The following is a 55255-nucleotide window of genomic DNA, read 5'->3' on the forward strand; positions in this document are numbered from 1 at the left end:
CGGCGATCAGCGGTGTGCCCACCCGGTCGGCGATGCGGGCGATGGCGTCGGCCATCTCGGGCAGGGTGAGCAGGCCGACATCCGGGCGCGCCAGGCGGCTGAAGGCGATGCCGGAGCCGCCGACGAAGAGCGCGCGGAAACCGGCGGCCTCCGCCTGCACCGCGGACAGCGCGTCGTGCACGCCGGGGGCGACCAGCGGTCGACCGTCGAACAGTGTCGGGAAATGCGTCATGCGCTGTGCCGGGCGAAGGCGGGGCGGCCCAGCAGCAGCGCGGCGGCCCCGGCGAGCATGGCGAGCGGCACGACGATGGCGATGGAATCCGGAAGGCGCATCGGGTCGGCAAAGGCGCGATCGGTGAGCAGCGCGACCGAGGTCGGCCCGCCGCCGCCGCCGACCAGGTTGGCGAGCAGCATGTAGAGCGCCATCAGCTGGGCGCGCAGCCGGTTGGGCGCGATGAGGGCGAGCGCCGACGGGCCGGCACCGAAGGGCATGGCGCCGAGCGTGACTGCGGGCGCGAGCAGCCACAGCGCTGCCGCGCCATCGACGCGGGTGAAGGCGAAGGCGAAGGGCGCGGCCAGCAGCGCCGCGCCGGCGCAGACGAGGAGCGGCGCGTCGGTTCGACCTTTGGCACGCAGCCAGTCCGCGAGCGCGCCGCCGGCGAGGACGCCGCCGGTGGAGCCGATCATCACCAGAAGCCCGAAGGCGCGGCCGATCTCGCCGGGGGTCCAGCCGTGGATGCGGATGAACAGCGTGGGTGCCCAGGCGTTGAGCGCGAACTGCGCCGCGCCGAGCAGCGGCAGGCCGACGAGCAGCGGCACGATGGCGCCGGGGTGGGCGCGCATCCAGGCCCAGGCGGCGCTGGCGGGGAGACGGTCGTCGCCGGCGCTGATCCGGCGCGGGGGCTCGGGCAGCAGCAGCATGGCGAGCGCGAAGGCAAGGGCAGGGAGCGCCGCCAGCATGAAGGCGGCGCGCCAGTCGGCGACCGCGCCAATCAGCGGCAGGGTGATGGTGCCGGCGCGGTCCAGCGCGTCGAGCACGCCGCCGATGATGATGAGGGCGAGGCCGGAGCCGACGAAGCTGCACCCGATGAAGAGCGCGATGGCGCGGCCGACCCAGCGGGGATCGACGGCGTCGCCGATGAGCGAGACTCCGGCGGGGGTCAGCGTCGCCTCGCCAACACCGACCGCCAGACGCGCGAGGAAGAGGGTGGCGAAGCCCAGTGCCAGCCCGGAGCCGAAGGTGGCGAGGCCGAACAGCAGTGCGCCGCCGGCGATCACGGCCGTCCGGCTGCCGCTGTCCGCCATGCGGCCGAGCGGCACGGCGGCGAGCGCGTAGAAGAGGGTGAGGGCGAGCCCCTGCAGCAGGCTGATCTGAACGTCCGACAGGCCGAGGTCGGCCTTCACCGGTTCCACCAGCAGGTTGAGCACCTGCCGGTCCAGCATGGAAATGACCTGGCCGACGCAGAGCAGCAGCACGACCAACCAGCCGAAGGCGGCGGAAGGGGGGCGGGGCTGCATCGCCACGCTGTGCCTGCTTGTTGCCATACGCGCCACTGTCATTTGCGAAGGTTGCGATGCATGGCGGGTATGGCGACGAACCGCCCCCTGTTTTGGCGCGGCGGATGCGGTATGCTGCGTGCATGACATTCCTGTTATCCGCCCTGGGGGTCCTGTTGCTGGTCGGCTTGTGCTGGCTGCTGGGGTTCCGGGAGGAGGCGAATGAGCCTGCCCGATCCGGTGGCGCTGGCGGTGCCGGTGTTCGTGCTGCTGATCGTGGCGGAGATGGTGGCGATCCGCCTGGGGGCGAAGGGGCGCTATTACTGGCGCGATGCCGGAAGCTCGCTGGCGCTGGGGTTCGGCAACACGCTGGCCTCGGCGCTGTTCGGCGGGCTGGTGGTGGGAATGATGGTCTGGCTTTCGCAGTGGCGGCTGTTCGAGGTGCCGGTGACCTGGTGGAGCCTCGCGCTGCTCGTGCTGCTGGACGACCTGCTTTACTATGTGTTCCATCGCAGCGCGCATCGGGTGCGGTGGTTCTGGGCCAGCCATGTCATCCACCATTCCAGCCGGCACTATAATTTGTCGACGGCGCTGCGGCAGACCTGGACCGGGTTTTTCAGCCTGTCCTTCCTGTTCCGGCTGCCGCTGGTGCTGATCGGCTTTCCGGTGGAATGGGTGATCTTCGTGGGCGCGGTGAACCTGGTCTATCAGTTCTGGATCCACACCGAGGTGGTGGGGCGGCTGCCGCGCTGGGTGGAGGCGGTGATGAACACGCCGTCGCACCACCGGGTGCACCATGCCACCAACCCGCGCTATCTCGACCGCAACTATGCCGGGATGTTCATCGTCTGGGACCGGCTGTTCGGCACGTTCGAGCCGGAGCGGGATGACGAGAAACCGCGTTATGGCATCATCCGTAATCTGAGCGGCCACAACCCGCTGTGGGCAGCGGTGCATGAGTGGGTGGCGATCGCCCGCGACCTGCGCGCGGCCCGATCGGCGGCGGAGGTGTGGCGGCTGGTGGCGGGGCCGCCGGGATGGAAGAGCGGCGAGACGGCGGACGCACTGCGGGCGGCGTGGATCCGGCAAGGGAAGGGATAGCGCGTGGCACGGCGGTTTCTGTGGATTTTTGCGGTCATCATCCTGCTGATCATCGCCATCGGGGTGGTATGGCAGCTGGCGGGGGACCGGCTGTTGCGGGCGGCGATGGTGCCGGGCGTGCGCTTTGCCGAGAGCGCGCAGGCGCCGGCGCCGGACTATGCCAGGCCGGCGGCCTGGCTGGCGCGGCCCGGGCTGGCGAGCGACCCGACGCGCTGGACGCCGGCGGATTACCGGCCGGCACCGAAGCCAGCGGCGGCGACCTTCTTTGTGAACGGCACGGCCTTTTTCGGCCGCGACCGCTGGAACGCGCCGCTGGACGATGCCGGCACCAACGAGCGGCTGGCGAAGTTCGCGCGGGCGCAGGGCAGCATCTTCAACGGGGTCTCGGCGGTGTGGGTGCCGCGATACCGGCAGGCGACGTTCGGCAGTTTTCTGGTGCAGCAGCCGAATGCGGACGCGGAGGCGGCGCTGGACTTCGCCTATGGCGACGTGCTGCGGGCGTTCGATGCCTTTGTGGCGGCGCAGGCGCCGGGGACGCCGATCATCCTGGCGGGGCACAGCCAGGGGGCGCTGCACCTGCTGCGGCTGCTCAGGGAGCGGGTGGCGGGGCAGCCGCTGGCGAAGCGCCTCGTCGCGGTTTACGCGGTGGGATGGCCGGTTTCGGTCAGCACCGACCTTTCGGCGCTGGGGTTGCCCGGCTGCACGCGGCGGGAGCAGGCGGGGTGCGTGCTGAGCTGGCAGAGCTGGGCGGCGGATGGCGATCCGGCGCCGCTGCTGGCGGTGTATGATGCCGGCACCGGATTCGACGGTCGGCCGCGGCGGGGGACGGCGGCGCTGTGCGTCAATCCGCTGACCGGCGGCGGCGGCGCGGCGAAGGCGGAGACGAACATCGGCACGCTGGTGGGCGACGGCCTGGTGGCGAAGCGGGTGGGCGCGGCATGCGATAAAAGGGGCCTGCTGATCCTGACGCCGGACCTGCCCGACCTGGGGCCCTATGTGCTGCCGGGGGGCAACTGGCATACCTATGACATGCACCTGTTCTGGGCCAACCTGCGGGCGGATGTGGAGGCGCGGCTGGGGGTGTTCGGCGGGGCTTCGGCGGGCGCGCGGTGATCACCACCGACGCGGACGCTTTTGCCGCCGCGCTGCCGGTGGCGGGGCGGCTGGCGGGGCTGGACGTGGGGACGAAGACCATCGGGCTGGCGACGAGCGACGCGACGCGGGGGTTCGCGACGGCGCGGGAGACGCTGGCTCGCGGGGCGAAGTTCGCCGCCGACCTGGCGGCGCTGCGCGCCTTTGCCGCGCGGGAGGCGCTGGTGGGGCTGGTGGTGGGGCTGCCGCTGAGCATGGACGGGCGGGATTCGCCGCAGACGCAGCGGGTGCGGGCGTTCGCGCGCAACTGCGCGCCGCTGGGGCTACCGATCCTGTTGTGGGACGAGCGGTGGAGCACCGCGGCGGTGGAACGGGCGATGATCGCCGCGGACGTCAGCCGGGCGAAGCGGGCGGCGAAGGTGGACAGCCTGGCGGCGGCGCACATCCTGGAAGGGGCGCTGGCGCGGCTGCGGGCGGCGCGGCTGGGGGAATGTTGACAGCGGGTGCTATTTGCGATTGATAGGGATTCGCAATAGCAGGACATGAGCATTGAAAATCCATGGGGTGACGGCCGTGCTGGCGCTGGTGCTGGCAGGCGGCGGGGTTCGGGCGCAGGGGGTGGCGGAAGCGGCGGAGGCGGGCGGCGAGATCGTGGTGACCGGGGTGCGCGAGCATTATCGCGTGCGGGAGACGCGGGCCGCGAAGATCGATGCGCCGCTGCGCGACATTCCGCAGACCATCGACAGCGTCAGCGGCGAGCTGCTGCGCGACCAGCGGGCGCTGTCGATCCAGGACGCGCTGAAGAATGTGCCGGGGGTGGGCTTCTCCTCTGGCGATGGCCAGCGCGACCAGGTGACGCTGAGGGGATTCAGCGCCATTGCCGACCAATATGTCGACGGCTTCCGCGATGATTCACTGTATTTCCGTGACCTGTCGAATATCGAGCGGGTGGAAGTGATCAAGGGACCGGCGGCGGTGCTTTATGGCCGAGGATCGTCGGGCGGGCTGATCAACCGGGTGCGCAAGCTGCCGGGGACGCACGGCGGCCAGGTGGCGGCAAGTGTGGGCAGTTTCGATGCCTGGCGGCTGGAGGGGGATGTCGGCGCGGCGGGAGACGGGGTCGCCGGGCGGCTGACCGGGGCGATCGAGCGCGGCGACAGTTACCGAGACCAGCAGTTCATCCGGCGCGGCGCGGTGGCGCCATCGCTGCGGGTGGGCGATGAGCGCACGGCCTTGCTGGTGCAGGCGGACTGGCTGGACGATGAGCGGGTGACGGATTTCGGCATCCCGGCGTTCCGGGGCCGGCCGGTCGCGGTGCCGCGCGGCACCTATTATGGCGCGGCGAACGCGCGCGATGTCGATACCAGCCGGGCCAAGGTGTGGTCGGCGAGCGCGGTGCTGACGCACGAGTTCGCCGGCGGCTGGCGCCTGCGCAACGGCTTTCGCACCTATGACTATCGGCTGGCGCGCAACAACACGCTGCCCGGCAGCGTCAACGAGGTGGCGCAAACGGTGAGCCTGAACCGCAGCAACCTGCGGCGCGAGGAGACGGGGTGGTTCAACCAGAGCGAGCTGAGCGGCGATGTAATGCTGGGTGGCATGACGCACCGGCTGCTGCTGGGGGTGGAGGTGGCGCACCAGGTGAAGGACATCGTCAGCCGCACGAAGAACGGGATCGCGGTGGTGGACCTGTTCGCGCCGGTCAATCCGGTGCTGCCGCTGGTGCTGAACGTGGCGCCGGCGAACGACAACCGGGCGCGGTTCGCGACGCTGGGGTTGTATGTGCAGGATCTGGTGACGCTGACGCCACGGCTGAAGGCGATGCTGGGGCTGCGGTTCGACCGGTTCCGGCAGACGACGCAGCAGCGGCTGCCGGGTCAGGCGAACCTGGCGCGGACCGACCGCAACTGGAGCCCGCGCGCCGGGCTGGTGTGGCAGCCGGACGGGCAGCAGAGCTGGTATGTCAGCTGGAGCCGGTCCTTCCAGCCCTCGGGCGAGAATGGGGCGATCGCGGTGAGCAATGCCGACATCGCGCCGGAGATCACGCAGAATTACGAGGTGGGCGGCAAGTTCGAGTTTTTGGGTGGGCGGCTGGGGGCGACGGTGGCGCTGTTCCGCCTGCAGCGCGACAACATCAAGTCCACCGATCCGGTGACCTTGAAGCTGATCCCGATCGGCACGCAGCGCACCAATGGCGTGGAGGCGAGCGTGACCGGCAGCCTGGGGGACGGGTTCCAGCTGGTGGCGGGCTATGCCTGGCTGGACGCGCGGGTGGTGAAATCGATCGCGGTGGACGCCGGGCAACCGGTGCAGGGCAAGCGGGCGACGATCACCCCGGAGCATAGCGGCAATCTGTGGCTGACCAAGGATTTCGGCGCGCGCTGGGGGTTGGGGGTGGGCGCTAATGCAGTCGGCAGCCGTTTCGCCAATCCGGGGAATACGGTGGTGCTGCCCGGCTATGTCACCGCGGACGCGCTGGGCTGGGTGCAGCTGGGGCGGGTGCGGGTGCAGGCCAATGTGCGCAACATCTTCGACCGGGGGTACATTGTGGCGGGGCATGGCACCAACGCCAATCTGAACCTGCCCGGCGGGCCGCGGACGGTGCTGGTGACGGCGCGGGTGGGGTGGTGAGGCGACGGGATTCAGGCGGCGAGGGCTGAGCCGCGGCGCGGGGTGACGGAGATATTGATGCGGACGTCGCGGTTCAGCCGGTCGAGGATGCGCATCAGCCGGTCGATGGTGAAACGGTCCAGCCTGACCTGCCGGATGCGGGAGAAGTCGGCGGCGGCAATGCCGGTGCGGGCTTCGGCGTCGCGAACGGTCAGGCGCTCCGTGTCCAGGGTCTTGATGATCTCGGCGGCCAGGATGGCGCGAAGCTGACGCAGGCTGGAATCGGCGAGGCCGAGATCGGCGAACAGGTTGCCGGTGCCGCGCAGCAGCTCGGAATCAGACGAGGGGTCGGTCATGTCAGCATCTCCTTGAGGCGCTTGATCCGGTCGCGGATGAGATCGATTTCGTGACGGGGTGTTGCGATGCCTTGCGTGGATTTCTTCTGGAAGGCATGGATGACCCAGATGTCGTCGCCAAGCTGAAGCGCGTAAACGATCCTGAAGGCATCGCCGCGTTCCCGAAGGACCAATTCCCATACCCCAGAACCAAGTCCGACGAGCGGCTTGGCGATATCCGGGCTTCCACCATCGGCGACGACCGTCAGGGCATCCAGTGCACGGCTGATCGCGCGAGGTGGAAATTCTTCGAACTCCTTCCGTGCCGACTTGAGCCAAGAGACCGGGCGACGGGTTGGACGGAGCATGATGGTGTGTAGTGATATCTGACAACAGCGTCAAGAGACGGCGGAGACGGCATCACATGTTGCCGAGCGGTTCGATCAGACGGAAATGTTCGCACCACAGCAGCATGTCGGGGCTGAAGCCGCCGTGGTGTTCGAAGTAGCGTTGGTGGGCGGTGCGCCAGGTGGCGAGCGTGCGATCGGATTCGCCTTCGGCATGGGCAAAGGCGTCGTCGACGTCGACGAAGCGCGCCTATGTGATAGCTGTGGTTTCGATGAGCGCGCGAGGGTGGCCCTGCCCGTCGAGGACGATCTGGCGCTGACCTATGGTGGTGGGCGGATAGGCGTGGGCAGGCCAGCAGGTGGCGGTCTTGGAGCCGGTGAGGACGAGAGCGAGGAGTGCGTCCGCCATTTCCGGACTATCGCCGAAGGCGAAGCGCTCCAGGGTGGCATGCTCGTCAGTCATCGGCTGGGATAGTTGGGCGCTTCCCGGGTGATCGTCACGTCGTGGACGTGGCTTTCGCGCAGGCCGGCGTTGGTGATCTGGACGAAGCGGGCGCGGGTGCGGAAGTCGGCCAGCGTGGCGGCGCCGGTATAGCCCATGGCGGCCTTCACGCCGCCGACGAGCTGGTGCAGGACGTCGCGCGCGGGACCCTTGAAGGGGACCTGGCCCTCGATGCCTTCGGGGACGAGTTTCAGCTGGTCCTTGATGTCCTGCTGGAAATAGCGGTCCGCGCTGCCGCGGGCCATGGCGCCGACGCTGCCCATGCCGCGGTAGCTTTTGTAGGCGCGGCCCTGGTAGAGGAAGGTGTCGCCCGGTGCTTCCTCGGTGCCGGCCAACAGGCTGCCGATCATCACGGCCGACGCGCCGCCGGCGAGCGCCTTGGCGATGTCGCCGCTGGTTCTGAGGCCGCCGTCGGCGATGACGGGGACATCGGCTTTCCAGGCGGCTTCGGCGCAGTCCATCACGGCGGTAAGCTGTGGCACGCCGACGCCGGCGACGACGCGCGTGGTGCAGATGCTGCCCGGGCCGATGCCGACCTTGATGCCATCGGCGCCGGCATCGATGAGGGCACGGGTCGCCTCGGCCGTGGCGACATTGCCGGCGATGATCTGGACATGATTGGAGCGTTTCTTGAGCGCGGCGACGGCTTCGGCGACGCGCAGCGAATGGCCGTGGGCGGTGTCCACGACGATCAGGTCGCATTCGGCGTCGATGAGGGCGGCGGAGCGGTCGAAGCCGTCGGCGCCGACGGTGGTGGCGGCGGCGACGCGGAGGCGGCCCGCGCCATCCTTGGTGGCGTTAGGGTAGGTGACGGCCTTCTCGATGTCCTTCACGGTGATGAGGCCGACGCAGCGGTTTTCATTGTCCACCACCAGCAGTTTTTCGATGCGGCGGGCATGCAGCAGCCGGCGGGCTTCCTCCTGGCTGACGCCGGCGGGGACGATGGCGAGGTTGCTGGCGGTCATCAGTTCGGAGACAGGCTGCGCCGGGTTTTCGGCGAAGCGCACGTCCCGGTTGGTGAGGATGCCGATGAGGCGGCCGGGCTGGCCGGCAGGCGCCGGCTCGACAATGGGAATGCCGCTGATGCGGTGGTGCTGCATCAGGGCGAGCGCGTCCCCCAGCGTCTGGTCCGGCGTCATGGTGATGGGGTTGACGACCATGCCCGATTCGAAGCGTTTGACCTGGCGGACCGCCTGGACCTGTTCCGCCACGCTGAGGTTGCGGTGGAGGACGCCGATGCCGCCGGCCTGCGCCATGACGATGGCCATGTCCGCCTCGGTCACCGTGTCCATCGCGCTCGACAGGATGGGGATGGTGAGGCGGATGCCGCGGGTGATGTGGGTGGCAGTGTCGGCCTGCGACGGCAGGACGCCGGATTCGGCGGGGACGAGCAGCACGTCGTCGAAGGTGAGGGCGGGGCGGATTTCCATAACCCGTCATAGCGACGTGTTGTGACAGGGCAAGGGGGCATGCGGTGCCTGGCCCCCTCCGTCAGACTTCGCCTGCCACCTCCCCCACGCAAGGTGGGGGAGGATCGTGCCTGGCGTCACAGGCGCTTATTTCTGGCGGGCCCAGATGGCCCAGAAGCGGGCGAGTTGTTCGCGGGGTTGGCCCTTGACCTCGGCGAGGGCCTTTTCGGCGCCGGCCTTGTCGCCGGATTGGGCGAGCGCCATGCCGAGGCGGGTGTTGACGGCGTTGGTGTCGACGCCGCCCTTGGTCAGCGCCAGCGAATAGAGCGAGGCCGCCTTGGCGAAATTGCCGTAGCCGAGATAGGCGTCCGCGGTGGAGGCGGCGCTGCGGCCGTTCTTGGCGTTGGCGGCCTCTTTTTCGAGCGCGGGGAGCGAGGCCTTGTCGGCGGCGATCTTGGGGGTGACCGAGGCCATCAGTTCCTTGACCGCGGGCTTGCTCGCCTGGAGCATGCCGCCGGCGATGCCGCCATCGAGCACCGCCTTGGCCTCCCCGGGCAGGCCGCGCAGGCTGGCGGTCTCGGCATATTCGACGAAATCACGTTCCCCGGCGAGGCCATTGGCGGCGCGGATCAGGCGCAGCACGTCGAGGTTGGTCTGGTCGTCGAGGCGCTGGCTTTCGCGGAAGATCACCAGCGCATCGCGCCAGTTGACCGGCTTGGGGAAGGCGGTGACCAGGGCTTCGCTGGCGAGCGTGGTTTCGGCGGGCAGCTTGCTGTCATAGGCGATGGCGAGCGCGCGGCGGTACCAGGCCTCGTTCGGCGCCTGACCGGCTTTCTGCGCGACATCGATGGCTTTCAGGAAGCTCTGCACCGATTCGCGGTTCTGGCCGGCGCGGCGTTGCAGTTCGGCGACCTGGATCATCAGCTCATAGTCGCCGGGCGTGAGCGCGAGCACCTGGTTGAAATAGCCGAGCGCCTTGGGGAGGTCGTTGCCCTGCACCGCGAGCGCGCCGAGGTTGCGCAGGAACTTCGGCTGTTCGGCGGGGTCGACGCGGCCCGAGGCAAGCGCGCCCTGGATCGCCTCGGCCATGATGGCATTGTCCTTGAGGCCGATGCCGGCGTTGATCTTCATCATGTTGATCATGTAATTGTCGTCGGCGTTGCGGTTGGGCAGCGCTTCGGCTTCGCGCAGCTTGGCGAGAGCGCCGGCCTGATCCTGTGCCTGTTGCAGCTTCTGCGCCTCGGCCAGCAGCTTCTGCACCGGCTTGGAGAAGTTGTATTTGACCGCGGGGGCGGCGGCCTTCTTGTCCTGCGCGAGGGCCGGGGCGGTGATGGCGAGGGCGGCGGCGAGCGCCAGCAGCGACAGGGACTTCATCATGTGCTCTCCTTATGCGGGCGAACCCTTATCGGTGAACCGCTAACGGGGTGGCCTGTTTGCGTCAATTGCGCTATGCGGTGCGATCTGAACGCGGGTTTAAGCGGACTGTTCAACTCGCGTAGCTGCCGTCGCCGAGCGAAAAGGGGTCGATGACATCGGCGTTGTGGAAGGCGCTGAGGAAGGCGCGGCATTCGGCGGCGGCGGCGGGGTGGGCGCGGTCGGCCCAGTCATGGAAGACGGTGAGCAGCTTCATCATGCGTTCGAAGCGGGCGCCGAGATATTCGTGCGGGTCGCCGGGGCGGGTGCCGAGGCGGAGGTCGGTGGCGAGCGCCGGGTCATCGACGGCGTCGGCATGGCGGCGGAACATCGCCGCGAGCGCCTCGCTGCCGTGGCGGCGGCGTTCCAGCGAGGCGGCGGCTTCGTTGACCAGCACCATCATCAGCGCGGCGATGGTGGCGGCGGTGCGCCCCTCGTAGGTGTCGCCGAGCGCGGGGAGCACCATGAGGGTCTGGCCAAGCGCCAGGGATTGCAGGACCTGTGCGCCGGTCAGGCTCATTGTTTTTTGCCGGCTGCGCCGGAGAAGGCGGCGCACAGGCGCCGGCGCGCGGTCGCGCTTGCGGCCTGCGAAGTCTTTGTGCCCGGCTGACGCCGGGAGAAGGCGGCGCACAGGCGCCGGCGCGCGGTCGCGCTTGCGGCCTGCGGCCGGGCGGTTGCCTGATCGTGAAGGCAGGTCATGTGAACTCCTCCAGCATGCGCGCCAGCTGGGCGGCGTGAAAGCGGTAGGGGATGAGGCCGGCATAGACCATCACCGGATCGACGGTCTTGAAGGTGGCGACCTCGTGCGCCGAGCGGATCCAGATGGCGAGGCCGACGAGGCCGGCGAACATGCGCCACCAGGTCCAGTGGGTGGGGTCGAAGCGGTGGCCGCTGGCAGCCTCCCAGGCGGCGATGGCGGTGTCCTGCGGCAGCAGGGCGGCGACGCGGCTGTCGTTGTGCGCCCAGAGCGGGTCGAAGCACCAGGCGAGATCCTCGTGCGGGTCGCCGATGTGCGCCATCTCCCAGTCGAGGATGGCGAGGAGGCCGCGGTCGTCGACGAGGAAGTTGCCGGAGCGGAAATCGCCGTGGACGATGGCGGGCCGGGGCGGGTCCGGCGGGCAGCGGGCGGCGAGCCAGCGCAGGGCGGCCTGTGCGACGGGTTGCGCGCGGCTGCTGTGCGCCTCGATCTCCCGCCGCCAATGGGCGAGGCGGGCGGCGGGCCGGCCATCGGGGAGGATGGCGAGGTCGGCGGCGGTGGGGGAGAGGGCGTGCAGGCGGCCGAGCGCGGTGAAGAGTTGCGCGCCAGCGGTGTCGGCGATGTCGGCATAGGGATTTTTCTCGGAGACGAACGCCGCGCGGCCGCCGGGGATTTCGCGCATCAGGAAGCCTGGCGCGCCGAAGCTGTCGGGGTCGGTGGCGAGCAGCAGCGGTTCGGGCACCGGCAGCCCGGCGGCGTGGGCGCGGGCGAGGACATGATATTCGACGGCGCGGTCGGTCTCGATCAGGCTGGAGGCGGGGTCGCGGCGCAGCACCAGGCCCTGCGTGGCGGTGGGGGTGGTGGCGTCGAAGCGGAAGGTCTCGCGAGCGGCGCCGCCGTGGAAGCGCTTCAGGCCGGTGACGGTGACGGGCGCTTGCCAGTGGCGGGTAAGGGCGGTGGCGAGGAGGGTCTCAAGCGGGTGCAAGGTCGAACAGCTCCCTGAAACCACTGGGGGCGTGCGGCCCGATGAACAATTGTTCGAGCACGCCGCGGCCGGCGTGGGTGGTGCCGTCGGGCAGGCGAAGCTCGGCGGCGACGAGCGCCTGGATGTGGGCATTGAGCGGGATGGCGGGATCGCCGGGGCCGAAACGCTCGGTGGCGAGGTGATGGTCGCCGCGCCAGGCGCCATGGCCATGTTTCGGATGGCCATAGCCGATGCCGTGCATGTGGAAATCGGCCTGCGGGGTGAGGCTGACCGTGACCGGGCCCTGCGGGGACAGGCCGGTGAGGGTGGCGGCGGCGACGCGGCGGGTGCCGGGGCGATAGGTGAAGGTGAAGGCGGGCTGCGCCAGCTTTGTTTCGGCACCGCTGGCGAGATCGACCAGCAGCGCGGAGCGGTTCCAGGGGGCGCCGGTTTCATCGTCGTTGGAGTGGAAATAGAGGCTGTGGTGCGGGAAGTTGAGCGGTGCCCAGGCCCAGAAGAATTGCGGCGGCACGGGCGGGACGACAGGCTGCGCGTCCGCCGAACCGATGGGGCGGATGCCCCAGCTGCGGTCGCGGGTGCCCTGCCAGCCGCCGACGTCGATCGGGGTGCCGTCGAGGGTGAGGGTGCCGGACCAGTCACCGTTGACGGTCATGCGGGTGACATCCATCAGCAGCCGGCTGCCCTGGCGGCGGGTGAAGCGGGGTTCTTCGATCGGCGCGTGGCGGCCGGTGAAGACGAGGTCGGCGGCGAGACCCTCGGTGTCGGCGAGCGTGAGGCCAAGGCGTTGCAGGGGTTCCAGCACGGCAACCGCGAGCGGACCGACGCGCGTGTCCATGCGTTCATGGTGGAGGATGCGGCTGGCGAAGACCGAACGCTGCACGCCGTCGGCCATGACCGCGAAGGCGGCGTCGATCAGGTTGAGGTGGGGATAGACGCCGAGGGCGGCGGCGAAGAAATGCCGGCCGTCCGGCGACTGGCCGTTGAAGAAATAGCGGTCATAAAAGTTACGATCGCTGCCGGCGACGGCGATGGGTTCGGGGCGTTGGTGGATGGGATAGTCGTCGGCCCGGCTAAGCATCTGCGTACTGCCACTCCTCATTGGCAACGTGGCGGGCTTTGCGGCATTTCTCAAGCGGCTTTGCGTTACGCTGCGCGGGCGGCTATGGGGTGGGCATGCGAACCCCCCGAAAGAAACAGGCCGCGCTGGCCGATGCGCGTGCCCGCCGGTCTGCCGCGCGGCTGGCCGCGGTGCAGGCGATCTATCAGCATTGGACGGCGGCGACTCCGGTGGCGCGGCTGCTGCACGAGTTCCACGACCACCGGCTGGGGGCGGAGATCGAGGACGAACAGTATCTGGCGGCGGATGCGGCATTTTTCGACGATGTGGTGACGGGCGTGCTGCTGCGGCAGGACGAGCTGGATATGGCGATTGCCGAGCGGCTGGCCGAGGGCTGGACGCTGGGGCGGCTGGACCGGTTGATGCACGCCATCCTGGCGGCGGGTGCCTATGAGCTGGTGGCGCGGGCGGATGTGCCGCGCGGCGCGGTGGTGAACGAATATGTCGAGGTGGCGCGGGCCTTCTATCCGGCGAGCGAGGCGGGGTTCGTGAACGCGCTGCTCGACCGGTTGGGGAAGGCCGTGCGTCCGGAAGGGGTGGCGGCCTGAACGAGGCCGATGTGATTGCCGCGCTGCGGGCGCTGGCGACCCACCCGGCGGCGCGGGGGCTGCGCGACGATGCGGCGGTGATCGACGTGCCGCTGGGCCGGCGGCTGGTGGCGACGCATGACGTGCTGGTGGAGGGGGTGCACTACACCCCCGCGTGCCCGGCGGGCGACGTGGCATGGAAGCTGGTGGCGACGAACCTCTCTGACCTGGCGGCGATGGGGGCGACGCCGCTGGGCATGCTGCTGGGGCTGACGCTGGCGCGGGAGGCGGTGTGGACGGCGGATTTCATCGCCGGGCTGGGGCGGGTGGCGGCGCTGTGGGACTGTCCGCTGCTGGGTGGGGATACGGTGAGCGGGCCGGCGGTGCTGGGGTTGACGGCGTTGGGGGCGGCGGCGGCGCCGCTTTCGCGGATGGGGGCGCGGGTTGGCGACGAGCTGTGGCTGAGCGGGACGGTTGGGGATGCCGGGCTGGGGCTGCGGATGGCGCTGGGCGAGATGGCGGTGGAGGGCGTGCTGCTGAAGCGATACCGCCGGCCGGTGCCGCGTCTGGGGCTGGGGGCGGCACTGGCGGGCGTGGCGAGCGCGGCGATGGATGTGAGCGACGGATTGTTGATCGACGCCGCGCGGCTGGGAGAGGCGAGCGGGGTGGGGGTGGCGATCGAGCTGGACGCCGTGCCGCTGTCCGACGCGGTGCGGGCGTTGTTGCCGGCGGGGGAGGCGGGCGTGCTGGCGGCGGCGGCGAGCGGGGATGATTATGAGCTGCTGTTCACGGCGGCGCCGGCGGCGGCCGGGGCGGTGCGGGCGGCGGGGGCGGCGGGCAAGGTGGCGGTGACGCGGATCGGGCGGGTGCTGGCGGGCGCGGGGTTGCGGTTGCGGGGCGCTGATGGCCCGGTGGCGCTGCCGGCGCGGCTGGGGTTCGAGCATGGGCGGGGTTGCAACGCCGGATAACCTTTGCCACAAGCCGCACGCTTGAACGAAAGGGCGCGCCGGCAGGGTGTGCCATGAGGGGACATGATGGATTATATCTTGGTCGCGATTCTCTGCGGCGTCGCCGCGGTCGTTTATGGGATTGTCACGGCGCAGGTGGTGTTGAAGGCATCGCCGGGGAATGCGCGGATGCAGGAGATCGCGGCGGCGATCCAGGAGGGCGCGGGCGCCTATCTGCGCAAGCAATATGGCGCGATCGCGATTGTGGGCGTGGTGGCGCTGGTGATCGTGGCCTGGTTCTTTGGCCTCTATCCGGCGATCGGCTTCGTGCTGGGGGCGGTGCTGTCGGGCGCGACGGGGTTCATCGGCATGAATATTTCGGTGCGGGCCAATGTGCGCACGGCCGAAGCGGCGCGGCAGGGGTTGCAGGCCGGGCTGACCATGGCGTTCCGCGCCGGGGCGGTGACGGGGATGCTGGTGGCGGGGTTGGCGCTGCTGGCGATCGCCGGCTATTACTGGGTGCTGACGAGCAGCATGGGACTGTCGCCGACCGACCGGATCGTGATCGACAGCCTGGTGTGCCTGGCGCTGGGCGCCTCCTTGATCTCCATCTTCGCACGGCTGGGCGGCGGCATCTTCACCAAGGCGGCCGACGTGGGCGCCGACCTGGTGGGCAAGGTGGAGGCCGGAATCCCCGAGGATGACCCCCGCAACCCGGCGGTGATCGCCGACAATGTGGGCGACAATGTGGGTGACTGCGCCGGGATGGCGGCCGACCTGTTCGAGACCTATGTGGTGACCATCGGCGCCACCATGGTGCTGATCGCGCTGCTGGTGGGCGGCGCCTACCTTGGCCCGCTGATGACGCTGCCGCTGCTGGCGGGCGGGGTGTGCATCATCACGTCCATTCTGGGCACCTTCTTCGTCAAGCTGGGCGCGTCCAAGAACATCATGGGGGCGCTGTACAAGGGCTTCATCGTGTCGGCGGTGGCGAGCGTGCCGGCGCTGTTCGTGGCGACGAAGCTGCTGTTCCCGGACATGGGGATGATCATCGGTGGCCAGGCGGCGGACGGGACGGGCGGGTTCACGGCGATGAACCTCTATGTCGCGATGCTGGTGGGGCTGGCGGTGACCGGCCTGATGGTGTGGATCACCGAATATTATACCGGCACCAATTACCGCCCGGTGCAGTCCATCGCGGCGGCGAGCCAGACCGGGCATGGCACCAACATCATCCAGGGGCTGGCGATCAGCCTGGAATCGACGGCGCTGCCGACGCTGGTGATCTGCGCCGGGATGATCGTGAGCTATCAGCTGGCGGGCGTGATCGGGATCGCGTTCGCGGCGACCTCGATGCTGGCGCTGGCTGGCATGGTGGTGGCGCTGGACGCCTATGGGCCGGTGACGGACAATGCCGGCGGGATTGCCGAGATGGCCGGGCTGGAGAGCGAGGTGCGGGAGCGCACCGACGCGCTGGACGCGGTGGGCAACACGACGAAGGCGGTGACCAAGGGCTATGCCATCGGTTCGGCGGGACTGGCGGCGCTGGTGCTGTTCAACGCCTATACGACCGACCTGACGAAGTTCTTCAGCACCATCACGGTCGATTTCAGCCTGTCCAACCCCTATGTCATCGTCGGCCTGCTGCTGGGCGCGCTGCTGCCCTATATCTTCGGGGCGATGGGGATGACCGCGGTGGGGCGCGCCGCGGGCAGCGTGGTGACCGAGGTGCGGGAGCAGTTCCGCACCAATCCGGGGATCATGCTGGGCACGTCGAAGCCGGATTATGCGAAGACGGTGGGCCTGGTGACGCAGGCGGCGATCAAGGAGATGATCGTGCCGAGCCTGCTGCCGGTGCTGGCGCCGGTGGTGGTGTATTTCGCCATCACCGCGGTGGCGGGGCAGGCGAACGGCTTTGCCGCGCTGGGCGCGCTGCTGATGGGTGTGATCGTCTCCGGTATTTTCGTGGCGATCTCCATGACCAGCGGTGGCGGGGCGTGGGACAATGCCAAGAAATATATCGAGGATGGCCATTATGGCGGCAAGGGCAGCGAGGCGCACAAGGCCGCGGTGACCGGCGACACGGTGGGCGACCCGTACAAGGATACGGCGGGGCCGGCGGTGAATCCGATGATCAAGATCACGAATATCGTGGCGCTGCTGCTGCTGGCGGCGCTGGCGGCGGGCTGAGGTGGCTGCAAATAGCGCAAGGCGCTATTTGCAGACTCACCGAAGTCCCTGGCCGGCGTGCGGGCGGCTCGTGGCCGCCCGACACGTCCGACACGCGGGCTTTGCCCGCGCTCTTTTTTCTTCTTTCTTCTTTCTTCTTTCTTCTTTCGCTCTCTTCGCCTCGCCTGCCGCCCGAGTTCGCGCGGCTTGGCCGCGCAGGGGCGGTGGTTCGGGGTTGGTGCGGAGGCGCTGGCCCCCTCCGTCAGGCTTTGCCTGACACCTCCCCCGCAAGCGGGGGAGGGGCTTTGGCGCTGGAGCCGATAGTGTGGGGCCCCGGGTCAAGCCCGGGGTGACGGGGCCCCGGGTCGAGCCCGGGGTGACGGGGGGGTGTTGGTTTGTTGCGGGTAGGAAATCTGGAAGGTTTTGCGCAAAAAGTGACAGCCTGAATCAAGGGGTTAGCGGTTTCGGGGCGTTTTGGGCGGGTCGCGCGGGGTGGCTGTGCATCGGATGCTGACTCGATAATGCCAATATGGTTAGCAGATGATGTCGCGTTTGGCAAGCGGTTTGCGTGCGGTGTCGCCGGACCGGGCCCAGTGGACGTCAATCCGGCGTTGTCATTCCAGATTATTTCTCATGGCACGGCTGCTTGTCGGCATGGGGGTTGTTGATTAGTCTTGTGCAATGGGGCGTTTGCTGGCGTTGGTCCTGTTCTTGTGGGTGTCGGCGGGGCCGGTGCAGGCGCGCTGGCTGGTGGCGGAGACGGCCCATTTCCGCATTTACAGCGAGACCAGCGAGGCGCGCCTGCGGGTTCAGGCGGATGAACTGGAGGATTTTCACGCGCTGCTGGTGCTGGTGACCGGGCGGGAAACGCCGCCGCAGGCGCCGAAACTGGACATCTACATGGTCGGCGGACGCAGCGGATTGCGGATCATCGATCCTGATGCCAGCCCCGACACACTGGGATTCTATCGCCCAACCGACGCCGGGATCATCGCAGTGGGGTTGCGCAATGGCGTGGGCGACAGCGACTGGATGTCCGGACGCGAAGTGTTGCTGCATGAATATGCCCATCATTTCATGTTCGCCAACAGTGCATTGGCGATGCCGAAATGGTATGTGGAGGGTTTTGCCGAATATATGGCGACGGCGCGTTTCTGGCCGGAGAAGATCGAATATGGGTTGGCGAACACGTCGCGTGCCTATTCGCTGGGCAATGAGCTGGCGTTACCGATGGAAGCACTGTTGCGCGGCGATGTGCGAGCCGGTGCGCGGGGGGTTTTCTATGCGCAGAGCTGGATGTTGACGCATTACCTGTTCCGGACGCCGGGGATGACGGAGAAGCTGCGGGATTATCTGCGTCGGCTGGCGCAGGGCGAGGACGCGGTGACCGCGTTCCAGGCGGCGGTGGATCCCGATCTCAAGGGCTTTGCGCGGAAGGTGGAGCGATACTGGCAGGACGGGAAAATCCCGTTTGTGCGGATGACGCGCAAGCCGCGCCCGCCGGCGGCGGTGACCGTGACGGCGCTGCCGCCGCCGGCGGATGACATGCTGCTGCCGTTGGTGTCCCTGCAGTTGCCGCAGAGCAAGGAGACGGATGCCGCCAACCTGGCGCGGCTGCGGGCCGCGGCTGCGAAGTTTCCGGGGGATGCCTGGGCGGCGCGGGTGCTGGCGGTCGGCACCGCGGCGGGCGGTGAGGATGCGGTGGCGGCACCGTTGCTGGATGCGCAACTGACATTGACGCCGGATGATCCCTGGCTGCTGCGCTGGCGGGCGGCGATGTTCCGTGCCAACCGCCCGGATGCCTCGGCGGCGGCGGTCAGGCTGGCGCGGACGCTGCTGGTGCGGGCATTCAAGGCTGCACCGAACGACTGGCAGGTGCTGTCGGCCTATGCCGCGACCTTCCAGGGACTGAATGTGCCCAAGAGCGTGGTGGATGTGCTGGACACGGCGAACCTGCTGGCCCCGCAGGCACCGGGGCTGGCATTCCGCGCGGGCCTGGTGCTGGCCCACGCCGGGCGGCATGAGGATGCGGCGCGGGCCCTGGGGCCCTTGGTGAACAACCCGCACCGCGAGGCGCCCGAATGGATGCTGCGGCTGATGGCGGCGCTGCGGACGAAGGACGACGCCGCGGTGAAGGCGGCGATCGCCGCGGGGGGCGAGCGCCGGTGAACATCGACCGGATGTTTGATGCCAGGATCTGATGGGGGATTGTTCACGGGCGAGTGAAGGGATGCGCCATGGGCCTGTTTAGGTGGCGGCGCGGTGGGTGAGGGCTTCGGTGGCGAGCATGACCGTGCGGGGGATGGGTTGTTCGCCGGAGAGATAGTAGGCGACGGTGCGGCGAGACAGGCCCAGGGCTTCGGCGGCGCGGTCGAGCGTGAGGCTGGATTCGGTCATCCATTGGCGGAAGACGCTGGCCGACGTGATGGCGCCGCGCTGCTCGTCCGCCCAGCGGCGAAGCTGCGCGGCCCCGAAATCCGGGCCGGCGGGCCATTCGAGCGACCAGCCGTCTTCGCTGAGCGTGACGGCAGCGAAGCTGGCGGGATCGGCGAGGGGGGCAAGGCCGGGATGTGCGGCGATGACCGGGCCGAGGCTCACGGCAGCGGTCAGTCCGTCATCCCAACCCAGCATGAGCGACTGGGGACCGGTGACGGCGACGGCGGTGAGCTTGCCGAGGGTCATGCACTGTCTCCGCTGTAGAGCTGCCAGCGCTGCATCAGCAGCGCCTGATTTTCCTGTGCCCAGGCCATGGGTTCCCGCAGGTCGAGCTTTCCTGAAAGCATCATGACGTCCCGCGTGTCGATGCGAACCTTGGCGGCGCCCTTCCGGCCGAGGATGTGGAAATGCGGCGGAGTGTGATCGGCGAAGAACAGCCGATGTCGTAGTTTCCGAAACGCATCAGGCGGGGCATGATTGTTGACAGTGCAAAGGTTGCACTCGATCAACCCCGGTAGCGCATCAGGCCTTCCTGGGCGACGGTGGCGAGGAGGGTGCCTTCGCGGGTGAACACATGGGCGAGGTTGAAGCCGCGGGCGTGGGCGGCGACGGGGCTGGTCTGGGCGTAGAGCAGCCAGCCGTCGAGCGTGACCGGGCGGTGGAACCAGATGCTGTGGTCGAGGCTGGCGGTCTGGAATCGGGGGTCGGTCCAGTCGAGGCCATGCGGCAGGGTGCAGGTGTCGAGCAGCGTCATGTCGGTGGCATAGGCGAAGACACAGGCGTGGAGGGCAGGATCATCGGGGAGGTCGCCGTCGGCCCGGAACCAGTTCTGCTGCACCGGCGGCAGCTTTTCGACGACGCCCCATTGGCCGGGTTGCAGCGGGCGGAATTCGATGGGGCGGTCGCGGTTGTCCCAGGTGGTGCGCCAGGGTTCGGGGATGAGGTGGCGGTCCCGCGCGTGGAGCTGGGCGTGGTTCATCAGACCCTCCGGGCCGGCGACGGCGGGTATGGGGTCGGCATGCTCATGCCCGGGTTCGAGGCGGGCGAAGCTGCCGGTGAGCGAGAAGATGGTGCGGCCGTGCTGGATGGCGCTGACCCGCCGGGTGGTGAAGCTGGCGCCGTCACGCTCGCGCTCCACCCGGTAGAGGATGGGGATGTTGGGTTCGCCGGGGCGGATGAAATAGCTGTGCAGCGAGTGGACGGGGCGGTCGGCCGGCACGGTGCGCTGCGCCGCGGCGAGGGCCTGGGCCACGACCTGGCCGCCATAGACGCGAATCCAGCCCTCGTCTCCGTTGCGGCCGCGGTAGAGGTCGACTTCGAGCTCCTCGACATCGAGGAGGGTGAGGAGGCGGGCGAGGGCGGTGGGCATCGGCGGCGATTAACAAGGTGGGTTGCGGAAGGGAAGCCGCGCGGGGCATTGGGGAGCGGCATTGGGGGGACCGCATGATCGAGGCGCTGCTGATATCGACGGGAACGGTGGCGCTGGCGGAGATGGGGGACAAGACGCAGCTGCTCGCCGTGCTGCTGGCGGCGCGGTTCCAGCGGCCCTGGCCGGTGATCGCGGGGATTTTCGTGGCGACGGTGGCGAACCATGCACTGGCCGCGCTGCTGGGGACGCTGGTGGCCGGCTGGCTGACCGACGAGGTGTTGCGCTGGGCGGTGGGGCTGGGGTTCCTGGCGACGGCGGTGTGGGCGCTGATCCCGGACAAGGATGAGGGGATGCCGAAGGCCGGAGCCGGGCTGGGCGCGTTCGCGGCGACGGTGGTGGCCTTCTTCATCCTGGAGATGGGGGACAAGACGCAGATCGCGACGGTGGCGCTGGCGGCGCGGTTCGAGGCGCCGGTCATGGTGACGCTGGGGACGACGCTGGGGATGCTGCTGGCCAATGTGCCGGCGGTGATCTTTGCCGAGAAGCTGCTGAAGGTGATCCCGCTGAGGGCGATGCGGCTGGCGGCGGCGGCGGTGTTCGCGGTGCTGGGGGTATTTACATTGCTGCGCTGAACATGGCGGTGCTGGCCCGCTCCTCCACCCGACCACCCGACGTCAGTATTCTATGGGTGGTCGGGTGGGGGAGCGGGCCGGTACCGACTCCGGCGTTAGCCGCGCAACAACAACCGTGACAGTTTGCCCATTGCGGAATCCGCGGGCGCGCGGCTAAAGCGCGGCATCAACTTAGGGCTTTTTGCATGGCTGATACCGCAGACGTGACCGAAGATGGCGTTCGGCGCCGGGATTTCATCTATGTGGCGACGGGGGCGTTCGGGGCCGTGGGCGCCGCGGCGGTGGTGTGGCCGCTGGTGAACCAGATGAACCCCAGCGCCGATGTGCGCGCGATGGCGACGACCGAGGTGGATATCTCGGGCATCGCGGCGGGCCAGGCGATCAAGGCGGTGTGGCAGGGAAAACCCGTGTTCCTGCGCCAGCTGACGCCGGCCGAGATCGCGACGGCGAACAAGGTGGCGGTGAGCGAGCTGCGCGACCCGCAGACGCTCGCCGAGCGGACGAAGCCGGGCAAGGAACAGTGGCTGATCACGCTGGGGGTGTGCACGCACCTGGGTTGCGTGCCGCTGGGGGCCGCGGAGGGCGAGAACAAGGGCGACTATGGCGGCTATTTCTGCCCGTGCCACGGCAGCCATTATGATACGGCGGCGCGCATCCGCAAGGGGCCGGCGCCGAAGAACCTGGAGGTCCCGCCGTTGACCTTCAAGACTGACACTCTGGTCGAGATCGGATGAGGCGATGAGCTTTCCCTGGGCCAAACATTATGAACCGACGCATCCGCTGATGCAGTATATCGACAGCCGGCTGCCCTTGCCGCGGCTGGTGTACAATGCGGTGGGCGCCGGTTACCCGGTGCCGCGCAACATCAACTGGATGTATAATTTCGGCGTGCTGGCGGGCGTGGCGCTGATGATCCAGATCATCACCGGCGTGGTGCTGGCGATGCATTATGCCGCCGATTCGACGGTGGCGTTCGACAGTGTCGAACATATCATGCGCGACGTGAATTCGGGCTGGCTGCTGCGCTATGTCCACATGAACGGCGCCAGCTTCTTCTTCATCGTGGTGTATCTGCACATTTTCCGCGGGTTGTACTACGGCAGCTACAAGGCGCCGCGCGAAGTGGTGTGGATGCTGGGCGTGGTGATCCTGCTGCTGATGATGGCGACGGCCTTCATGGGCTATGTGCTGGTCTGGGGGCAGATGAGCTTCTGGGGCGCGGCGGTGATCACCAACCTGTTCAGCGCCATCCCGCTGGTGGGCGATGCCATCCACACCTGGCTGCTGGGGGGCTTCACGCCGGACAATGCGACGCTGAACCGCTTTTTCAGCCTGCACTTCCTTCTGCCCTTCGTGATCCTGGGGGTGGTGATCCTGAAAATCTGGGCGCTGCACATTCCGGGCTCGACCAACCCGACCGGGGTGGACGTGCAGGGGCCGGCGGACACGCTGCCGTTCCACCCCTATTTCACGGCGAAGGATTTCTTCGGGCTGTGCATCTATCTGCTGATCTTCAGCGTGGTGGTGTTCTTCCTGCCGAACGCGCTGGGGCATCCGGACAATTACATTCCGGCGAATCCGCTGTCGACGCCGACGCATATCGTGCCGGAATGGTATTTCTGGCCCTTCTATGCGATCCTGCGGGCGTTCACGATCGACGTGCTGTTCATTCCCGCCAAGCTGATGGGTGTGCTGGCGATGTTCGCCTCGATCATCCTGCTGCTGTTCCTGCCGTGGCTGGACACCAGCCGGGTGAAGTCCACCGCCTATCGCCCGATGTACCGGATCTGGTTCTGGGTGCTGTGCGTCGATGTGGTGATCCTGGCCTGGGTGGGCGGGGCACCGGCGGAAGAGCCCTATGTGCGGATCAGCCAGCTCGCGTCGGCCTATTATTTCGCGCATTTCCTGATCATCCTGCCGATCGTCTCGGCGATCGAGCGGCCTTTGCCGCTGCCGAACAGCATCGCGAAGGCCGTGCTGTCGAAAGGGAAGCGCAAGGATGTGATGGCCGCGGGCGCGGTGCCGGCACCGGCGGAATAAGGAGCACGTGATGGTTCGTCTTGTTGGCTTTGCCGCCGGCCTGTTTTTCGTTGTCGTGCTGCTGGTGTCGGCGCTGTTGCCGCGCGAGGCGCCGACGCCGGACATGGCGAAGCAGCTGCACAAATATCCGCATGAGATCAGCTGGCATCAGGATGGGCCGTTCGGCACGTTCGACCGGGCGCAGCTGCAACGCGGCTTCCAGGTGTACAAGGAAGTCTGCTCGGCCTGCCATGGCATCAAGCGGGTGGCGTTCCGCAACTTGCAGGACATCGGCTTTTCCGAGGCCGAGGTGAAGGCGATCGCCAAGGGTTATGAGGTGGACACGCTGGACCCAGCGACCGGTGAACCGGCGAAACGGCCGGCGATCCCGTCCGACCGCTTCCCGCCGCCCTTCCCCAACGAGATCGCGGCGCGGGCGGCGAACAACAATGCCTATCCGCCCGACCTGTCGCTGATCGTGAAGGCGCGGCACGACGGGCTGGATTACCTGCATTCGCTGACCACCGGCTATGGCAAGGAGCCGCCGAAGGGTTGGGCGGTGCCGGAGGGGTTGTACTACAACCCTTACTTCCACAGCGTGAACATCGCCATGCCGCCGCCGCTGGTGGCGGATGACCAGGTGACCTATGCCGACGGCACCAAGGCGACCATCGACCAAATGAGCCGCGACGTGTCGGCCTTCCTGCACTGGGCCGCGGAGCCGGAGCTGGAGCGGCGCAAGCAGGCGGGGGTGATCACGATCGTCTTCCTGAGCATCCTGTCGCTGCTCGCCTTCCTGACCTATCGACGGGTGTGGGCAGGCACGGCTCACTAAGCCGCCGGTCGTGAAGCTGGGGATTATCGGCGGGAGCGGGCTCTATGCGATGCCCGCTCTCGCCGATGCCGTTTGGCGCAGGGTCGAGACGCCCTGGGGGGCGCCGTCCGACGCGCTGCTGGAAGGAAGCATCGGCGGTTTGCCGGTGGCGTTCCTGCCGCGGCATGGGCGCGGGCATCGGCTGCTGCCGGCGGAGGTGCCCTATCGCGCCAATATCGCCGCGTTGAAGATGGCCGGGTGCGGCATGGTGCTGGCGCTGTCGGCGTGTGGCAGTTTCCGGGAGGCCATGCCGCCGGGTTGCCTGGTGATCATCGACCAATATGTCGATCGCACCCATGGCCGGGCGAAGAGTTTCTTTGGCGAGGGCATCGTGGGGCATGTGAGCGCGGCGGAACCGGTGTGCCGTGATCTGGCGGACCGGGTGGAGGCGGCGGCGCGCGCGGCGGGCGTGCGGCATGTGCGCGGCGGCACCTATCTGGCGATGGAGGGCCCGGCCTTTTCGAGCGCGGCGGAATCGCGGCTGCATCGGGCACAGGGGCTGGATGTGGTGGGGATGACCGGGCAGCCGGAGGCGAACCTGGCGCGGGAGGCGGAGCTGGCCTTCGCCGGCGTGGGGATGGTGACCGATTTCGACGCCTGGAGCGAGGCCCATGTGACAACCGCCGAGGTGATGGCGGTGATGGCGGCGAATGTGGCGGCGGCGCAGGCGCTGGTGGTGGCGCTGGCCGACGTGCTGACGTGCGATCCGCTGCCGCTGCCGAGTGTCGAGGGGTGGGAGCGGGCACTGGACGGGGCGATCGTGACGGCGCGGGAGCAGTGGCCGGCGGCGACGGTGGCGCGGTTGCGCAGTGTGGCGGGGAGGGTGATGTGAGGGAAATGAAGCGCGTGAGATGCCTTTTTCCCCGCTCGCTGGCCCCCTCCGCTCGAGTCCGCTTTGCGGCTCGAGTCGCTCCCCCGTGCCGGGGGAGAGGCGAGTTGTCCCTTTCTTCTCCGCTGCTTTTGGGATGGAGCGGGAGGGAGGGGAGATGAGGGATTTGTCGGCGGCGATACGGACGATTCCGGATTTTCCGGCGCCGGGGATCCAGTTCCGGGACATCACCACGCTGCTGCTGGACGGGGCGGCTTTCGGGGCGTGCATCGAGCAGCTGGCGGCGGTGGTGGGGGAGGATTTCAACCTGGTGGCGGGGATCGAGGCGCGGGGGTTCGTGTTCGCCGCGGCGCTGGCGCACAGCCTGGGCAAGGGTGTGCTGCTGCTGCGCAAGCGCAACAAGCTGCCCGGCGCGACGCTGGGGGTGAATTATGCGCTGGAATATGGCCAGGACCGGATCGAAATGCATGCCGACGCGGTGGCGCCGGGGACGCGGGTGTTGTTGGTGGACGACCTGATTGCCACCGGGGGCACGGCGAAGGCAGGCGCGGCGCTGATCCGTCAGGCAGGCGGCGTGGTGGTTCGGGCGGCATTCGTGATCGACCTGCCCGACCTGGGTGGGGCGGACGCGCTGCGCGCCGATGGCGTCGAGGTGGTGGCGCTGGTGGCGTTCGCCGGGCACTGAACGCGCGAAACCGTCGGCTCGACGGCGCGCCACGGCAAAATCCACGCCGGCTGCCACGCGGGCGACAACGCGGACGTGGGACCGGAGCGCCGTGTCGCCATCCGGCGGCGCGCGATGAAGCGTTCGATAAGGATCAGATGATGCGGTATGATTTTCTGTTGGTCGTGGCCGCGGCCGCGGCCGCGGCGGTGCCGGCACAGGCCGCCAACCAGCTGCTGTTCAGCAGCGGCGGGCCGGACGGGCGGATGGCGAGTGCCTCTGGGCCAGCACCGGGGGATGCGCGGGAGACCGAGACGGCGGATGACTTCGTGCTCGGCCGGGCGTCAAGGATTGCCGGCGGGCAGTTCACCGGGCTGGTGCCGCTGGGCGGCGCTTCGGTGCAGCAGGTGGAGATCGAATTCTACCGGGTGTTTCCCGGCGATTCGGCCAATCCGCCGTCCGGGCGCGTGCCGACGCGGGAGAATTCGCCGGCGGACGAGGATTTCGCCGCTCGGGACAGCGCGGCGGGTGAGCTGAGCTATCGCGGCGCGCTGGGCAATGCGCCCTTCACCGTGGCCAATTCCGTGGTGACGGGCATCAACCCGCTGCCCGGCGTGTTCACCGGTGGCGAGGGCGCGGTGACGGGCCAGCTGCTGACGGTGGATTTCAGCTTCGCCGATCCGCTGCTGCTGGAAGCGGGGCATTATTTCTTCCGGCCGGAAGTGCGGTTGAGCGACGGCACCTTCCTGTGGCTGTCGGCGGCGAAGCCGATCGTGGCGCCGGGGACGCCGTTCGTGCCAGACTTGCAGAGCTGGATCCGCGACAGCGGCCTGTCGCCGGACTGGCTGCGGATCGGGACGGACATCACCCGGGAGGCACCGTTCAACGCCAGCTTCAGCCTGACCGGGTCGGCGGTGCCGGAGCCGGCAAGCTGGGCGATGATGATCATCGGCTTCGGCCTCGTCGGCGCCGCGCTGCGCCGAAAGGCAGCCATCGCCTGAACGGAAACGAAGGGGCCGGCGCCCGATGCGCCGGCCCCGAACCGTCACGCACTCACCGCCACCATCGTCCGCCGCCGGCGCGTCGCCGCGCCCACCAGGCCGAATCCGGCGATCATCATCGCCCAGGTCGCGGGTTCGGGCACGGCGCCGGCGTAGCGGGCCTCGGCAAGGCCGGTCCAGGTGAAGCGGTCGCCATAGTTGTTGTTGAGGTCGACGCGGACATAGCGGGCCGTGCCGTCGAGCGCGAAGAGCTGGGCGGGTGCCGGCGCGCCGGTGGCCCTGGTCATCACGCCGGTGCCGGCGGCGGCGAAGCTGATCCCGTCGAGCGACGTGGAGAAAGCGATGTCGCGGGCGCCGCGGTCGAGGCCGAAATCGACATTATATTGCCAGAGCTGGGCCTGCCGGAGGATGACGTTGACGCCGAGGTCGAAGATGAGGAAGGCGGGTTCGCCGGTGGTGTCGCTCATCCAGTGGTTGCGGAAATCGCCATCGTGCAGCCCGCCGGACAGGCCGCTGCCGTTGATGAGGTTTTCCGGCAGGTAGAAGACGGGGAAGGTGCTGGACGCCTGGACCGCGACCGGCGTGATGACGGCGGCGGCGGTGGGGGTGGCGATGAGGGCCGCGGCGAGCGAAAAGGTTGCGACGGCGGCGCGGGAAAGGATGCTGGACACGATACTCTGTCTCCTCTGTAATGGTACAGTCGTCTTGCCGGCCGGTCATGACGCCATTGTGACGGCGGCTTGAGCCTTTGATGACACAGGGAAATCTGTTTCGGCGCCGGTTCCCGCCGGGAGTGGTCAGATGCCGGCGTACCATTCGTAGCCGCGGTCTTCCCAGAAGCCGCCCTTGCCGCCGGCAAGGGCGGCGAAGCTGTCGACGAGGTCGATCCGCAGGATATATTTTGCCTGCTTGTAGCCGAGCTGCCGTTCGACGCGCAGGCGCAGCGGGGCGCCGTGCGGGATGCCCAGCGGCGCGCCGTTCATGCGGTGGGCCAATATGGTCTGCGGGTGGAAGGCGTCGATGAGGTCGATGCTCTCGTAATAGCGGTCGCCCTCTGACAGGCCGCCGCCGAGATTGTCGGCGCAGTGGAAGACGGCGTAGCGGGCATTGGGGAGGAGGCCGGCGCGGGCGAGCAGGGCGCCGAGCTGCGGCCCCTGCCATTCGGCGATGGCGGACCAGCCCTCCACGCAATCATGGCGGGTGATCTGGGCGCGTTGCGGCAGGGCGCGCAGGTCGGCGAGGCTGAGCGAGAGCGGGGTCTTGACGAGGCCGGTGACCTCCAGCCGCCAGTCCGGGAAGCCACGGGCGGCGTCGGCCTGGTAATCGATGTCGTCGACATTGATGCTGCCGTTGGCGCGGAAGTTGCGGCTGATGTCGGCGCGGTCGAACTCGGCGGCGAGCGCGGTGCGGCCGATGAGGAGGCGCTGTGCGGCCTTGGTGAGTTTCTCGGTGTGGCCGAGGAGGTCGACGGTGGCGGGCGCGGTGGCGAGGCGGTCGCAGCCGGCGACGAGGGTGGCGGCGCCGAGGCCGAGGAGGGCGCGGCGGGAGGTGGGGACGGTCATTGGGGCAGCCTGAAACGGCCGGTGATCATGCCGCGCATCTGGTTGAAGGGGCCGGACAGCAGGACCATGGCGAGGTGGACGAGGATGAAGGCGACGATGCCGGTCATGGCGAGGAAGTGGAGGGTGCGCGCGCTCTGCCGGCCGCCGACGAGGGCGGGCATCCAGGGTGCGGCGGCGTTCATGCCGGGGGACATGCAGAGGCCGGTGTAGATCATGAGGAGGAGCAGCAGGATGACGCCGAGATAGGCGAGTTTCTGCAGGATATGGTAGCGGGCGGCGTCCTCTCCCCTGGGAAAGCGGAGGCGGGCGTGCTGGACGATGTCGTGCCAGATGTGGCGGGGTGCCAGTTCGGCGCGGGCGGGGGTGAGTTCCCTGAGGTGGCGGTTGGCGAGGCTGAGGGCAAGGAAGGCGATGAGGCCGGCGACGAAGATCCAGGCGGTGAAGAAATGGATCTGGCGGGCAAGCGCGAGGTTGCGCGGGCCGGGCAGCGTGGCCCAGGCGGGGAAGGCGATCGCCGTCTGGCCCGGCGCGCTGACGCCGAGAACTCCGGTGGTGTCGAACTGGTGGCCGAGGACCTGGGTGATGCCCTGGAGCCGGCCGTTGCCGGCATCCGCCGAGCCGATGAGGAGCAGCGAGGGGTCGCCATAGTTGCCGGCCTTGCCCCAGTGCAGCATCGGGTGGGCATTGAAGATTTGCAGCCCGGTCATGATGAGCAGGATGACGGCGAGCGCGTTCACCCAGTGCCAGAGGCGGGTGGGGAGGCGGTGGCGCTTGATCAGGGTCATGCGGCTTCCTTCTTTTGGCAGGCTATCATGACGGCGGGACATGACAAGCTACGGACGTGGGGCGCGGGCGGTTGCAGGAGCGGCGGGATGGCGGATGCGGACGGGGCCGGGGCGCGGGCGTGGGCGGCGCAGGACCTGCAGCGGCGGATGGTGGCGCGGGCGGCCGCGGGCACGACCGAGATGGCGGCGGCGCCGATGCGGGTGGCGGCGAGCGCCTATACCTGCCCCGAACGGTTCGAGCGGGAGCGAGTGGCGCTGTTCCGGCGGATGCCGCTGGTGGCGGGCCTGAGCCGCGACCTGCCGGCGCCGGGCGACGTGATGCGGTTCGAGGCGGCGGGGCCCTCGATCATCGTGGCGCGCGGGAAGGATGGCGTGGTGCGGGCGTTCCGCAACCTGTGTACGCATCGCGGGGCCAAGCTGCTGACGGGGGAGGAGGGGGTATGCGAGCACCGGGCGCGGCTGACCTGCCCGTTTCATGCCTGGACCTTCGACCTGGAGGGGCGGCTGGTGGGGCAGCCGGGGAAGGCAGGGTTCGATGGCGGCGACGCCCTGTGGCCGGTGGCGTGCGAGGAGCGGCACGGGGTGATCTTCGTGCAGCCGGAGGGGGCGATGGACCTGGACGCGCATCTGGGCGAGCTGGAACCGGTGCTGGCGATGCTGGAGCTGGGCGGCGCCGAGCCGGTGAAGCGGGGGCATATCGATGCCGCGACCAACTGGAAATATGCGCTGGACACCTATGGCGAGGGCTATCATTTCGCGTCCTTGCATCCGGGGAACATCGGCATCACCCACATTAGTGACGTGGCGGTGGTGGATGAGCTGGCGCCGTTCCATCATCGGGTGAGCTTTCCCACGAAGGCGATGGCGGCGTTGCGGGGCGTGCCGGAAGCGGCATGGCCGGCGATGGATTATGGCGGCGTGCATTATCTGTTTCCGAACACGGTGATCTTCGTGGGCGCGGTGGAGCCGGGGAAGACCTTCGTGCAGCTGTTCCGGCTGTTTCCGGAGAGCGTGGGGCAGATGCGGTGCCAGTTCGCGGTCTATGCGCCGGGGGGCGTGCGGGACGCGACGCACCGGGCCGAGGTGGCGATGGCCTATGACATGACCGAGGCGGTGGTGCGGACGGAGGATTACCGGGTGGCGGCGGAGGCGTTCGCCAATCTGCGCGAGGCGCCGGCGGGGTTCGAGCTGGTGCTGGGACGGAATGAGGGGGTGCTGCAACGCGCAGCGCGCAGCATGGCTGCGATTAGCGCGCAGCGCTAACTCGCAGACTCATGCAAGCGTGGCCGGCGTGCGGTTGGCCGGTGGCCAACCGACACGTCCGACAGCGCGGCTTTGCCACGCTTCTTCTTTCTTTCTTTTGTTCTTTCGCTCTCTCCGCCTCGCCCACCGCTCGAGTTCGCGCGGCTTGGCCGCGCAGGGGCGGTGGTTCGGGGTTGGTGTGGACGCGCTGGCCCCCTCCGTCAGACTTTGCCTGACACCTCCCCCGCAGGCGGGGGAGGGGCTTTGAAACTTGAGCTGATAGTGTGAGCGGAGTGTCGAATGGGCCCCGGGCCCCTGGTCGAGCCCGGGGTGACGGGGTGGGTGAGGCTGTTGGTTTGTTGCGGGTAGGAAATCTGGAAGGTTTGTCGCAAAAAGTGACAGCCTGAATCAAAGGGTTAGCGATTTCGGGGGCTTTGGGCGGGTCGCGGGCTGCCTGGCGCTGTTGTCGATGGACTCGGCTAATGCCAATATGGTTATCATGGGCGAGCGGCTTTGGCAAGTGTTTTCGGAGGGAGCGGTTGCGTGGGCGCGTGGCCTTGGGTAGATTGCGGCGCCCGCGGGTGTCGGGCTGGAGTGGTTATGCGCGAGATTGCGGGCGGTCGATAGCCTGAGGGGCTGAGGCGGGGTGGTGCGGGCGTCCGGTGGGCGCGTGCCGCCCTTGGCATGACCGACTAATTTCGGATTTCATCGATGAATATTTCGCGCTTTGAACAGCGCGTGCTGCATGAGCTTGCCAAGGGCGGGCGGATCGACGTGGTGCGGCTTTCCAACGGGAAGGTGGCCGCGGTGACATGCTTCACGCGCGAGGGGTTCGGTTTGGCGGATTGCACGCTGGCGGTGTTCAACCGGCTGTTGCGGCGGGGGTTGATCCACTCGGCCGGCGGGCGACCCTATGCGATCAGCCGGGAAGGGCGGCTGGCGGTGCGGGGGCAGCTGGACAACCGCTAGAGTGCATTTCGGAAAAGTGCGAAGCGGTTTTCCGATAAAAATGCACGACAACAAAAAGATAGACCCGCATTTTGATTCCATCAAAATGCAACAGGGTCTAGGGTGGGGTGCTTGCGGGGACCGTGCCTTCCCGTGGCTTCGCGGCGGGCGTACAATTCCCTCACCCTCCCACGGCTTCGCCGCAGGCCTATCCCTCTTCCGTTCCACGGGAGAGGGATAGGGCTGTTGCTGCGGTGCAACAGGGGTGGGAAAGGCGTGGGCGGTGGGGGTGGCAGACTTCCAACTGTCATAATTCATCGCCATGCCGGCGCCAGACGAATCGTGCGCGGTATCGACCGTGTTTGTCCGGACAAAAACTGTAACAAGGGTGATGGCGATGATGATGCGGTCTTTGCGGCTTGGCTGTGCGTTGGCGGTGTTGGCGGTGGCGGCGCCGGGGGTGCGGGCGCAGGACGTGACCGGCACGGTGCGCGGTGACGTGACCGACGAGAATGGCGCGCCGATCCCGAACGCCACGGTGACGGTGGTGCACACGCCGTCGGGCACCCGCAGCGTGGTGGCGACCGACCAGTCCGGCAGTTTCAGCGCGTCGAACCTGCGCATCGGCGGGCCGTTCGCGGTGACGGTGTCGGCGCAGGGGTTCGACACGGCGACGACGACGATCGCCAGCATCTCGCCGGGGCAGCCGCAGCGCATCGACGTCTTCCTGGCGGCCGTGGGGACGACGATCGCGGTGACGGCGAACCGGCTGCGGTCCTCGATCGCGATCGCCAGCGGGCCGGCGACCAGCCTGAACGTGAACGACATCCAGGGCATCGCGACGATCAACCGCGACATCCGCGACCTGGCGCGGCGCGATCCGTTCGTGACGCTGGATCCGACCAACAGCCGGGCGATCAGCATCGCCGGGCAGAACAACCGGTTCAACCGGGTGACCGTGGACGGCATCGCATTCGGCGATCCGTTCGGGCTGAACAACGGCGGTCTCGCCTCGATCCGCGGGCCGGTGCCGATCGACGCCATCGGCGAGTTCACGGTGGAAGTGGCGCCGGCGGACATCCAGCAGGGCGGCTTCCAGGGCGGGGCGATCAACACCGTGCTGAAATCCGGCGGCAACGAGTTCACCGGCAGCGCCTTCTACACCTATTCCGACGACGGTCTGGCGGGGAACAACACGCGCGGGCAGATCGTGGACCGCAAGTTCCGGTCGAACAACATGGGCGCGCAACTGACCGGGCCGCTGATCAAGGACAAGCTGTTCTTCGCGGTGACGTGGGAGCGGCTGCGCGCCGCGGTGCCGGCGTTCGTGGGGCTTCAGGGTGAGGGCTTTGCCAACAGCATTCCCGGCCTGACGCGCGCGACGGTGGACCAGATCAAGGGGATCGCCACCAGCCGGTACAAGTATGACACGCTGGACGTGGCGAAGAATGTGCCCGAGACCGACGACAAGGTGGTGGCGAAGATCGACTGGAACATCGCCGACGGGCATCGCGCGGCGGTCACCTACATCTACAACAAGGGCGACATCCTGGCCGGGCAGACGCTGGCCTCGACGCTGGCCACCACCTCGCCGACCCTGTCGCTGCAATCGAACAACTATACCCAGGGCGAGATCAACCATTATGGGGTGTTCCAGCTGAACGACGAGTGGAGCGACGTCTTCTCCACCCAGGCGCGGGTGAGCTATAATGACTACAAGCGGTTGCAGGTGCCGTTCAACGGCCGGACGCTGGGCCAGTTCACGGTGTGCACCGATCCCGTGTCCACGGGTTCGCTGACGAGCTGCACGGCGCCGGCCGGCAGCCCGCAGAACCCGCAGGTGGCGTTCGGACCGGACGTCAGCCGGCAGGCGAACGAGCTGCGGGTGAAATCGCTGGCGATCGAATTGCAGGCGCTGATCAAGAAGAATGATCACAGCGTGAAGATCATCGCCGAACGGCGCAGCCAGGACATCGACAACCTGTTCGCGCAGAATGTCAGCGGCGACTTCTATTTCGACTCGATCGCCGACCTGCAGGCGGGCAAGGCGAACCGGCTGGTGCTGGCGGTGCCGGTGAACGGTGACATCGACAGCGTGCGGGGCAAGTTCAAGAACATCAACTGGACCTTCGGGGTGCAGGACGTGTGGGACGCGGCGGACGGGCTGACGCTGACCTACGGCTTCCGCTATGACCTCTATGAGACCGGCGACGTGCCGGCGCTCAATCCGAATTTCGTGGCGCGCTATGGCTTTGCCAACAATTCGACACTGAACGGCCGGGGGATCTTCCAGCCGCGCTTCGGGCTGAACTGGCGTGCGAGCGACCGCTTCCGGGTGCGCGGCAGCCTGGGCGTCTATGCCGGCGGATCGCCGAACGTGTGGGTTTCCAACAGCTATTCCAACCCCGGCACGGCGCTCAACCAGACGACGATCCAGCGGACGGCGAGCGGGTTCACCGGCGTGGCGGACTTCGGCGGGCAGACGGCGAACCAGATCGGCTCGGCGTCCATGGACAATGTGCTGGGCGGGCAGGCGATCCCGGGCATCCTGCAGCAGTTCATCCAGCGCGGGCTGTCGAGCCTGGCAGTGACCAACGCCATCGATCCGGCGTTCAAGATCCCGAACCAGACACGGGGCGCGCTGAGCTTCGACTATGCGGTGAATTTCGGCGAGACGCTGGGCGACGACTGGAATTTCGGCGCGGACGTTGTGTGGAGCAAGGTCAACCAGGGCATTGCCTGGACCGACCTGCGTTCGGTGCGGAACACGGTGGGCAATGGTGTCCTGCCCGACGGGCGCCCGCGCTATCAGCAGACGGTGAACAATCTGGGGACGGGCGGCAGCAGCCTGGCTGACGGCAACCAGGACGTGCTGCTCTATAACACCAAGGCCGGTTACAGCTGGAACATCGTGGCGCGGATGCGCAAGAAGTGGGACAATGGCATCAGCATCGGCGCCAGCTACCTGTGGCAGCGGGCGAAGGATGTGAACAGCGGCACCAGCTCGGTGGCGCTGTCCAACTACTCGCAGACGGCGGCGGCGGATCCCAATTTTTCCGCTTATGGCACGAGCAACTACCAGATCGACAATTCGCTGAAGCTGTCGTTCGGCTATGAGACCGAGCTGTTCCGCGATGCCAAAACGCGGTTCGACCTGTTCTTCGAGAGCCGGGCGGGGCAGCGTTACAGCTTCACCTTCGCCGACACGACGCCGACGCGGTCGAGCGTGTTCGGGACGACGGGGACGAACAACCGTTACCTGATCTATGTGCCGAACGTGTCGAGCATCACGGCCGATCCGCGCGTCAGCTATAGCAGCCAGGCTTTCTTCAACGACTTCCAGAAGTTCGTGCAGAACAGCGAGCTGAACGCCTATCAGGGGCAGATCGCGCCGAAGAACCTGGGACGGGCACCGCGCTTCAACAAGCTGGACCTGCGGGTGAGCCAGGAAATTCCCTTCTTCTATGGCAGCAAGTTCGAGCTGTTCGGCGACATCGAGAATGTGCTGAACCTGCTGGACAAGGACTGGGGTTCGCTGCGTCAGGTGAGCTTCCCCTATTATGGCACGCTGGCGAACGTCAGCTGCGTGCAGACCGTGGGCGGCCTGCCCACCGTCAACCCGGGGCAGCCCTGCGCGCAATTTGTCTATACCGGGCGGACCGGCGGCAATTTCAGCGCGCCGGCGCTGACCTTCGACAACATCAGCCTGTGGCAGATCCGTATCGGCGCGCGGTTCAAATTCTAGACCTTGGGTTTCGTCACGCGGGGGCCGTTCGGGAGACCGGGCGGCCCTTTTGCTTGAAATGGCGGCGCGGCGCGGCTAGCAGGGCGGGACAGGCCGTGCCCCTGTGGCGGAACTGGTAGACGCGCTCGACTCAAAATCGAGTGTCTTCGGATATGCCGGTTCGAGTCCGGCCGGGGGTACCAAGCATTGCGCTATGCCGGGATGATCTGGCGCTTGCGGACCAGGCTGGTGAGGAAGCGGCCGGCGGCTTTGGGCGTGGTGAGCCAGCGGATGCGCAGGTTGCCGGCGAGCACCTGGGTGACGATCCAGGGGGCTACGGTTTCGACGCGGTCGGCGAGGATGTTGTAGAGCTTGCGTGATTTTTCCCAGCCCGCCGGGTCGGTCTCTCGGGCGGACAGCACGAGGTCGGTGACGACGATGCCGGGGCTGATGGTGCCGAGCCGCACGGGGCTGTCCTTCAGCTCTTTCTGCATCGACCTGGTGAAGTAGCCGAGGGCGCGCTTGGTGGTGCCGTAGAGGGTAAGGCCGGGGGCGGTCATGCCGTCGCTGCCGAAGCCCTCGAAGCTGTAGATGGTGCCGTGGCCTTGCACGGTCATGCCGGCGAGCGGGATGGTGGTGCCGAGGAAAAGGCCGTGGAGGTTGGTGCGGACGACAGCATCGATGTCGGCGTCGGTGTAGGCAGTGAACGGGATTTTCGGCCCGGTGATGCCGGCGTTGTTCACCCAGATGTCGACGGTGCCGAAGGCGGCCCGCGCCGCATCCCACAGCGCCTGCATGTCGGCGCGGTTGCCGACGTCCGCGGCGTGGTGGGGTTGGCCGAGGGCGGTGGCGGCGGCGGCGAGGGTGGCCGGGTCCCGGCCGGAGAGCATGACGCGGTGGCCGCGCCCGACAAAGGCCGTTGCCATGCCGAGGCCGATGCCGCGGCTGCTGCCGGTGATGACGATGTTCATGGGCATAATGTTGACCGGTTGGTCATGATTTGCAAGCGGCGGTTATCCGGACAACGGACAGCCGCGCCTGTCGCGGGGAGGACGCCGCCGATTGACGCCGCGGGCCGGGATATGAGAGGATGAGACATCAGCATTCTTCATGGCGGGGGGAAGAGTGATGTCAGGCAAGACATGGATGCAGCTGGCGTCGGCGGTGGCGGCAGCGATGGTCGTGGCCGGCTGCGAACCGGACGGGCTGGCCAAGGTGGACAGTGTGCGGATCATGCCGGCGCAGCTGACCTGCGGCGAGGCGAGGACGGTGACCGCGACAACAGTGGGCGCGGGTGCCGAGCAGGCACAGGTGGTTTTTTCGAACAATGGCCCGGTGACGCTGGCGACGCCGGCGACTGTGCAGGCCGCGGCGGCGGCGAGCGGGCGGGGCGGCGAGGCGCTGTTGGCGGTGACGGGCGGGGTGGTGGTGAAGCCGACGCAAGCGACGGTCAGCGCCGAGGTGAAGAACAGCGGGCAGAGCGCCATCACCGGCACTGTGACCGTGACCCCCTGCCCGGGCACGGCCGGCCACACCGCGGGGACGGGGTGGGCAAAAGGGACGCGGGGCACGCCGGCCACGGGGGACCCGGTGGTGACGGTGACGCCGGTGGTGACGGGCAAAACGCTGACCGCGCTGTCGGTGGCGGTGGCGGGCAGCGCCGGTGCCTATAAAATCCGCTCGATCGACCTTGTACAGGCGGCGGACATCGAGAAGCCCGGCGTGTCGCCGGCGGCGTCCGGTAGCGGATCGCTGCCGGCCGGTGTGTCGCCGGCGAAGGGCTGGTTTTATTCCTTCAATCCGTGCGTGGCGGCGCCGGTGCGGTTCAGCGGGCTGGCGCTGGCGAAGGCCAAGGGGCCGGTGACGTTGAAGGTGCGGCTGTGCGAAAGTGTGGAAGCCTCGGCGGAGGTCGAGGTGGAGGTGCCCTGAGGGCCGGGCTGTCATTGCCGTTCCGGCCGACTATATCGGGGACATGGAGATTGGCTGGCTGAAAGCGCTGCCGGAGGGCCTGTGGTTGCCGGGGCCGGACGTGTGGATCGATCCGTCGCGGCCGGTGGCGCGGGCGATCGTGACGCATGGCCATGCCGACCATGCCCGCAGCGGCCATGGTGCGGTATGGGCGACGCCGGAGACGCTGGCGATCATGGACGCGCGCTATGGCGCGCAGGTGGCGAACCCGCTGGCCTATGGGGAGCGGACGGTGTTCGGCGACGTGGGCGTCAGCCTGCATCCGGCGGGGCATGTACTGGGGAGCGCACAGGTGCGGCTGGAATGCGGCGGCACGGTGGTGGTGGTGAGCGGCGACTACAAGCGGCGGCCGGACCCGACCTGCGCGGCGTTCGAGGCGGTCGCCTGCGATGTGTTCGTGACCGAGGCGACCTTCGCGCTGCCGGTGTTCCGGCATCCGGATGACCGGGGTGAGGTGGCAAAGGCGCTGGCGCGGTTGCGGAGCGAGCCGGCGCGGTGCCTGCTGGTGGGGGCATATGCCTTGGGGAAGGCACAGCGGGTGATCGCGCTGATGCGTGAGCTGGGCTGGGATGCGCCGATTTACCTGCATGGCGCGATGGTGCGGCTGTGCGCGCTGTATCAATCGCTGGGGGTCGAGCTGGGCGAGCTGCGGCCGGCGGCGGGGGTGGCGATGGAGGCGCTGGCGGGTCAGGTGGTGCTGGCGCCGCCCTCTGCATTGAACGACCGCTGGAGCCGGCGGCTGCCGAGCCGCGAGGAGGGACCGATCACGGCGTTCGCCAGCGGCTGGATGCGGGTGCGGCAGCGGGCGAAGCAGAAGGGGGTGGAATGCCCGATCATCCTCTCGGACCATGCCGACTGGGATGAGTTGACGGCGACGATCCGCGAGCTGGCGCCGAAGGAGGTGTGGGTGACGCACGGGCGCGACGATGCGCTGGTGCACTGGTGTGGTTTGCACCAGATCCGGGCGCGGGCGCTGCATCTGGTGGGGCGGGAGGATGAGGATGAGTGAGAAACTGTCCGATAAATCGCCCAGGGCGGGCTGCAAACGCCGATTTTCTGCGCTTCGATGCTCACGCACCGTAAGTGCGCTGCGCTTCGATGCTCGAAAATCAGCGTTTTCGCCTCACCCTGAGCAATTTCTCGAACAGTTTCTGCGGCCGGAGGCGGCGACAGTCTGGAGCAGGATTGCGCAGCAATCGTGCAAAGACCTTCGACTCGCCGCAGTCCCGGACGACGGGCGGGCAAGGCCCGAGCCGTCCGACGAGTCGGCTTTGCCGACCTTTTCTTCTTTTCTTTTTCCTGCACCGGACCCGGCGGCTTTGCCGCGGGCCGGGGTGCGGGTGGGGAATGCATCGCTTTGACGTCATCGGCATCACCCCTCCGTCCGCTGCGCGGCCACCTCCCCTTGCAGGGGAGGATCGAGGGACGGTGAACAGTTTCGCGCAGTTTGCCGAGTTGCTTGACGCGCTGGTGGTGACGCCGGGGCGGAATGCCAAGTTGCGGCGGATCGGCGAGACGTTGCGGGCGATGGCGGAGCCGGACCGGGGGTGGGCGCTGGCGGCGCTGACCGGCGAGCTGGACCTGCCGGCGGTGCAGCCGAGCGTGTTGCGGGCGTTGATGGAGGAAGCGGTCGATCCGCTGCTGTTCCGGTTGAGCCGGGACTATGTGGGGGACCTGGCGGAGACGGTGAGCCTGTTGTGGCCGTACAGCGACCCGGAGCAGCCGCCGGGGCTGGACGCGATGGTGGGCATCCTGGCGCGGCTGGGGCGGGCGGAGGCGCCGGGGGTGGTGCGCAACCTGTTGTCGCGGCTGGACATCACCGGGCGCTGGGCGTTCATCAAGCTGGCGACCGGGGGCATGCGCGTGGGGGCGGGGGCGCGGCTGGCGAAGCTGGCGTTCGCGCAACAATGGGGCGTGGATGTGGGAGAGGTGGAGGAGCTGTGGCACGGGCTGACCCCGCCCTATGCCGAGCTGTTCGCCTGGGGCGAGGGGCGCGGGCCGAAGCCCGACCTGTCGGCGCGGGCGCTGTTCCGGCCCTTCATGCTGGCGCACCCGCTGGAGGCGCCGGAGACACTGCATGTGCCGGACTGGCTGGCCGAGTGGAAATGGGACGGCATCCGGGTGCAGGTGGTGCGGGTGGGGGGCGAGGCGCGGCTGTTCAGCCGGACGGGGGATGACGTGTCCGGCAGTTTCCCGGATGCGATCGCAACGCTGGCGCGCGACCTGGTGCTGGACGGCGAGCTGATGGTGCGGGGCGCCGATGGCGGGCTGGGCAGTTTCAATGCGCTCCAGCAGCGGCTGGGGCGGAAGGCGCCGTCGGCGAAATTGATGGCGGAGGCGCCGGCGTTTGTGCGCGCCTATGACCTGTTGTTCGATGGGGCGGAGGATGTGCGCGCCTTGCCGCTGATGGAACGGCGGGCGCGGCTGCGGCAGGTGGTGGCGGGGCTGGACCCGCTGCGGTTCGACCTTTCCGAGGACCTGGAGGCGGCGACGCTGGATGAGCTGGCGGCGCTGCGGGCGGCGGCGCCCGATCCGCTGATCGAGGGGTTGATGCTGAAGCGGCGGGACAGCGCCTATGTCGCCGGGCGGCGGGCGGGGCTGTGGTACAAGTGGAAGCGGGCGGCGCTGACCGCGGATTGCGTGCTGATGTATGCGCAGCGGGGCAGCGGCAAGCGCAGCAGTTTCTACAGCGATTTCACCTTTGGCGCGTGGACGGAGGATGGCGGGCTGCTGCCCGTGGGCAAGGCCTATTTCGGGTTCACCGACGAGGAGCTGAAGTGGCTGGACAAGTTTGTGCGGGCCCATACCGTCGCGCGGTTCGGCCCGGTGCGGGAGGTGGCGAAGACGCTGGTGCTGGAAGTGGCGTTCGACAGCATCGGCGAGAGCAGCCGTCACAAGAGCGGGCTCGCCATGCGCTTTCCGCGGATCAGCCGCATCCGGACGGACAAGCCGGCGGCCGAGGCGGATACGGTCAAGGGGTTGCGGGCGATGGTGGCGGGACAGGCGTGACTATGTTAGCCTGATCGGGCATGGAGGGGATGTCGGATGCGGGGATTTCTGCTTTTGGCGGCTGCGCTGGCGCTGTGCCCGGCGGTTCAGGCGCAACAGAATAGTGCCAAGGTCATTCCCGGGGCGCTGTTACAGCCGTCGATGCTGGCAAAGGTGGAGGTGAAGACGGCGGCGCTGCTGTCTCCGCAGGCGAGAATGGCCGAATTTCTGAAAAGTTGCCCCGAATGCCAGACTTTGGCGACGCCGACGGGCAGCGTGCAGCTGGTGCCGACGGGCGGCACCTATGTGATGCAGCAGAAGGGCAATCCGTTCGGCAATGCCTGTGGGCCGGAGCTGACGACGGCGGAAATGGCCGGTTTTCGCAAGCGCGTGGAGGCGCTGGTGGGTGCCGCCACGGTGAAGTTGATCGCCGACAAGGCGGCGGGAACGACCTGCCCGCAGCAGCAGCTTTCGCAGGACCTGACCCGAATCCTGCTGGGCGATGATGTCGTGATCAGCCGGGGCAAGCCGTGAGCCGCTGGCTGTTGCTGTTTCTGTTGTTGTGGCCGGTGGCAGCGTTTGCGGAAACCGCCGAGGAAGTGGCCAAGCGGCTGGGGGCGCCGGCAACGCATGCTTCGGAGGCAGCGGCCGATCCGTGCCTGGCGTTGGGCCCGGCGCCCAACCCGCGCGCGGAGTCCCTGTGCGCGTGGCAGTTCCAGGCGGCGATCGAGGCGCAGAAATATAATGCCGCGGTGCATCGCTATAACGCGCGCATGTATGAGCGACACCAGTTCTGGACCGAGGCGGCGGCGGTGATGGTCTATGTGCTGACGACCTCCGGGCTGGTTTTCGCGGGCTTGCAGTTTTTCGGCTTCGGTGCGCGGCGGCGCAAAGGCGAGGCCGATCCGACGGCGACGACGTTCAAGTTCGGCGGGATGGCGGAGATTTCATCCCCGGTGCTGGGGCTGGTGGTGCTGACCATCAGCCTGGGCTTCTTCTACCTATATCTGACGCAGGTTTATACGATCCGGGAGACAGCGCCGGCGGTGGCGCGGCCATAGCGGCATGCTGACGCGGTCGGTATTTTTGGGCTGTTGCGATTGGCACGGCTTGGCAGGCTGCGAAAATTAACTTTTCAGTTGATTGTGGGAGGGGCCCATGCGGGCATTGCTTACGGCGGTGGCGATGATGATGGCGGGCCAGGTAGCGGCCGAGCCGGGGCGGTTGTTGGTGAAGGTGCCGCTGGCGGGGGCGCCGGTGGGGGCGGAGGCTTGGCCCATCCGTTATGAGACGCACGACCGAGACGGCCGGCGGACGGAATCGACGGGGATGGTGATCGCGCCCAAGGGGGCGGCGCCGGCGGGCGGGCGGCCGGTGGTGGCGTGGACGCATGGCACGGTGGGGGTGGCGGAAGCCTGCTCGCCGTCGAAGCTCTACGGGCCGAAATCGATCCCCGGGCTGGCGGACATGATCGCCCGCGGCTGGGTGGTGGTGGCGACCGACTATCCGGGGCTGGGGACGCCGGGGCCGCACGCCTATCTGGTGGGCAGCGCGGCGGCGCGGGCGGCGCTCGATTCGGTGCGGGCGGCGGGGCGCATCCCGGCGGCGGGGGCGGGGACGCGCTTTGCCGTTTGGGGGCACAGCCAGGGCGGGCATGCGGCGCTGTGGACCGGGCAGCGGGCGCGCGCCGAGGCGCCGGAGCTGACGCTGGTGGGCGTGGCGGCGGCGTCTCCGCCGACCGACCTGGTGGCGAATTTCGGCGCGGCGGACCCGAAGGCGCGGGCGGTGCTGAGCGCCTTCGTGGCGACGAGCTGGGAGCGGGTCTATGGCCTGAAGCTGGGCGACCTGGGCAACCGCACCACGGCGGGGGTGATCCGCAGCTTCGGCAAGGCGTGCCAAGGCGAGGGCAGGTTCGGGACGAAGGTGGATGCGCTGCGGCTGATGGTGCGGCTGGGCGATGTGAACATCGTCGACCGGCCGGCGTGGCGGGTGGTGGCGGCGGGCAACTCGCTGGGGCGGGAGCCGATCGGGGTGCCGCTGCTGGTGACGCAAGGGGCGGCGGATGACCTGGTGCGGGCGGGCGTGACCGAGCGCTTCGTGGGCGAGAGCTGCAAGCGCGGGGAAGTGGTGCGCTATGTAAGCGTGGCAGGCGGCGACCATGCCGGCAATGCGGTGGCGACGGCGGCGACGGCGGTCGCGTGGATGGCCGACCGGTTCAGCGGCGCGGCAGAGGCGGGGACGTGTCGGGCACCGCGATAGGCGGGGCGGGCGGATCGCTCAGGTCGGGGCGGGCGCGCTGCTCGGCTCGCAGGGTGCGGATGGTGGACTCGTCATCATCCTCGATGCCGATGAAGCGGTTTTCGGCCTTGTCCAGCGCGTGGATGATCTCGTCGAGCTTGGCGTGAAGGGCGGCGCTGTCCCGGTTCTGGGTATTCTGGATCAGGAACACCATCAGGAAGGTGATGATGGTGGTGCCGGTGTTGATGACGAGCTGCCAGTTTTCCGAATAATGCAGCGGCGGGCCGAGCACGGCCCAGCCGAGGATGAGCAGGCAGCAAAGGCCGAAGGTGGCGGGCTTTCCGGCGACATGCGCGACCGAGGAGGCGGCGCGGCCGAAGCGATGTTCCAATGTCTGATGCTGGGTCATGGGGCCTCAACGTTCCGGGAGGGGAGAGTGTCCGGTGACATCGCGTTCACGGGGCGGTGGGCGACGCTTTCGAGCATAGCGCGGGCGAGCCGATGCATGGCGTCATCGATGAAGGCGGGTTCGATGGTGGCGATGACGCCGAGGCCTTCGCGCAGCGAGCCGATGAGGATGCCGAGTGCGGCGGGTTCGACGTCGGCGGCGATGTCGCCGCGGGCGCGGGCGGCGGCGATGCGGGCGATGAAGGTGGCGCGCACCCCGCTGTAGTGGGCGTGCAAAATGGCGTGGATGCGGGGGTTGCGGCTGGCCTCCGCGAACAGGTCGAAAGCGAGCGGGCCGGCGAGGAGGAGTTCGGGACCGAGGCCGCCGACATTGCCCAGCCCGCTGTTGTGGTCGGAAGCGGCGGGCGGGCCGATGGCGCTCTGGATCAGGTCCTCGAAACTGTGCAGGCGCTCGGCAAAGCCGCGGATGAGCGCGAGGTCGGTCTCTGCCATCGCCTCGATCAGCGCCTCTTTCGACGGGAACCAGTGGTAGAGCGCGCCGGTGCCGATGCCGGCCGCCTTGCAGATGGAGGCCATGGTGGCGCCGTGCAGGCCGCGTTGTCGGAAGCAGGCGGCGGCGGCGCGCAGGATATGGGCGCGGCGGGCGGCTTCATGCTCGGCGGAACGGGGGCGGGGCATGGGGACATTATGGCGCTTGACGGCAGCGGCGCAAGGGTTATTGGAATGACTGTTCCACTAACGGAGTCGCCGCGTGCCCTGGATTGCCCTTCGGATGCTGACCGGCGACCGAGTCAAATATTTCGGGCTGATCTTTGGCATCGCCTTTTCGACCCTGCTGATCGCGCAGCAGGCGACGCTGTTCACCAACCTGATGCTGCGGGCGGCGGCCGGGGTGTTCGACGTGAGCACGGCGGACATCTGGGTGATGGACGCGAAGGCGGTGAACACCGAGGGGACGCTGGCGCTGCCGGCGACCGACCTGTTCCGGGTGCGCGGGGTGCCGGGCGTGGCCTGGGCAGTGCCGCACCTGCGCGAAGGCGGCAGCGTGCGGACGCCGGAGGGGCGGCTGGAGCGGGTGAGCGTGATCGGGGTGGACGACGCGACGCTGACCGGGCTGCCCAGCCGCATGGTCGAGGGGGTGCGGGAGGGGTTGTTCGAGCCGGGGGCGATCCTGGTGGACCCCATCGGCTTCAAGAAGATTTTTCCCGGCGAGGGCCCCAAGGTGGGGCGCGAGCTGGAGCTGAACGACCGCCGCGCGGTGGTGAAGGGGATCGTCGACGGCGCGCCGACCTTCACCGCGGGGGTGCTGTTCTATACGCGATACAGCCAGGCGCTGGATTTCGTGCCGGGGACGCGCAACCGCATGACCTTCGTGCTGGCGAAGGCGAAGGCGGGCGAGGATGCCGCCGCGGTGGCGCGGCGGATCGAGGCCGTCACCGGCCTGAAGGCGCGGACGCGCAACGAATGGGCGTGGGACAATATCCTCTATGTGGCGACGAGCACGGGGATTCCGATCAATTTCGGCATCACCGTGCTTTTGGGGCTGATCGTGGGGATTGCCATCGTCGGCCTGACCTTCAGCCTGTTCATCCGTGACAACATCAAGCAGTTCGGCGCGCTGAAGGCGATCGGCGTGACCAATGGCGCCATCCGCGGCATGGTGCTGACGCAGGCGCTGTGGATCGCCGCCATCGGCTTTGGCATCGGCGCCGGGCTGACCGCGCTGTTCATCAGCGGCAGCAGCAATTCCGATGCCTTCAAGGGATTCTACCTGCCGTGGGAGATCATGGCGGGGACGGGCGTGGTGGTGTTCATCATGGTCATCCTGACCGGGTTCGTCGCCATCCGGGGCGTGCTGAAGCTCGAGCCGGCGGAGGTGTTCCGATGAGCGCGGCGGCGATTGTCCTTGACGGCATCACCAAGGGCTTCGGCAGCGGCGAAACGCGGGTGGAGGTGCTGCACGGCATCTCGTCGCGGATCAACGCCGGGGAGCTGACCTATCTGGTGGGGGAATCGGGGTCTGGGAAGACGACGCTGATCTCGATCATCGCGGGCATCCTGTTTCCCGACAGCGGCGGCGTGGAGCTGTTCGGGACGCAGCTTTATGACCTGAGCAAGGACGCGCTGGTGCGGTACCGGCTGGCGAACATCGGCTTCATCTTCCAGCAGTATAACCTGCTGCCGACGCTGAACGCGGCGGAGAATGCGGCGGTGCCGCTGATCGCGGCCGGTGTGAAGCGCGCGGAAGCGGTGGAACGCGGCGCCGAGGTGCTGGGGCGGCTGGGCCTGGGGGCGCTGGCGAAGCGCATGCCGCGGCAGCTTTCGGGCGGGCAGCAGCAGCGGGTGGCGATCGCCCGGGCGCTGGTGCACGAGCCCCGCCTGATCGTGTGCGACGAGCCGACGGCGGCGCTGGATGCGGCCAGCGGCCGGCGCGTGATGGAGGTGTTGCGCGAAGTGGCGCTGGTGCCCGGGCGGGCGGTGCTGATCGTGACGCACGACAACCGCATCTTCCCGCTGGCCGACCGCATCATCGGCATGGAGGACGGGCGCATCACGTCCGATGGCAAAGAGATTCCGGCAGAGGACATGCACGCATGAAGAGACCCAGTTTCGGGCGTTACGGCCTGCCGATCATCGCTGTTGTGCTGCTGCTGGTGGCGCTGGTGATCATCCTGCGGGGGGCGCCGGACCGAAGCATGACGGAACCGGCCGCGCTGCCGCCGGTGGCGCCTCAGGCACAGGCGAAGAGCGGCAGCGTCTCCGGCGCCGGGGTGGTGGAGCCGTCGAGCGAGCTCATCCAGGTGACCGCGCTGGTGCCCGGGGTGGTGCGCGAGGTGCGCGTGGTGGCGGGCGACCGGGTGGTACCGGGGCAGGTGCTGATGACCATCGACGACCGCGACGTGGCGGCGCGGCTGCGGCAGGAGCGCGCCGGGCTGGACTATGCCCGGCGGGCGCTGGCGAGCGCCGAGGTGGAGGCGGGCAATGCGCGCCGGCAGGCGGCGTTGCTGGCCGGGGTGGCGGATCCGCGCGCCGTGAGCGAGCAGGCGCGGATCGACCGGAAGGGCGCGCTGGAGGCGGCGGAGGCCCGCGTGGCGCTGGCGCGGGCGGATGTGGCGCGCGCGCAAGCCGCCGTGGCGGCGGCGCAGACGGAGATCGAGCGGCGGGTGATCCGGGCGCCGCGCGCGGCGGAGGTGCTCCAGGTGCGGACGCGGCCCGGGCAATATGTGACGGCGGGGCCGCCGCCGGGGGGGAGCAGCGATCCGGCGATGACGCTGGGCGAGACCCGCCCGCTGCATGTGCGGATCGACGTGGACGAGACCGAGATTCCGCGCGTGCAGCAGGGGGCGCCGGCGATGGTGAGCGTGCGCGGCAATGCGCGCCAGCAGGTGCGGGCGACCTTCGTGCGCCTGGAGCCGCTGGTGGTGCCGAAGCGGAGCCTGACCAATGCCTCGACCGAGCGGGTGGATGTGCGGGTGTTGCAGGTGATCTATGCGTTGCCCGCGAACGCCGAGGGTTTTTTCATCGGGCAGCAGGTGGACGCCTTCATTCCCGCCCGCCAGCCGGCGGCGGCGAAATGAGGGTGCTGCTTGGCCTTGCGGCACTGTGCATGGCGGGCTGCGCGGGCGTCGGGGAGCTGAAGGGCCTGCCGGCGGGGACGGTGCCGGCGGCGTTCGGTGAGACGACGGTGGGGATGGACCGGGCGGCCTGGTGGGCGCGGTTGCGGGACCCGGCGCTGGAGGCGCTGGTGACGCAGGCGATGGCGGATGCGCCCGATGTGCAGGTGGCGCTGGCGCGGGTGATGCAGGCGCGCGCCGGGCTGGATGCGGCGGGCGCGGCGCGGCTGCCGAACGTGAATGTCGACGCGACGGTGACGCAGCAGCGCACATCGCTGGACCAGTTTGGCTTCACCCTGCCGCCGGGCCAGCGGTTCGAGCGCGAGCGGACGACCTTCAATCCGGCGGTGAGCGCGAGTTATGAAGCCGACCTGTTCGGCCGGCTGGCGGCGGGATCGCGGGCGGCGCGGGCGAGGCTGGACGCGGCGACCGCCGATGCGGCGGCGACGCGGCTGACACTGGCGGGGGACATTGCCAAGGGCGTGTTCGCGGTGCGGACGCTGGACCTGAGGATCGCGGCGGCGCGGGACAGTGTGGCGCAGGCGGAGATGCTGGAGCGGCTGGCGCGCGACCGGGTGCAGGCGGGGCTGGTGAGCGCCAGCGAGGCCGCGAGCGCGGCGACGCTGACCGCGCAGGCGGCGGCGGTGGCGCCCGCGCTGGAATCGGCGCGCGCGGCGGAGGTGGCGGGGCTGAGCGTGCTGAGTGGCCTGGGCGTGGCGGAGGTGCGGCGGCTGCTGTCCGACGGGGCGGGGCTGCCGGTGGCGGATGCGCTGCCGGTGGTGGATGTGCCGAGCCTGCTGTTGCAGCGGCGGCCGGACGTGGCGGCGGCGGAGGCGCGGCTGCGCGCGGCGGACGGCGACCTGGCAGCGGCGGTGCGGGCGCGCTACCCCAGGTTGACCTTGACCGGGTCTTTGGGGTGGCTGGCGACGACGACGGCGGCGCTGTTCGATCCGGCGACGCTGGCGGCGAGCGTGGCGGGGACGCTGAGCGCGCCGCTGCTCGATTTCGGCCGGGCAACGGCGGAGGTGGACCGTAACCGCGGCGCGCGGGCGGAGGCACTGGCGGGCTATCGGCGGGCGGTGCTGCTGGCGATCGGCGACGTGGAGCAGCAGCTGGTGGCGGCACGGACGGCGCGGGAGCGGCAGGCGCGGCTGGCGGCGGCGGCGCAGGCGGCGGCGGATGCCGAGGGGCTGGCGGGGGCGCAGTTCCGCGGCGGGCTGACCAGCATGACCGACTGGCTGAACGCGCGACGGACGAAACTGGCGGCGCGTGATGCCGAGCTGGAGGCGCAGGGCGAGGCGCTGGAGCGGGCGCTGCTGCTGTGGCAGGCGGCGGGCGGTCAGGGCTAGGGCGGTGTTTTCCGGCGGCCGGCCGGCGCGTGCCGCATTCCGCCGATGGCGACAATAGCGGGTGGAAAGGTGGCAAGGCCCGCTCCGGTCTTGCCACCTGCGCTGCCGGGCGCCAAGGCTGTGGCATGAGCTTCAACAGTTTCGGCCATCTGTTCCGCTTTTCGACCTGGGGGGAATCGCATGGCCCGGCGCTGGGCGCGGTGGTGGACGGCTGCCCGCCGGGGCTGGCGCTGGGCGAGGCGGATATCCAGCCGTTTCTGGACCGGCGGCGGCCGGGGCAGAACCGCTTCACGACGCAGCGGCAGGAGCCGGATGTCGTGGAGATATTGAGCGGCGTGTATGAGGGGCGGACGACCGGGACGCCGATCAGCCTGGTGATCCGCAATGTCGACCAGCGGTCGAAGGATTATGGCGAGGTGGCGGCGAAGTACCGGCCAGGCCATGCCGACTATGCCTATGACGCCAAATATGGCTTTCGCGATCCGCGCGGCGGCGGGCGGTCGAGCGCGCGGGAGACGGCGGCGCGGGTGGCGGCGGGTGCGGTGGCGCGCAAGGTGATCGCAGGCGTCGGCATCAGCGGCTATCTGGTGGAGCTGGGCGGCGACGCCATCGACCGGGCGGCGTTCGATGCGGACGAAATTGGGCGCAACCCCTTTTTCTGCCCCGATGCCGCGGCGGCGGCGCGGTGGGAGGGGCTGCTGGATGGGGCGCGCAAGGCCGGGTCATCGCTGGGGGCGATCGTGGAGGTGACGGCGACGGGCGTGCCGGCGGGGTGGGGGGCGCCGGTCTATCACAAGCTGGACGGGCAGCTGGCGGCGGCGATGATGAGCATCAATGCGGTGAAGGGCGTGGAGGTGGGCGACGGGTTCGCGGCAGCGCGGCTGCGCGGCGAGGAGAATGCCGATGCGATGGCACCGGGGCCCGATGGCCGGCCGATGTTTGCCGCGAACCATGCCGGCGGGACGGCGGGCGGGATTTCGACCGGGCAGCCGATCGTGGTGCGGATGGCGCTGAAGCCGACGAGCAGCATCCTGACACCGGTGGCGACCATCGACCGGGCGGGGGCGGCGACCGAGATCGTCACCAAGGGGCGGCACGACCCGTGCGTGGGCATTCGCGCGGCGCCGGTGGCGGAGGCGATGATGGCGCTGGTGCTGGCGGACGCGATGCTGATGCACCGCGGGCAGACGGGTCGCTGAGCCTTATCGGATCGCGCCTTGCAGCCACAATCTGGGCGCGAGGATCAGGCCGGCGAGCATCGGCACGCGGCGCATCCAGGGGCGGATGATGACGGTGGCGCCGCTGTGGCGGCTGATCTTGTCGGCGAGATAGTCCAGGCCGCCGGTGTAGGTGAAGCTGGCCTTCAGCAGGCGCAGGACGCTGAACAGCTTGCCGCGGCGGCGCATGCGGCGCCACCAGCGGCGGGCGGTGGCGGCGGAGGGCAGAGGGACGGCGGGCGTGGCGGCGAAATGCATTGGGTCCGCGGCGATGATCGCGGACGCCCGCCCGCTGCTTTCGGCGCGCAGCTCGCAGCCATAGCTGCGGGCGAGGGCATTTTCCCAGACGGCGGAGGGGGGCGTGTCGGGCGGGAGCAGCGGCAGCGTGTGGGCGAGCAGCGTCCGTTGCGCATGGGCGAGGCCGGCGCGCAGCCAAGGCTCGAACGCGGGGGTGCAGCGGACGACCCGCACGGGCTGCGCCATCCGGGCGAGCAGGCTGATGTCGCGGGCGTGCGGGCCGCAATCGCGCTGGAAATGCCGGGTGGAAACGACGGCCACCTTGGCGCGCCGGCCGCCGGCGGTGAGGTGATAGACGTTGGGGGGCAGCAGGGCATTGGCCAGGGCCGCCAGCCGCGTGCGGTGCGCCTGGGGGTAGCCTGCGACGACGGCGTAGAAATCGGGGAGGCCGGACGATGGATCCCTGCGGTGCGCGGCGCCGTAGAAGATGACGGCCTGTGTCCCGGGAAAGCGCGCCGCGATGGCGTCGGCGAGCATGGTGATGGGCTCGGGCGCGGTCATGCCAGTTCGACGAAGCACAGGGGGGGCAGGGCGCGCAGGGTGACGATGCCGTCGGGGCGCAGGCCGATATCTTCGCCATCGAGGACGAGAGGCGTGCTGTTGCCGTGCAGCGCCACGCGGCGGACATGGTCGAAGCCGACACCGGGGATGGGACGGGCGCCGAGCCGGCCGCGCAGGAAATCGCCGAGGCCGGTGGCGACGGTGCGGCGGTTGCGGGCGACGGTGATGAGCTGGAAGCCATCGCCCGGTGGCGGTGCCAGCGCCTGCCCGAACAGCAGGGATTTGAGCGCGGTTGCGATCAGGACGAGGAGATCGCGCCGGGCGGGTGGCGCGGCGTCGATGGCGACCGTCGCCGGGCTTTGGCAGTTGCCGACGAGCGCGCCGCCGATGGCGCGGGTGGCGGCAAGCGCATGGCTGAGGCCGTGCGGCAGGCCTCGGCGGTAGAGCGCCTGCCGGCACCAGAGGATGGATTCGGAGAGGCCGGCGCCGGCGGCGAACAGGCCGACGTCGGAGCGGTTGCCCTGCTCGACGATCAGCGGCGCGCGGGTGACGAGGCGGCCTTCCTCGCGCAGCAGGCGGTGCAGCAATTGATCGGGGGTGCCCGCCATGCCCAGGTCGCGGGCGATCAGGTTGGTCTCGCCGGCGGGCAGCACGGCGAGCGCGGGGGCGTCGCGCCAGCGGCCTTCGTGGTGGAGGGCGGTCAGCAGGCCCTGGACGCTGCCGTCGCCGCCGTTGACGATCAGCAGCCTGGCGTGTCGCAAGTCGTGCAGGGCCTGCGCCGCGTCGGCCATGCCGTCCAGTTCGACGGATCGCACGCCGTCGATGTTGGCCTGTAGTGTACCCGCCGATCGCGCGCGGTTCACGGCCGAGCGCCGGTTGGTGATGAGGCCGATCACGGCGTGCCGCCACCCGCGACCGGCGCGATGCGCAGGCCCTGCAGATAGTTGAGCTGGACGGTAAGGCTGCTGTGGCCCGGCGGCAGGGTGAGGCTGACCTTGCTCACCGCTGGTTTGCCAAGGCGCAGCCGGGGGTTGCCGCCGAACCCGACGCCGTCGCTGAAGGGGTCGAGCTTTCCGTTGCGGTTGCGGTCGTGCAGGACGGCGACGGCATAGGTGCCGGGCACCGGCACGGTGGCGCAGACGGTCATGCTGCCCTGGGGGGTCAGCGGGGTGTCGACACGGGTGACATATTTGCCGCTCACCAGAAACTCGCTCTCCAGCGCCCGGTAGAGCTGAACGCGCAGCTGCCCGGATCGGTCCTTGAAGCCATATACGGTGACGCTGACCGCCGATCCCCCGTCGGGCGCGGTGCAGGCCGACGCGGGAACGGACGCCAGAAGCAGGGCCAGCGCCAGCAGGGACGGGGGGTGTTTCATGGAAAGCCTGTCATGCTTTGGCAGCATGTTGCGGCCAGAATCGGGCAGGGGCAGAGGGAATATGGATTTTCCCGCGAAAGCCGCTTACCACGGTGGCCATGGCGTTCCTTACGCGGTTCGACCGCTATCTGTTCCGGTTGATCATCGTGCCGCTGTTCGCCACGCTGGTGATCGCGGCCATGCTGCTGCTGTTGGACAAGATGTTGAACCTGTTCAACTTCGTCATCTCGGAAGGCGGCCCGGTGGGCGTGGTGTGGCAGATGCTGGGCAATTTGCTGCCGGAATATCTGTCGCTGGGCATCCCGATCGGCGTGATGCTGGGGATTTTGCTCGCGTTCCGCCGGCTGGCGCTGTCGTCGGAACTGGACGCGCTGCGCGCGGTGGGGATCGGCTATGGACGGCTGCTGCGCGTGCCCTATCTGTTCGCGCTGTTCTTCGCGCTGGTAAACCTGGGGATCGTGGGATTCCTGCAGCCGATCAGCCGCTACACCTATGAGGGGCTGCGCTATGAATTGCGCTCGGGCGCCTTGGGGGCCTCGATCAAGGTGGGGGCGTTCGCGCGACTCTCCGACCGGATGACGTTGCGGGTGGAGGAGAGTTTCAACAAGGGCGCCGACCTGCGCGGGGTGTTCGTGCGCGCCTCGGCCGTCGATGGCCGCAGCCTGGCGGTGAGCGCGGCGCGCGGGACCTTTCTGCGCACGGACGACCCCGATGTCATCATCCTGCGGCTGCGGGAAGGCACGCTGGTGCATGATGCGCCGGGATTCGGCGTGCCGCGCGTGTTGAGTTTCCTGCAGCATGACCTGCCCATCGACCTGCCGGCGATGGACAATTTCCGCGCGCGGGGTGGCCGCAACATGGAGCTGACGGTGCCGGAGCTGTGGCGGTTCGGGCATGATCCGACGCTGACGGCGGAGGCGCGGAACAGCGCGCTCGCCTCCTTCCACCGGCGGGTGGTGCAGTGCGTGGTGATGTTCCTGCTGCCGCTGCTGGCGGTGGCGCTGGCGGTGCCGCCGAAGCGCAGCACCTCGGCATTGGGGGTGTTCCTGTCGGTGATCCTGCTGGTGACCTATCACAAGCTGACCGAATATGGCGAGCGGATGGGGAGCATCGGCCGGGTCGACCCGCTGCTGGCGCAATGGGTGCCGTACGCGCTGTTCGCCGCGCTGAGCATCTGGCTCTACCATGTGCTGGCGCACAAGCCGGGGGGGCAGCCGATCGGGGCGCTGGACCGCGGGGTCGGCAAGCTGGCGGGGGCGGCAAAGCGGCTGTTCGCGCGGCCATGGCGCGATGACGCGCGGAGCGCGGGCTGATGCTGGCACGGCTGTTTCCGTCATCCACCCTCGCGCGATATACGGGGCTGATGTTCCTGTGGCGCAGCCTTGCCTTCCTGGCGGGCATCGTCATCATTTTGCAGACGCTCGACCTGCTGGGGGAATCGGGCGAGATCCTGAAGGTGGCGGGTAATGGCGAGGCCGACCTGTGGCGTTATGTCAGCCTGCGGCTGCCGCAGCTGATCGCGCTGTTCCTGCCCTTCTGCGTGCTGCTGGGCACGCTGCTGACGCTGATGACGCTCAACCAGAACAGCGAGATCGTGATCCTGAAGGCCGCGGGGATCAGCGCGCACCAGATCCTGGCGCCGCTGATCCTGGTGGCACTGGGGGTGGCGGCGGTGAGCTTCACCTTCAACGAGACGGTGCTGACGCGGGCGAAGAGCGAGTTCGACCGGTGGAAGGCGGCGGATTATCATCCGGTGCCGAAGGTCGCGCCGACCAATACGCAGGTCTGGGTGCGGGTGGGGGCGGATCTCTATCATGCCGACCAGGTGCGCGGGGTCGGTGCGTCGACGATGCTCGTCAACCTGACGGTCTATGACCGGGAGAATGACCGGCTGTTGCGCATCGTCCGCGCCGACAGCGCGATCCCCGAGGCGGCGGGCTGGCGGCTGCGGCAGGTGCGGCGGTTCGATGTCGCGTCGGGGCGGCAGGAGCGGATGACGACGCTGGACCTGCCGTCGCAGGCGGAGCCGGCGCAGTTCACGACGCAGAATGTCAATGCCGACCATCTGCCCTTCTGGAAATTGTGGCCCGCGGTCAATGACCTGCGGGCGGCGGGCAAGCCGACGGATACGCTGGTCGCAAAGCTGAACCACAAGATTTCTGGCCCGCTTTCCGCCGCGCTGATGCCATTGCTGGGGGCGGTGGCGGCGTTCGGGCTGGCGCGGTCGGGGCGGCTGTTCGTGCGTGCGGTGATCGGCCTGGCGCTGGGCTTTGCGTTTTTCGTGGCGGACAATTTTGCCATGGCGATGGCGGATTTCGGCAGCCTGCCGCCGATCGCCGCCGCCTGGGCACCGTTTCTGCTGTTCCTGCTGGTGGGGGAAGCGGTGCTGTTCCGCACCGAGGAATGAGCGCCTTTGCCCGTGCCTTCCGCGTGGGGGCGCTGGGGCGGTTGGGGGCGGCGATCGACATTGGCGCGGTGCCGCTGCTGGTCTGGCTCTATGGGCTGGAGATTTACGCCGGCTATGCCATCGCTGCGGCGGCGCTGACGCTGGGGCTGGGCAGCCTGGACCTGGGCATGTCGGCGGCGGTGCAGCGGTTCGTGCCGCGGCTGACGGCGCCGCGGCGGCTGGTGGGGTGGGCGCTGGGCATCGGGGTGCTGCCGGCGCTGCTGTTGGGCGCGGCGGGGGCGGTGTTGGCGCCGACACCGATTTGGGCCGTTGTGGGACTTTTATTGCCGGTGGTGGTGGCAGGTGATCTGCTTGGTGCTGTTTTGCGGGCGAAACAGGATTTCACAGGTGATGTCATGCTGCGACTGTTCGCCGAACCTGGTCTGCGCGTGGGGTTGGCGGTGGCGGCGCTGCTGCTGGCGCCGGCAACGGCGCTGACGCTGTTGCTGGCGCATGGTGGCGCGGCGGTGGCTGTGGTGCTGCTGTTGCTGGCGCGGTTGCGGCGACAGATGGGGCCGGCGGGGGAGCGGGTTGCGGTGGTGCCGCTGCTGGCGCCGTTGCTGGGGCGGGGCCTGGCGCTGGCGCCGGGTGCGTTGCTGCGGCGGGCGCTGGCCGATGGGCCGCCGCTGCTGATGGCGGTGATGGTGCCGGCCGGCGCGGCCGGTGCGGCGGCGCTGTTCCTGTTCGCGCGCAAGCTGGCGTCGGTGCCGCAGCTGCTGCGGACGGTGATCGCCGCGGTGATGCCGTCGGTCGCGGCCGCGGCGGAAACGGGCGCGCGGCTGGCGTTGCTGGATGAGGCGCGACGGACGGCGTTGCGGCTGGGGCTGCCGCTGGGCCTGTTGATGCTGGCCTTGCTGCCGCTGCTGGCACGGGGGGCCTTGGCGGGGGCGGTGGTTCCGGGCGTGCTGCTGATCGGGGCGCGGACGGTGGAGGCGGTGCTGAGCCCGCACGCGGCGCTGGTGGAGGTGCTGGCGCCGCCGCGGGTGCCGCTGGCGATCAGTGGCGTGGGTGTGCTGCTTGCCGGCGGCATGTTGGTGCTGCTGCCGCTTGCGGTGCCGGCCGATGCCTTTGCCGCCGCGGTGTCGGTGGCGGTGGCGGCGGGGGCGTTGCTGTCGGCGATCGCGGCGCATCGATTGTTGCCGGGTGCGACCTTGTTGCCCGGGGGGCGGGGTGGCGGAACGGCGCGGGCGTCCTAAATTCGCCGTATTGCAACCATAGGGCGCGGTCATGACGATCTCTGCGACATTGCTGAAGGTGGCCCATGCGGCGCGGCCGGGCATCTGGAACCAGCGGCATCACCTGGACCGCATGACCCTGCGGCAACTGGTGGTGGCCTATTTCCAATATTATGCCATCCAGGCCTATCTGCTGCTGGCGGTGGTGAGCGCGGTGGTGGCGTTCTACAACCCGCCGTCGCTGCTGGCGGGCAGTGTGGCGGCGCTGTTCGTGGTGACGGCCTATCCGTTGATCTGGTATGCGCTGCATCGCTGGGTGCTGCACGGCAAGTGGATGTGGAAATCGCCGCTGACCGCGCGCACCTGGAAGCGCATTCATTATGACCATCACCAGGACCCCAATCACCTGGAGATCCTGTTCGGCGCGCTCTACACCACGCTGCCGACGATCGTGGTGGCGACGGTGCCGGTCGGCTGGCTGATCGGTGGGCTGGGGGGCGCTGCGGTGGCATTGTGCGCCGGGTTGCTGACGACCTGCGTCTATGAGTTCGTGCACTGCATCCAGCATCTGAGCTACAAGCCGAAGAACCGGGTGCTGGCGGCGATGAAGGCGCGGCACATGGCGCACCATTTCCATGATGAGAGCGGCAATTTCGGCATCACCAGCTTCTGGCCGGACCGGCTGTTCGGCACCTTTTATGAGCGGGAGCAGCGCAAGCTGAAGAGCGCGACGGTGTTCAACCTGGGCTATACCGACGAGGTGGCGCGGCATTACCCGTGGGTGGCGGCCATGTCGGACGGGGTGGCGAAGGGGCATCCGCGGCGGCGGGCGGCGGCAAACGAGGC

Annotated in this window: 56 protein-coding genes, 1 tRNA gene and 1 pseudogene (2 of these 58 only partly in view); 35 read left to right on the top strand and 23 right to left on the bottom strand. The window is 68.8% G+C overall.

Annotated elements, in window-relative coordinates; translation table 11 throughout:
- A protein-coding gene (locus H3309_RS05015) for an isocitrate lyase/PEP mutase family protein (RefSeq protein ID WP_182297662.1) crosses the window boundary here: on the bottom strand, positions 1-232 show its 5' portion. The gene continues 593 nt to the left of window position 1, outside the view; only the first 232 of its 825 coding nucleotides appear in the window; the start codon lies at positions 230-232; its stop codon lies beyond the left edge, outside the window.
- Complete coding sequence (locus tag H3309_RS05020) at positions 229-1518, bottom strand: MFS transporter (RefSeq protein ID WP_243453908.1); 1290 nt, start codon at positions 1516-1518, stop codon at positions 229-231. Before H3309_RS05020 ends, H3309_RS05015 begins: the two co-directional genes overlap by 4 nt.
- 201 nt (positions 1519-1719) lie before the next feature.
- Between H3309_RS05020 and H3309_RS05025 the strand changes: the two genes are divergently transcribed.
- The 4 genes from H3309_RS05025 to H3309_RS05040 are packed head-to-tail and all read left to right on the top strand — an operon-like array spanning position 1720 to position 6321.
- The gene (locus H3309_RS05025; RefSeq protein WP_182297664.1) at positions 1720-2598 is read left to right on the top strand and encodes a sterol desaturase family protein; all 879 of its coding nucleotides are present in this window, start codon (positions 1720-1722) and stop codon (positions 2596-2598) included.
- 3 nt (positions 2599-2601) lie between these two features.
- A complete protein-coding gene (locus H3309_RS05030) occupies positions 2602-3711 on the top strand; it encodes a DUF3089 domain-containing protein (RefSeq protein WP_182297665.1) in 1110 nt (369 codons plus the stop codon).
- Positions 3708-4187 carry a Holliday junction resolvase RuvX gene (ruvX, locus tag H3309_RS05035; RefSeq protein WP_182297666.1) on the top strand — a complete coding sequence of 160 codons (480 nt, stop codon included), beginning with the start codon at positions 3708-3710 and terminating at the stop codon, positions 4185-4187. Before H3309_RS05030 ends, ruvX begins: the two co-directional genes overlap by 4 nt.
- Positions 4188-4239: 52 nt before the next feature.
- Entirely contained in the window at positions 4240-6321 is a 2082-nt protein-coding gene (locus H3309_RS05040; RefSeq protein WP_182297667.1) for a TonB-dependent receptor, read from the top strand.
- Positions 6322-6332: 11 nt separating this feature from the next.
- Here H3309_RS05040 and H3309_RS05045 read toward each other — a convergent pair whose 3' ends face one another.
- The 9 genes and pseudogenes from H3309_RS05045 to H3309_RS05085 all read right to left on the bottom strand — a co-directional run bounded on the left by H3309_RS05045 (position 6333) and on the right by H3309_RS05085 (position 13066).
- On the bottom strand, positions 6333-6656 hold the full coding sequence (locus H3309_RS05045; protein WP_182297668.1) for a helix-turn-helix domain-containing protein: 324 nt from the start codon (positions 6654-6656) through the stop codon (positions 6333-6335).
- Positions 6653-7003, bottom strand: a complete 351-nt coding sequence (locus H3309_RS05050; RefSeq protein WP_182297669.1) for a type II toxin-antitoxin system RelE/ParE family toxin — start codon at positions 7001-7003, stop codon at positions 6653-6655. Before H3309_RS05050 ends, H3309_RS05045 begins: the two co-directional genes overlap by 4 nt.
- A 52-nt stretch (positions 7004-7055) precedes the next feature.
- Positions 7056-7169 (bottom strand): annotated as a pseudogene (locus tag H3309_RS17775) (hypothetical protein); the annotation flags it as partial.
- A gap of 272 nt (positions 7170-7441) precedes the next feature.
- A complete protein-coding gene (gene guaB / locus H3309_RS05060) occupies positions 7442-8914 on the bottom strand; it encodes an IMP dehydrogenase (RefSeq protein WP_182297670.1) in 1473 nt (490 codons plus the stop codon).
- Between the two features lie 126 nt (positions 8915-9040).
- Positions 9041-10270 carry a tetratricopeptide repeat protein gene (locus H3309_RS05065; protein ID WP_182297671.1) on the bottom strand — a complete coding sequence of 410 codons (1230 nt, stop codon included), beginning with the start codon at positions 10268-10270 and terminating at the stop codon, positions 9041-9043.
- Positions 10271-10379: 109 nt separating this feature from the next.
- Positions 10380-10826 carry a hypothetical protein gene (locus H3309_RS05070; RefSeq protein ID WP_182297672.1) on the bottom strand — a complete coding sequence of 149 codons (447 nt, stop codon included), beginning with the start codon at positions 10824-10826 and terminating at the stop codon, positions 10380-10382.
- Complete coding sequence (locus H3309_RS05075; RefSeq protein WP_182297673.1) at positions 10823-11005, bottom strand: hypothetical protein; 183 nt, start codon at positions 11003-11005, stop codon at positions 10823-10825. Before H3309_RS05075 ends, H3309_RS05070 begins: the two co-directional genes overlap by 4 nt.
- Positions 11002-11988: a phosphotransferase family protein gene (locus H3309_RS05080; RefSeq protein WP_182297674.1), complete on the bottom strand. Its 987-nt coding sequence runs from the start codon at positions 11986-11988 to the stop codon at positions 11002-11004. The genes H3309_RS05075 and H3309_RS05080 overlap by 4 nt, the downstream gene beginning before the upstream one ends.
- Positions 11975-13066, bottom strand: coding sequence for a hypothetical protein (locus H3309_RS05085; protein ID WP_182297675.1), 1092 nt, complete (start codon positions 13064-13066; stop codon positions 11975-11977). Before H3309_RS05085 ends, H3309_RS05080 begins: the two co-directional genes overlap by 14 nt.
- A gap of 95 nt (positions 13067-13161) precedes the next feature.
- On the opposite strand from H3309_RS05085, the gene nusB reads away from it, so the two are divergent.
- The 4 genes from nusB to H3309_RS05105 all read left to right on the top strand — a co-directional run bounded on the left by nusB (position 13162) and on the right by H3309_RS05105 (position 18917).
- The gene (gene nusB, locus H3309_RS05090) at positions 13162-13653 is read left to right on the top strand and encodes a transcription antitermination factor NusB (RefSeq protein ID WP_182297676.1); all 492 of its coding nucleotides are present in this window, start codon (positions 13162-13164) and stop codon (positions 13651-13653) included.
- Positions 13654-13664: 11 nt separating this feature from the next.
- Complete coding sequence (gene thiL / locus H3309_RS05095) at positions 13665-14600, top strand: thiamine-phosphate kinase (protein ID WP_243453848.1); 936 nt, start codon at positions 13665-13667, stop codon at positions 14598-14600.
- Between the two features lie 66 nt (positions 14601-14666).
- A complete protein-coding gene (locus H3309_RS05100) occupies positions 14667-16769 on the top strand; it encodes a sodium-translocating pyrophosphatase (protein ID WP_182298511.1) in 2103 nt (700 codons plus the stop codon).
- Positions 16770-17429: 660 nt separating this feature from the next.
- A complete protein-coding gene (locus tag H3309_RS05105; protein ID WP_182297677.1) occupies positions 17430-18917 on the top strand; it encodes a tetratricopeptide repeat protein in 1488 nt (495 codons plus the stop codon).
- Between the two features lie 78 nt (positions 18918-18995).
- Here H3309_RS05105 and H3309_RS05110 read toward each other — a convergent pair whose 3' ends face one another.
- The 3 genes from H3309_RS05110 to H3309_RS05120 are packed head-to-tail and all read right to left on the bottom strand — an operon-like array spanning position 18996 to position 20553.
- A complete protein-coding gene (locus H3309_RS05110; RefSeq protein WP_182297678.1) occupies positions 18996-19430 on the bottom strand; it encodes a helix-turn-helix domain-containing protein in 435 nt (144 codons plus the stop codon).
- Positions 19427-19693 (bottom strand): DUF4160 domain-containing protein, encoded by a 267-nt coding sequence (locus tag H3309_RS05115; RefSeq protein ID WP_182297679.1) that lies wholly within the window; start codon positions 19691-19693, stop codon positions 19427-19429. Before H3309_RS05115 ends, H3309_RS05110 begins: the two co-directional genes overlap by 4 nt.
- The gene (locus tag H3309_RS05120; RefSeq protein ID WP_182297680.1) at positions 19690-20553 is read right to left on the bottom strand and encodes an acyl-CoA thioesterase; all 864 of its coding nucleotides are present in this window, start codon (positions 20551-20553) and stop codon (positions 19690-19692) included. The genes H3309_RS05115 and H3309_RS05120 overlap by 4 nt, the downstream gene beginning before the upstream one ends.
- A 74-nt stretch (positions 20554-20627) precedes the next feature.
- On the opposite strand from H3309_RS05120, the gene H3309_RS05125 reads away from it, so the two are divergent.
- From H3309_RS05125 to H3309_RS05155, 7 genes are all read left to right on the top strand, one after another.
- Entirely contained in the window at positions 20628-21185 is a 558-nt protein-coding gene (locus tag H3309_RS05125) for a TMEM165/GDT1 family protein (protein WP_317983339.1), read from the top strand.
- Between the two features lie 185 nt (positions 21186-21370).
- On the top strand, positions 21371-21919 hold the full coding sequence (petA, locus tag H3309_RS05130) for a ubiquinol-cytochrome c reductase iron-sulfur subunit (RefSeq protein WP_182297681.1): 549 nt from the start codon (positions 21371-21373) through the stop codon (positions 21917-21919).
- A gap of 4 nt (positions 21920-21923) precedes the next feature.
- Positions 21924-23225 carry a cytochrome b gene (locus H3309_RS05135; RefSeq protein WP_182297682.1) on the top strand — a complete coding sequence of 434 codons (1302 nt, stop codon included), beginning with the start codon at positions 21924-21926 and terminating at the stop codon, positions 23223-23225.
- Between the two features lie 10 nt (positions 23226-23235).
- Entirely contained in the window at positions 23236-24039 is an 804-nt protein-coding gene (locus H3309_RS05140; protein WP_182297683.1) for a cytochrome c1, read from the top strand.
- A 10-nt stretch (positions 24040-24049) separates the two neighbouring features.
- A complete protein-coding gene (locus H3309_RS05145; RefSeq protein ID WP_182297684.1) occupies positions 24050-24910 on the top strand; it encodes a phosphorylase family protein in 861 nt (286 codons plus the stop codon).
- A gap of 154 nt (positions 24911-25064) precedes the next feature.
- Positions 25065-25592, top strand: coding sequence for an adenine phosphoribosyltransferase (locus tag H3309_RS05150; RefSeq protein WP_182297685.1), 528 nt, complete (start codon positions 25065-25067; stop codon positions 25590-25592).
- A 137-nt stretch (positions 25593-25729) separates the two neighbouring features.
- Positions 25730-26572, top strand: a complete 843-nt coding sequence (locus tag H3309_RS05155) for a PEPxxWA-CTERM sorting domain-containing protein (protein ID WP_182297686.1) — start codon at positions 25730-25732, stop codon at positions 26570-26572.
- A gap of 44 nt (positions 26573-26616) precedes the next feature.
- On the opposite strand, the gene H3309_RS17175 is transcribed toward H3309_RS05155, so the two are convergent.
- From H3309_RS17175 to H3309_RS05170, 3 genes are all read right to left on the bottom strand, one after another.
- A complete protein-coding gene (locus H3309_RS17175) occupies positions 26617-27243 on the bottom strand; it encodes a PEPxxWA-CTERM sorting domain-containing protein (RefSeq protein ID WP_243453849.1) in 627 nt (208 codons plus the stop codon).
- 126 nt (positions 27244-27369) lie between these two features.
- Positions 27370-28134, bottom strand: coding sequence for a molybdopterin-dependent oxidoreductase (locus H3309_RS05165; RefSeq protein WP_182297687.1), 765 nt, complete (start codon positions 28132-28134; stop codon positions 27370-27372).
- The gene (locus tag H3309_RS05170) at positions 28131-28919 is read right to left on the bottom strand and encodes a cytochrome b/b6 domain-containing protein (RefSeq protein ID WP_243453850.1); all 789 of its coding nucleotides are present in this window, start codon (positions 28917-28919) and stop codon (positions 28131-28133) included. Before H3309_RS05170 ends, H3309_RS05165 begins: the two co-directional genes overlap by 4 nt.
- An 87-nt stretch (positions 28920-29006) precedes the next feature.
- On the opposite strand from H3309_RS05170, the gene H3309_RS05175 reads away from it, so the two are divergent.
- The 4 genes from H3309_RS05175 (at position 29007) to H3309_RS05190 (ending at position 35036) form a co-directional block, all read left to right on the top strand.
- Positions 29007-30182 (top strand): aromatic ring-hydroxylating oxygenase subunit alpha, encoded by a 1176-nt coding sequence (locus H3309_RS05175; protein WP_182297689.1) that lies wholly within the window; start codon positions 29007-29009, stop codon positions 30180-30182.
- A 690-nt stretch (positions 30183-30872) separates the two neighbouring features.
- Positions 30873-31130: a YjhX family toxin gene (locus tag H3309_RS05180; RefSeq protein ID WP_182297690.1), complete on the top strand. Its 258-nt coding sequence runs from the start codon at positions 30873-30875 to the stop codon at positions 31128-31130.
- 376 nt (positions 31131-31506) lie between these two features.
- Complete coding sequence (locus tag H3309_RS05185; protein WP_182297691.1) at positions 31507-34854, top strand: TonB-dependent receptor; 3348 nt, start codon at positions 31507-31509, stop codon at positions 34852-34854.
- Positions 34855-34951: 97 nt separating this feature from the next.
- Positions 34952-35036 (top strand) — tRNA-Leu (locus tag H3309_RS05190).
- A gap of 9 nt (positions 35037-35045) precedes the next feature.
- On the opposite strand, the gene H3309_RS05195 is transcribed toward H3309_RS05190, so the two are convergent.
- Positions 35046-35804, bottom strand: coding sequence for an SDR family oxidoreductase (locus tag H3309_RS05195; RefSeq protein WP_182297692.1), 759 nt, complete (start codon positions 35802-35804; stop codon positions 35046-35048).
- A 157-nt stretch (positions 35805-35961) separates the two neighbouring features.
- Between H3309_RS05195 and H3309_RS05200 the strand changes: the two genes are divergently transcribed.
- The 7 genes from H3309_RS05200 (at position 35962) to H3309_RS05230 (ending at position 42048) form a co-directional block, all read left to right on the top strand.
- Positions 35962-36762, top strand: a complete 801-nt coding sequence (locus H3309_RS05200; protein ID WP_182297693.1) for a hypothetical protein — start codon at positions 35962-35964, stop codon at positions 36760-36762.
- Between the two features lie 43 nt (positions 36763-36805).
- Positions 36806-37810, top strand: a complete 1005-nt coding sequence (locus H3309_RS05205) for a ligase-associated DNA damage response exonuclease (protein WP_182297694.1) — start codon at positions 36806-36808, stop codon at positions 37808-37810.
- The gene (locus H3309_RS05210; protein WP_182297695.1) at positions 37803-38162 is read left to right on the top strand and encodes a hypothetical protein; all 360 of its coding nucleotides are present in this window, start codon (positions 37803-37805) and stop codon (positions 38160-38162) included. Before H3309_RS05205 ends, H3309_RS05210 begins: the two co-directional genes overlap by 8 nt.
- A gap of 67 nt (positions 38163-38229) precedes the next feature.
- Entirely contained in the window at positions 38230-39810 is a 1581-nt protein-coding gene (locus H3309_RS05215) for a cisplatin damage response ATP-dependent DNA ligase (protein ID WP_243453851.1), read from the top strand.
- Between the two features lie 36 nt (positions 39811-39846).
- A complete protein-coding gene (locus tag H3309_RS05220) occupies positions 39847-40323 on the top strand; it encodes a hypothetical protein (protein ID WP_182297697.1) in 477 nt (158 codons plus the stop codon).
- A complete protein-coding gene (locus tag H3309_RS05225) occupies positions 40320-40850 on the top strand; it encodes a hypothetical protein (protein WP_182297698.1) in 531 nt (176 codons plus the stop codon). Before H3309_RS05220 ends, H3309_RS05225 begins: the two co-directional genes overlap by 4 nt.
- Positions 40851-40947: 97 nt before the next feature.
- Positions 40948-42048 (top strand): lipase family protein, encoded by a 1101-nt coding sequence (locus H3309_RS05230; RefSeq protein ID WP_182297699.1) that lies wholly within the window; start codon positions 40948-40950, stop codon positions 42046-42048.
- Here H3309_RS05230 and H3309_RS05235 read toward each other — a convergent pair.
- Together H3309_RS05235 and H3309_RS05240 are read right to left on the bottom strand one after the other, a co-directional pair.
- Positions 42005-42436 (bottom strand): low affinity iron permease family protein, encoded by a 432-nt coding sequence (locus H3309_RS05235; protein ID WP_182297700.1) that lies wholly within the window; start codon positions 42434-42436, stop codon positions 42005-42007. The two genes, H3309_RS05230 and H3309_RS05235, sit on opposite strands and share 44 nt — an antisense overlap.
- Positions 42433-43113, bottom strand: coding sequence for a TetR/AcrR family transcriptional regulator (locus H3309_RS05240; protein ID WP_182297701.1), 681 nt, complete (start codon positions 43111-43113; stop codon positions 42433-42435). The genes H3309_RS05235 and H3309_RS05240 overlap by 4 nt, the downstream gene beginning before the upstream one ends.
- A gap of 73 nt (positions 43114-43186) precedes the next feature.
- Here H3309_RS05240 and H3309_RS05245 point away from each other — a divergent pair, with 73 nt between their 5' ends.
- The 5 genes from H3309_RS05245 to aroC all read left to right on the top strand — a co-directional run bounded on the left by H3309_RS05245 (position 43187) and on the right by aroC (position 48597).
- Positions 43187-44323 (top strand): ABC transporter permease, encoded by a 1137-nt coding sequence (locus H3309_RS05245; protein WP_182297702.1) that lies wholly within the window; start codon positions 43187-43189, stop codon positions 44321-44323.
- Positions 44320-45033 carry an ABC transporter ATP-binding protein gene (locus H3309_RS05250; RefSeq protein WP_182297703.1) on the top strand — a complete coding sequence of 238 codons (714 nt, stop codon included), beginning with the start codon at positions 44320-44322 and terminating at the stop codon, positions 45031-45033. Before H3309_RS05245 ends, H3309_RS05250 begins: the two co-directional genes overlap by 4 nt.
- Entirely contained in the window at positions 45030-46013 is a 984-nt protein-coding gene (locus H3309_RS05255) for an efflux RND transporter periplasmic adaptor subunit (RefSeq protein ID WP_182297704.1), read from the top strand. The genes H3309_RS05250 and H3309_RS05255 overlap by 4 nt, the downstream gene beginning before the upstream one ends.
- Before the next feature lie 29 nt (positions 46014-46042).
- On the top strand, positions 46043-47398 hold the full coding sequence (locus H3309_RS05260) for an efflux transporter outer membrane subunit (protein ID WP_182297705.1): 1356 nt from the start codon (positions 46043-46045) through the stop codon (positions 47396-47398).
- 125 nt (positions 47399-47523) lie between these two features.
- Positions 47524-48597: a chorismate synthase gene (gene aroC / locus H3309_RS05265; RefSeq protein WP_182297706.1), complete on the top strand. Its 1074-nt coding sequence runs from the start codon at positions 47524-47526 to the stop codon at positions 48595-48597.
- A gap of 3 nt (positions 48598-48600) precedes the next feature.
- Here aroC and H3309_RS05270 read toward each other — a convergent pair whose 3' ends face one another.
- The 3 genes from H3309_RS05270 to H3309_RS05280 are packed head-to-tail and all read right to left on the bottom strand — an operon-like array spanning position 48601 to position 50788.
- A complete protein-coding gene (locus H3309_RS05270) occupies positions 48601-49413 on the bottom strand; it encodes a hypothetical protein (RefSeq protein WP_182297707.1) in 813 nt (270 codons plus the stop codon).
- Positions 49410-50309, bottom strand: a complete 900-nt coding sequence (locus tag H3309_RS05275) for a diacylglycerol/lipid kinase family protein (RefSeq protein ID WP_182297708.1) — start codon at positions 50307-50309, stop codon at positions 49410-49412. The genes H3309_RS05270 and H3309_RS05275 overlap by 4 nt, the downstream gene beginning before the upstream one ends.
- The gene (locus tag H3309_RS05280) at positions 50306-50788 is read right to left on the bottom strand and encodes a DUF2141 domain-containing protein (RefSeq protein ID WP_182297709.1); all 483 of its coding nucleotides are present in this window, start codon (positions 50786-50788) and stop codon (positions 50306-50308) included. The genes H3309_RS05275 and H3309_RS05280 overlap by 4 nt, the downstream gene beginning before the upstream one ends.
- Before the next feature lie 98 nt (positions 50789-50886).
- On the opposite strand from H3309_RS05280, the gene lptF reads away from it, so the two are divergent.
- The 4 genes in view from lptF to H3309_RS05300 are tightly spaced (at most 31 nt apart) and all read left to right on the top strand, a layout consistent with a single transcriptional unit that may run on beyond the window.
- Positions 50887-52101, top strand: a complete 1215-nt coding sequence (gene lptF, locus H3309_RS05285) for an LPS export ABC transporter permease LptF (RefSeq protein ID WP_182297710.1) — start codon at positions 50887-50889, stop codon at positions 52099-52101.
- Positions 52101-53195, top strand: coding sequence for an LPS export ABC transporter permease LptG (lptG, locus tag H3309_RS05290; protein ID WP_182297711.1), 1095 nt, complete (start codon positions 52101-52103; stop codon positions 53193-53195). Before lptF ends, lptG begins: the two co-directional genes overlap by 1 nt.
- Positions 53192-54430, top strand: a complete 1239-nt coding sequence (locus H3309_RS17640; RefSeq protein ID WP_182297712.1) for a hypothetical protein — start codon at positions 53192-53194, stop codon at positions 54428-54430. Before lptG ends, H3309_RS17640 begins: the two co-directional genes overlap by 4 nt.
- A 31-nt stretch (positions 54431-54461) precedes the next feature.
- Positions 54462-55255: the 5' portion of a sterol desaturase family protein gene (locus tag H3309_RS05300; RefSeq protein WP_182297713.1), read on the top strand. The gene runs 37 nt beyond the window's last position; 794 of the gene's 831 nt are visible here — the first part of the coding sequence; the start codon lies at positions 54462-54464; its stop codon lies beyond the right edge, outside the window.

The sequence above is a fragment of the Sandaracinobacteroides saxicola genome (genome assembly GCF_014117445.1).
Classification (GTDB): domain Bacteria; phylum Pseudomonadota; class Alphaproteobacteria; order Sphingomonadales; family Sphingomonadaceae; genus Sandaracinobacteroides_A; species Sandaracinobacteroides_A saxicola.

Bases quoted from the DNA above. Each gene is read 5' to 3' on its own strand.
- H3309_RS05165 (WP_182297687.1), bottom strand. From the start codon at position 28,134: ATGACCGTCCCCACCTCCCGCCGCGCCCTCCTCGGCCTCGGCGCCGCC.
- H3309_RS05135 (WP_182297682.1), top strand. From the start codon at position 21,924: ATGAGCTTTCCCTGGGCCAAACATTATGAACCGACGCATCCGCTGATG.
- H3309_RS05195 (WP_182297692.1), bottom strand. From the start codon at position 35,804: ATGAACATCGTCATCACCGGCAGCAGCCGCGGCATCGGCCTCGGCATG.
- H3309_RS05235 (WP_182297700.1), bottom strand. From the start codon at position 42,436: ATGACCCAGCATCAGACATTGGAACATCGCTTCGGCCGCGCCGCCTCC.
- nusB (WP_182297676.1), top strand. From the start codon at position 13,162: ATGCGAACCCCCCGAAAGAAACAGGCCGCGCTGGCCGATGCGCGTGCC.
- H3309_RS05270 (WP_182297707.1), bottom strand. From the start codon at position 49,413: ATGACCGCGCCCGAGCCCATCACCATGCTCGCCGACGCCATCGCGGCG.
- H3309_RS05045 (WP_182297668.1), bottom strand. From the start codon at position 6,656: ATGACCGACCCCTCGTCTGATTCCGAGCTGCTGCGCGGCACCGGCAAC.
- H3309_RS05150 (WP_182297685.1), top strand. From the start codon at position 25,065: ATGAGGGATTTGTCGGCGGCGATACGGACGATTCCGGATTTTCCGGCG.
- aroC (WP_182297706.1), top strand. From the start codon at position 47,524: ATGAGCTTCAACAGTTTCGGCCATCTGTTCCGCTTTTCGACCTGGGGG.
- H3309_RS05020 (WP_243453908.1), bottom strand. From the start codon at position 1,518: ATGCAGCCCCGCCCCCCTTCCGCCGCCTTCGGCTGGTTGGTCGTGCTG.
- H3309_RS05230 (WP_182297699.1), top strand. From the start codon at position 40,948: ATGCGGGCATTGCTTACGGCGGTGGCGATGATGATGGCGGGCCAGGTA.
- H3309_RS05120 (WP_182297680.1), bottom strand. From the start codon at position 20,553: ATGCCCACCGCCCTCGCCCGCCTCCTCACCCTCCTCGATGTCGAGGAG.
- H3309_RS05025 (WP_182297664.1), top strand. From the start codon at position 1,720: ATGAGCCTGCCCGATCCGGTGGCGCTGGCGGTGCCGGTGTTCGTGCTG.
- H3309_RS05085 (WP_182297675.1), bottom strand. From the start codon at position 13,066: ATGCTTAGCCGGGCCGACGACTATCCCATCCACCAACGCCCCGAACCC.
- H3309_RS05155 (WP_182297686.1), top strand. From the start codon at position 25,730: ATGATGCGGTATGATTTTCTGTTGGTCGTGGCCGCGGCCGCGGCCGCG.
- H3309_RS05170 (WP_243453850.1), bottom strand. From the start codon at position 28,919: ATGACCCTGATCAAGCGCCACCGCCTCCCCACCCGCCTCTGGCACTGG.
- H3309_RS05210 (WP_182297695.1), top strand. From the start codon at position 37,803: ATGAGTGAGAAACTGTCCGATAAATCGCCCAGGGCGGGCTGCAAACGC.
- petA (WP_182297681.1), top strand. From the start codon at position 21,371: ATGGCTGATACCGCAGACGTGACCGAAGATGGCGTTCGGCGCCGGGAT.
- lptG (WP_182297711.1), top strand. From the start codon at position 52,101: ATGCTGGCACGGCTGTTTCCGTCATCCACCCTCGCGCGATATACGGGG.
- H3309_RS05070 (WP_182297672.1), bottom strand. From the start codon at position 10,826: ATGAGCCTGACCGGCGCACAGGTCCTGCAATCCCTGGCGCTTGGCCAG.
- H3309_RS05110 (WP_182297678.1), bottom strand. From the start codon at position 19,430: ATGACCCTCGGCAAGCTCACCGCCGTCGCCGTCACCGGTCCCCAGTCG.
- H3309_RS05140 (WP_182297683.1), top strand. From the start codon at position 23,236: ATGGTTCGTCTTGTTGGCTTTGCCGCCGGCCTGTTTTTCGTTGTCGTG.
- H3309_RS05240 (WP_182297701.1), bottom strand. From the start codon at position 43,113: ATGCCCCGCCCCCGTTCCGCCGAGCATGAAGCCGCCCGCCGCGCCCAT.
- H3309_RS05220 (WP_182297697.1), top strand. From the start codon at position 39,847: ATGCGGGGATTTCTGCTTTTGGCGGCTGCGCTGGCGCTGTGCCCGGCG.
- H3309_RS05185 (WP_182297691.1), top strand. From the start codon at position 31,507: ATGATGATGCGGTCTTTGCGGCTTGGCTGTGCGTTGGCGGTGTTGGCG.
- lptF (WP_182297710.1), top strand. From the start codon at position 50,887: ATGGCGTTCCTTACGCGGTTCGACCGCTATCTGTTCCGGTTGATCATC.
- H3309_RS05105 (WP_182297677.1), top strand. From the start codon at position 17,430: ATGGGGCGTTTGCTGGCGTTGGTCCTGTTCTTGTGGGTGTCGGCGGGG.
- H3309_RS05205 (WP_182297694.1), top strand. From the start codon at position 36,806: ATGGAGATTGGCTGGCTGAAAGCGCTGCCGGAGGGCCTGTGGTTGCCG.
- H3309_RS05250 (WP_182297703.1), top strand. From the start codon at position 44,320: ATGAGCGCGGCGGCGATTGTCCTTGACGGCATCACCAAGGGCTTCGGC.
- H3309_RS05050 (WP_182297669.1), bottom strand. From the start codon at position 7,003: ATGCTCCGTCCAACCCGTCGCCCGGTCTCTTGGCTCAAGTCGGCACGG.
- H3309_RS05180 (WP_182297690.1), top strand. From the start codon at position 30,873: ATGAATATTTCGCGCTTTGAACAGCGCGTGCTGCATGAGCTTGCCAAG.
- H3309_RS05075 (WP_182297673.1), bottom strand. From the start codon at position 11,005: ATGACCTGCCTTCACGATCAGGCAACCGCCCGGCCGCAGGCCGCAAGC.
- H3309_RS05175 (WP_182297689.1), top strand. From the start codon at position 29,007: ATGGCGGATGCGGACGGGGCCGGGGCGCGGGCGTGGGCGGCGCAGGAC.
- H3309_RS05280 (WP_182297709.1), bottom strand. From the start codon at position 50,788: ATGAAACACCCCCCGTCCCTGCTGGCGCTGGCCCTGCTTCTGGCGTCC.
- H3309_RS05100 (WP_182298511.1), top strand. From the start codon at position 14,667: ATGGATTATATCTTGGTCGCGATTCTCTGCGGCGTCGCCGCGGTCGTT.
- guaB (WP_182297670.1), bottom strand. From the start codon at position 8,914: ATGGAAATCCGCCCCGCCCTCACCTTCGACGACGTGCTGCTCGTCCCC.
- H3309_RS05200 (WP_182297693.1), top strand. From the start codon at position 35,962: ATGTCAGGCAAGACATGGATGCAGCTGGCGTCGGCGGTGGCGGCAGCG.
- H3309_RS05260 (WP_182297705.1), top strand. From the start codon at position 46,043: ATGGCGGGCTGCGCGGGCGTCGGGGAGCTGAAGGGCCTGCCGGCGGGG.
- H3309_RS05125 (WP_317983339.1), top strand. From the start codon at position 20,628: ATGATCGAGGCGCTGCTGATATCGACGGGAACGGTGGCGCTGGCGGAG.
- H3309_RS17640 (WP_182297712.1), top strand. From the start codon at position 53,192: ATGAGCGCCTTTGCCCGTGCCTTCCGCGTGGGGGCGCTGGGGCGGTTG.
- H3309_RS05065 (WP_182297671.1), bottom strand. From the start codon at position 10,270: ATGATGAAGTCCCTGTCGCTGCTGGCGCTCGCCGCCGCCCTCGCCATC.
- H3309_RS05255 (WP_182297704.1), top strand. From the start codon at position 45,030: ATGAAGAGACCCAGTTTCGGGCGTTACGGCCTGCCGATCATCGCTGTT.